At 63.8% G+C, this 57,012-nt stretch carries 49 protein-coding genes, 2 pseudogenes, 1 riboswitch and 1 other annotated feature (1 of these 53 only partly in view); of the genes and pseudogenes, 25 read left to right on the forward strand and 26 right to left on the reverse strand.

The window, feature by feature from the left end; translation table 11 throughout:
- Positions 1-658 precede the first annotated feature (658 nt).
- A complete protein-coding gene (locus HK401_RS11965; protein ID WP_181274907.1) occupies positions 659-2,149 on the forward strand; it encodes a hypothetical protein in 1,491 nt (496 codons plus the stop codon).
- Between the two features lie 142 nt (positions 2,150-2,291).
- Here HK401_RS11965 and HK401_RS11970 read toward each other — a convergent pair whose 3' ends face one another.
- A complete protein-coding gene (locus tag HK401_RS11970; protein ID WP_181274908.1) occupies positions 2,292-3,161 on the reverse strand; it encodes a helix-turn-helix transcriptional regulator in 870 nt (289 codons plus the stop codon).
- 28 nt (positions 3,162-3,189) lie between these two features.
- On the opposite strand from HK401_RS11970, the gene HK401_RS11975 reads away from it, so the two are divergent.
- Positions 3,190-3,963, forward strand: a complete 774-nt coding sequence (locus HK401_RS11975; RefSeq protein ID WP_181274909.1) for a hypothetical protein — start codon at positions 3,190-3,192, stop codon at positions 3,961-3,963.
- A gap of 147 nt (positions 3,964-4,110) precedes the next feature.
- Here HK401_RS11975 and HK401_RS11980 read toward each other — a convergent pair whose 3' ends face one another.
- Positions 4,111-4,887, reverse strand: a complete 777-nt coding sequence (locus tag HK401_RS11980; protein ID WP_181274910.1) for a hypothetical protein — start codon at positions 4,885-4,887, stop codon at positions 4,111-4,113.
- Positions 4,888-5,050: 163 nt separating this feature from the next.
- Here HK401_RS11980 and HK401_RS11985 point away from each other — a divergent pair, with 163 nt between their 5' ends.
- Complete coding sequence (locus tag HK401_RS11985; RefSeq protein WP_181275179.1) at positions 5,051-6,406, forward strand: IS1380 family transposase; 1,356 nt, start codon at positions 5,051-5,053, stop codon at positions 6,404-6,406.
- A gap of 151 nt (positions 6,407-6,557) precedes the next feature.
- Positions 6,558-7,022, forward strand: a complete 465-nt coding sequence (locus HK401_RS11990) for an NUDIX hydrolase (RefSeq protein WP_181274911.1) — start codon at positions 6,558-6,560, stop codon at positions 7,020-7,022.
- A gap of 49 nt (positions 7,023-7,071) precedes the next feature.
- Here HK401_RS11990 and HK401_RS11995 read toward each other — a convergent pair whose 3' ends face one another.
- Positions 7,072-7,869 (reverse strand): helix-turn-helix transcriptional regulator, encoded by a 798-nt coding sequence (locus tag HK401_RS11995; protein WP_181274912.1) that lies wholly within the window; start codon positions 7,867-7,869, stop codon positions 7,072-7,074.
- A 74-nt stretch (positions 7,870-7,943) separates the two neighbouring features.
- Between HK401_RS11995 and ilvD the strand changes: the two genes are divergently transcribed.
- Together ilvD and HK401_RS12005 are read left to right on the forward strand one after the other, a co-directional pair.
- Positions 7,944-9,839: a dihydroxy-acid dehydratase gene (ilvD, locus tag HK401_RS12000; protein ID WP_181274913.1), complete on the forward strand. Its 1,896-nt coding sequence runs from the start codon at positions 7,944-7,946 to the stop codon at positions 9,837-9,839.
- 117 nt (positions 9,840-9,956) lie between these two features.
- A pseudogene (locus HK401_RS12005) lies at positions 9,957-10,856 on the forward strand (IS481 family transposase); the annotation flags it as partial.
- A 42-nt stretch (positions 10,857-10,898) separates the two neighbouring features.
- Here HK401_RS12005 and HK401_RS12010 read toward each other — a convergent pair.
- The 3 genes and pseudogenes from HK401_RS12010 to HK401_RS12020 all read right to left on the reverse strand — a co-directional run bounded on the left by HK401_RS12010 (position 10,899) and on the right by HK401_RS12020 (position 14,171).
- A complete protein-coding gene (locus HK401_RS12010) occupies positions 10,899-11,822 on the reverse strand; it encodes an IS3 family transposase (protein WP_309135977.1) in 924 nt (307 codons plus the stop codon).
- Positions 11,742-11,860 (reverse strand) — a sequence feature (AL1L pseudoknot). Its footprint overlaps the gene before it by 81 nt.
- Positions 11,861-11,910: 50 nt before the next feature.
- Positions 11,911-12,126: pseudogene (locus tag HK401_RS21185) on the reverse strand (transposase); the annotation flags it as partial.
- A gap of 635 nt (positions 12,127-12,761) precedes the next feature.
- Positions 12,762-14,171: an MFS transporter gene (locus HK401_RS12020; protein WP_181274915.1), complete on the reverse strand. Its 1,410-nt coding sequence runs from the start codon at positions 14,169-14,171 to the stop codon at positions 12,762-12,764.
- 84 nt (positions 14,172-14,255) lie between these two features.
- Here HK401_RS12020 and HK401_RS12025 point away from each other — a divergent pair, with 84 nt between their 5' ends.
- The 3 genes from HK401_RS12025 (at position 14,256) to HK401_RS12035 (ending at position 17,011) form a co-directional block, all read left to right on the forward strand.
- Complete coding sequence (locus HK401_RS12025) at positions 14,256-14,927, forward strand: TetR/AcrR family transcriptional regulator (RefSeq protein ID WP_181274916.1); 672 nt, start codon at positions 14,256-14,258, stop codon at positions 14,925-14,927.
- Between the two features lie 247 nt (positions 14,928-15,174).
- The gene (locus HK401_RS12030; RefSeq protein ID WP_181274917.1) at positions 15,175-16,044 is read left to right on the forward strand and encodes an SDR family oxidoreductase; all 870 of its coding nucleotides are present in this window, start codon (positions 15,175-15,177) and stop codon (positions 16,042-16,044) included.
- A 115-nt stretch (positions 16,045-16,159) separates the two neighbouring features.
- Entirely contained in the window at positions 16,160-17,011 is an 852-nt protein-coding gene (locus HK401_RS12035; RefSeq protein WP_181274918.1) for a helix-turn-helix domain-containing protein, read from the forward strand.
- A 130-nt stretch (positions 17,012-17,141) separates the two neighbouring features.
- Here the strand turns inward: HK401_RS12035 and HK401_RS12040 are convergent, their stop codons facing one another.
- The gene (locus HK401_RS12040; RefSeq protein WP_309135978.1) at positions 17,142-17,747 is read right to left on the reverse strand and encodes a TetR/AcrR family transcriptional regulator; all 606 of its coding nucleotides are present in this window, start codon (positions 17,745-17,747) and stop codon (positions 17,142-17,144) included.
- Between the two features lie 137 nt (positions 17,748-17,884).
- On the opposite strand from HK401_RS12040, the gene HK401_RS12045 reads away from it, so the two are divergent.
- Both HK401_RS12045 and HK401_RS12050 read left to right on the forward strand, forming a co-directional pair.
- Positions 17,885-18,754 (forward strand): NmrA family NAD(P)-binding protein, encoded by an 870-nt coding sequence (locus HK401_RS12045; protein WP_181274920.1) that lies wholly within the window; start codon positions 17,885-17,887, stop codon positions 18,752-18,754.
- 154 nt (positions 18,755-18,908) lie between these two features.
- The gene (locus HK401_RS12050) at positions 18,909-19,535 is read left to right on the forward strand and encodes a LysE family translocator (RefSeq protein ID WP_181274921.1); all 627 of its coding nucleotides are present in this window, start codon (positions 18,909-18,911) and stop codon (positions 19,533-19,535) included.
- A 167-nt stretch (positions 19,536-19,702) separates the two neighbouring features.
- On the opposite strand, the gene HK401_RS12055 is transcribed toward HK401_RS12050, so the two are convergent.
- The 3 genes from HK401_RS12055 to HK401_RS12065 form a co-directional block, all read right to left on the reverse strand.
- Positions 19,703-20,428 carry a hypothetical protein gene (locus HK401_RS12055; RefSeq protein ID WP_181274922.1) on the reverse strand — a complete coding sequence of 242 codons (726 nt, stop codon included), beginning with the start codon at positions 20,426-20,428 and terminating at the stop codon, positions 19,703-19,705.
- A gap of 76 nt (positions 20,429-20,504) precedes the next feature.
- Complete coding sequence (locus tag HK401_RS12060) at positions 20,505-21,350, reverse strand: abortive infection family protein (RefSeq protein WP_181274923.1); 846 nt, start codon at positions 21,348-21,350, stop codon at positions 20,505-20,507.
- 573 nt (positions 21,351-21,923) lie between these two features.
- On the reverse strand, positions 21,924-22,331 hold the full coding sequence (locus tag HK401_RS12065) for a TroA family protein (protein ID WP_181274924.1): 408 nt from the start codon (positions 22,329-22,331) through the stop codon (positions 21,924-21,926).
- A 298-nt stretch (positions 22,332-22,629) separates the two neighbouring features.
- On the opposite strand from HK401_RS12065, the gene fepB reads away from it, so the two are divergent.
- Complete coding sequence (fepB, locus tag HK401_RS12070) at positions 22,630-23,661, forward strand: Fe2+-enterobactin ABC transporter substrate-binding protein (RefSeq protein WP_181274925.1); 1,032 nt, start codon at positions 22,630-22,632, stop codon at positions 23,659-23,661.
- 83 nt (positions 23,662-23,744) lie between these two features.
- Here fepB and HK401_RS12075 read toward each other — a convergent pair whose 3' ends face one another.
- Complete coding sequence (locus tag HK401_RS12075) at positions 23,745-25,013, reverse strand: alpha-hydroxy acid oxidase (protein ID WP_181274926.1); 1,269 nt, start codon at positions 25,011-25,013, stop codon at positions 23,745-23,747.
- Between the two features lie 92 nt (positions 25,014-25,105).
- Complete coding sequence (locus tag HK401_RS12080) at positions 25,106-26,791, reverse strand: L-lactate permease (RefSeq protein WP_181274927.1); 1,686 nt, start codon at positions 26,789-26,791, stop codon at positions 25,106-25,108.
- 338 nt (positions 26,792-27,129) lie between these two features.
- Here HK401_RS12080 and HK401_RS12085 point away from each other — a divergent pair, with 338 nt between their 5' ends.
- Positions 27,130-27,861 carry a FadR/GntR family transcriptional regulator gene (locus tag HK401_RS12085; RefSeq protein WP_181274928.1) on the forward strand — a complete coding sequence of 244 codons (732 nt, stop codon included), beginning with the start codon at positions 27,130-27,132 and terminating at the stop codon, positions 27,859-27,861.
- Between the two features lie 82 nt (positions 27,862-27,943).
- Here HK401_RS12085 and HK401_RS12090 read toward each other — a convergent pair whose 3' ends face one another.
- Positions 27,944-31,603, reverse strand: coding sequence for an efflux RND transporter permease subunit (locus HK401_RS12090; protein WP_181275180.1), 3,660 nt, complete (start codon positions 31,601-31,603; stop codon positions 27,944-27,946).
- 371 nt (positions 31,604-31,974) lie between these two features.
- Positions 31,975-33,126: a CobW family GTP-binding protein gene (locus HK401_RS12095; RefSeq protein ID WP_181274929.1), complete on the reverse strand. Its 1,152-nt coding sequence runs from the start codon at positions 33,124-33,126 to the stop codon at positions 31,975-31,977.
- 131 nt (positions 33,127-33,257) lie between these two features.
- Here HK401_RS12095 and HK401_RS12100 point away from each other — a divergent pair, with 131 nt between their 5' ends.
- Positions 33,258-33,665, forward strand: coding sequence for a Fur family transcriptional regulator (locus HK401_RS12100; RefSeq protein WP_181274930.1), 408 nt, complete (start codon positions 33,258-33,260; stop codon positions 33,663-33,665).
- 12 nt (positions 33,666-33,677) lie between these two features.
- Here HK401_RS12100 and HK401_RS12105 read toward each other — a convergent pair whose 3' ends face one another.
- Positions 33,678-34,850, reverse strand: a complete 1,173-nt coding sequence (locus HK401_RS12105; RefSeq protein WP_181274931.1) for a CobW family GTP-binding protein — start codon at positions 34,848-34,850, stop codon at positions 33,678-33,680.
- 69 nt (positions 34,851-34,919) lie between these two features.
- Between HK401_RS12105 and ykgO the strand changes: the two genes are divergently transcribed.
- Entirely contained in the window at positions 34,920-35,042 is a 123-nt protein-coding gene (gene ykgO, locus HK401_RS12110; protein ID WP_166974327.1) for a type B 50S ribosomal protein L36, read from the forward strand.
- A gap of 225 nt (positions 35,043-35,267) precedes the next feature.
- Here the strand turns inward: ykgO and mobA are convergent, their stop codons facing one another.
- On the reverse strand, positions 35,268-35,975 hold the full coding sequence (mobA, locus tag HK401_RS12115; protein ID WP_181274932.1) for a molybdenum cofactor guanylyltransferase: 708 nt from the start codon (positions 35,973-35,975) through the stop codon (positions 35,268-35,270).
- A gap of 218 nt (positions 35,976-36,193) precedes the next feature.
- On the opposite strand from mobA, the gene HK401_RS12120 reads away from it, so the two are divergent.
- Entirely contained in the window at positions 36,194-37,918 is a 1,725-nt protein-coding gene (locus tag HK401_RS12120; RefSeq protein ID WP_181274933.1) for an amidase, read from the forward strand.
- A gap of 7 nt (positions 37,919-37,925) precedes the next feature.
- On the opposite strand, the gene HK401_RS12125 is transcribed toward HK401_RS12120, so the two are convergent.
- A complete protein-coding gene (locus tag HK401_RS12125) occupies positions 37,926-38,657 on the reverse strand; it encodes a DUF998 domain-containing protein (RefSeq protein WP_181274934.1) in 732 nt (243 codons plus the stop codon).
- 102 nt (positions 38,658-38,759) lie between these two features.
- Between HK401_RS12125 and HK401_RS12130 the strand changes: the two genes are divergently transcribed.
- The 3 genes from HK401_RS12130 to HK401_RS12140 all read left to right on the forward strand — a co-directional run bounded on the left by HK401_RS12130 (position 38,760) and on the right by HK401_RS12140 (position 40,907).
- Entirely contained in the window at positions 38,760-39,533 is a 774-nt protein-coding gene (locus HK401_RS12130) for an isocitrate lyase/PEP mutase family protein (protein ID WP_181274935.1), read from the forward strand.
- Between the two features lie 90 nt (positions 39,534-39,623).
- The gene (locus HK401_RS12135; protein ID WP_181274936.1) at positions 39,624-40,385 is read left to right on the forward strand and encodes a VOC family protein; all 762 of its coding nucleotides are present in this window, start codon (positions 39,624-39,626) and stop codon (positions 40,383-40,385) included.
- Between the two features lie 174 nt (positions 40,386-40,559).
- Positions 40,560-40,907, forward strand: coding sequence for a hypothetical protein (locus HK401_RS12140; RefSeq protein WP_181274937.1), 348 nt, complete (start codon positions 40,560-40,562; stop codon positions 40,905-40,907).
- Between the two features lie 3 nt (positions 40,908-40,910).
- Here HK401_RS12140 and HK401_RS12145 read toward each other — a convergent pair whose 3' ends face one another.
- Both HK401_RS12145 and HK401_RS12150 read right to left on the reverse strand, forming a co-directional pair.
- Positions 40,911-43,040 (reverse strand): RecQ family ATP-dependent DNA helicase, encoded by a 2,130-nt coding sequence (locus HK401_RS12145; RefSeq protein WP_181274938.1) that lies wholly within the window; start codon positions 43,038-43,040, stop codon positions 40,911-40,913.
- 58 nt (positions 43,041-43,098) lie between these two features.
- Complete coding sequence (locus HK401_RS12150; protein WP_181274939.1) at positions 43,099-43,572, reverse strand: hypothetical protein; 474 nt, start codon at positions 43,570-43,572, stop codon at positions 43,099-43,101.
- Positions 43,573-43,718: 146 nt separating this feature from the next.
- On the opposite strand from HK401_RS12150, the gene HK401_RS12155 reads away from it, so the two are divergent.
- The gene (locus tag HK401_RS12155; protein ID WP_181274940.1) at positions 43,719-44,300 is read left to right on the forward strand and encodes a TetR/AcrR family transcriptional regulator; all 582 of its coding nucleotides are present in this window, start codon (positions 43,719-43,721) and stop codon (positions 44,298-44,300) included.
- Between the two features lie 62 nt (positions 44,301-44,362).
- Positions 44,363-45,073: a DUF3800 domain-containing protein gene (locus tag HK401_RS12160; RefSeq protein ID WP_181274941.1), complete on the forward strand. Its 711-nt coding sequence runs from the start codon at positions 44,363-44,365 to the stop codon at positions 45,071-45,073.
- Between the two features lie 200 nt (positions 45,074-45,273).
- Here HK401_RS12160 and HK401_RS12165 read toward each other — a convergent pair whose 3' ends face one another.
- Positions 45,274-45,615 (reverse strand): HIT domain-containing protein, encoded by a 342-nt coding sequence (locus tag HK401_RS12165; RefSeq protein ID WP_258234177.1) that lies wholly within the window; start codon positions 45,613-45,615, stop codon positions 45,274-45,276.
- Between the two features lie 55 nt (positions 45,616-45,670).
- Here HK401_RS12165 and HK401_RS12170 point away from each other — a divergent pair, with 55 nt between their 5' ends.
- Positions 45,671-46,132, forward strand: coding sequence for a DUF6176 family protein (locus tag HK401_RS12170; protein ID WP_258234178.1), 462 nt, complete (start codon positions 45,671-45,673; stop codon positions 46,130-46,132).
- A 24-nt stretch (positions 46,133-46,156) separates the two neighbouring features.
- Here the strand turns inward: HK401_RS12170 and HK401_RS12175 are convergent, their stop codons facing one another.
- Complete coding sequence (locus HK401_RS12175) at positions 46,157-47,128, reverse strand: ArgP/LysG family DNA-binding transcriptional regulator (RefSeq protein ID WP_181274943.1); 972 nt, start codon at positions 47,126-47,128, stop codon at positions 46,157-46,159.
- A 70-nt stretch (positions 47,129-47,198) separates the two neighbouring features.
- On the opposite strand from HK401_RS12175, the gene HK401_RS12180 reads away from it, so the two are divergent.
- Positions 47,199-47,798, forward strand: coding sequence for a LysE/ArgO family amino acid transporter (locus HK401_RS12180; protein ID WP_181274944.1), 600 nt, complete (start codon positions 47,199-47,201; stop codon positions 47,796-47,798).
- 203 nt (positions 47,799-48,001) lie between these two features.
- Here the strand turns inward: HK401_RS12180 and HK401_RS12185 are convergent, their stop codons facing one another.
- On the reverse strand, positions 48,002-50,179 hold the full coding sequence (locus HK401_RS12185) for a YhgE/Pip domain-containing protein (RefSeq protein ID WP_181274945.1): 2,178 nt from the start codon (positions 50,177-50,179) through the stop codon (positions 48,002-48,004).
- 54 nt (positions 50,180-50,233) lie between these two features.
- On the reverse strand, positions 50,234-51,094 hold the full coding sequence (locus HK401_RS12190; RefSeq protein ID WP_181274946.1) for an ATP-binding cassette domain-containing protein: 861 nt from the start codon (positions 51,092-51,094) through the stop codon (positions 50,234-50,236).
- A gap of 295 nt (positions 51,095-51,389) precedes the next feature.
- Here HK401_RS12190 and HK401_RS12195 point away from each other — a divergent pair, with 295 nt between their 5' ends.
- Entirely contained in the window at positions 51,390-52,469 is a 1,080-nt protein-coding gene (locus HK401_RS12195; RefSeq protein WP_181274947.1) for a tellurite resistance/C4-dicarboxylate transporter family protein, read from the forward strand.
- Positions 52,470-52,782: 313 nt separating this feature from the next.
- On the opposite strand, the gene HK401_RS12200 is transcribed toward HK401_RS12195, so the two are convergent.
- The 3 genes from HK401_RS12200 to HK401_RS12210 all read right to left on the reverse strand — a co-directional run bounded on the left by HK401_RS12200 (position 52,783) and on the right by HK401_RS12210 (position 55,546).
- Positions 52,783-53,355: a DUF805 domain-containing protein gene (locus tag HK401_RS12200; RefSeq protein ID WP_181274948.1), complete on the reverse strand. Its 573-nt coding sequence runs from the start codon at positions 53,353-53,355 to the stop codon at positions 52,783-52,785.
- A gap of 242 nt (positions 53,356-53,597) precedes the next feature.
- Positions 53,598-54,908, reverse strand: coding sequence for an MFS transporter (locus HK401_RS12205; protein WP_181274949.1), 1,311 nt, complete (start codon positions 54,906-54,908; stop codon positions 53,598-53,600).
- Positions 54,909-54,970: 62 nt separating this feature from the next.
- Positions 54,971-55,546 carry a MarR family winged helix-turn-helix transcriptional regulator gene (locus tag HK401_RS12210; RefSeq protein ID WP_181274950.1) on the reverse strand — a complete coding sequence of 192 codons (576 nt, stop codon included), beginning with the start codon at positions 55,544-55,546 and terminating at the stop codon, positions 54,971-54,973.
- Positions 55,547-55,703: 157 nt separating this feature from the next.
- Positions 55,704-55,832, forward strand: a riboswitch (FMN riboswitch).
- A gap of 115 nt (positions 55,833-55,947) precedes the next feature.
- Here HK401_RS12210 and ribD point away from each other — a divergent pair.
- A protein-coding gene (ribD, locus tag HK401_RS12215; protein ID WP_258234179.1) for a bifunctional diaminohydroxyphosphoribosylaminopyrimidine deaminase/5-amino-6-(5-phosphoribosylamino)uracil reductase RibD crosses the window boundary here: on the forward strand, positions 55,948-57,012 show its 5' portion. Its footprint extends 33 nt past the window's final position; the window shows 1,065 of its 1,098 coding nt (coding positions 1-1,065); it begins with the start codon at positions 55,948-55,950; the stop codon falls past the right edge of the window.

Genomic DNA, 57,012 nt, shown 5'->3' on the forward strand with positions numbered 1-57,012 from the left:
TCCGCCGGTGGAGTTCGAAGAGGCTCTTCTGGTCGAGCACAGTGCCGGCCGGGTTCAGGAGGAAGCGTCTACGCAGGCTGCGTGACGTGGTTCACGTGTCCACGACTTGCGGGGAGCCCCAGAGTACAAAGATGACGACATCAGAGAATTGCTCGCCAGCACACGGTCGGGTCTCGAGAAGCCGCCATGAAGCGAATGGGAACCAATGTGCGGCGCGCACGCCTGGACGGCCGATTGTCAACGAGCCGAACTATCGACCGAGCAAGGCGGCCGTGTAGCACAACTCACCCTTGCCCCAGGCAACAACAGTGATCCAGTTCTCAGCCTTCGATGCGCCAATTTCTGGAAGTTCAATCAGCACAGTGGCGACAATGCCGACTTCTATCTGCTCTCACACCTTCACCCGTGGCAGTAGTTTGGCATCTTAATGCTCGTAGTCAGCACAATGCATTCGAACCGTACGTCGGAGCTAACGTGCTCCTAGTTTCGCCGGCTACGAGTACAGGTCCGCCATAGTGCCGCGTCAATCTTGCTTCGGCACGCCATTGCACAATCTATACTGGAAACCAGCTGGAGTAACTTGCATAGATGGGTCACAGACGATTCAGTGTGGGGAGTTGCGGGCGCAGCGCGGGCGGATGAATCAGGGAGCTTCCGAGTGGCAACGATCCTCGACGTCGTGGACAACTTCTTCTATCAAGACGGTGAAGACATTCGCAAGATCCCAGCGTCACGCCTCCTTGAGTTCGGTGAAGAAGTACGCCACTTCAACGAAAACAATGAGCCGTCGGTCACGGTGCGAGATGGATGTCAGTATCTAGGCGGATGGCCCTCAGCGGACTCACTGCGCATTGGTGGAGGAGTGATCCGTTCTAGTCTCCTCTTTACTGAGCAAGTCCTGGTCAAAGATCAAATCTCCGATTGGTTCAGCAATGCCACACACCAGAACGAACATCACCTATCTTCGTCTCCCGGATGGTATGTACCCGGCGAGGGGCCCAAAATTGCCGAGACGAGAGCATTTCTGGCGAGGTTGCTCCCAGCATTGCGGGACACTCGTGCACTCATCGAGAACGAGGTCATCGTCCTCGCACCGATGGAGAACATCTACCAGCAACGCGAAGATACCATCAACGAGATTCATTCTGAGCTCGTCGAAGCTCTGCTCCCAGACCCTCTCGAACTCGCGGAACGCTTCGATCCTCAAGATCTGGCAATTGATGACGCTCAACGTGGGATGTTTGTCTTTGCCGGCGGCGACCGAGAAGAACAGACTCGACAGGCCTTTTCCAAGTCCTTGAAATATTTCGCACGAGAGTATGTTACGGCCACCAGCCTCGGCAGCACCTACTGCGCACCATTTGAGTACGAGCGGTTAGTGTGCAACCGGGCATTTGGCAATGTCACATCCGGAGCAGATCGAGTTCGCGAGGGGCTGCTCCGTTCCAAATTACCCGTGTTCTCGGGTTTGTCATGGAAGACCTTAAGCACAATCCACGACGACGATGATTTCGGAGAGTTCCGACGTCAGTTATTTAAAATCTACTCACAAGCTCCGTTGGACGCGGACGAGAAAGAACTAGAACAATACCTGGAAGAACAAGAACATGTACTTCTCCTTCCTCTACTTGAGCGGGCACGACAGAGCGCTGACAACGGATTGATTTCGAACCTCGGAGTATCGCTCAAATCCAACTTCTTCCAGCTGGCAATGGGCATAGGTACTGGTGTAATCACCGGGAACCCGATTCTCCCGATCCTCTCTGGTGCCGCTCTCGTCGCAGATCACTTCATTTTCCAGCGTCCCCGCAGATCGAATGTGGCGTGGACGGCGCTTGTCAATCAAAGCACGAGCGTTGGTGCCGAAATGCCCAGCGCGCTCGAACAACCGGAGCAAGTGGATCAAGAGACAAAGAGCAGCTCGGGCCATCCGTGGGGGATTCCGGAACAGCCCTCAAACTCAGTCTTAGTTAGTCGGGGTACTGTCCACGCCGAATGGATGCCACCACTTCCCGTGGCCGAGAGTTCCGCAATGGGCAGTTCTTATCAAGAGGGCGTCTACAGACCGTGTGAGTGCGGGAGCCTTCTGAGCTACAAATTTTGTTGCCGAGACGTCGATCGCCGCTATCGAACGCTGCCCAACCTCTGAACTGACCCTCAAGAAACCGCCTCTTAAGGACGAACTTTTCAGATTCGGAGGTTCCATCTGCCTCTTTTTGAGCTGACAATAGCATCGATGAGCGCTCGGCGAGAGAGAACAGGGCATGGATCGATCCGGTCGAATTTGACATTCATGATGCGTCCTCCCAGAGGGCCCGGAGCATATCTTCTGCTTTGTCCGGATCCCGACCGGGACCGGAGAACGCATCGAGCAGGGCCCGTGATCGCGGAACGAACCGGATACCGCCCTCGTTCTCAACATCGTCCAACTCACCGCTCATGGGCTCCAAGAGAAGCACTCCCTGCCCTGGTCGAGCTCTTTCCAACCCAATCCGCTGAGCCATACCTCGTGGATCTCTCACATAGATCAGCGGTGCACCTGCCTGCGCATCAGACCGTTCCTCCCATGTGGCAACGATTCCGGACACGGCATAGTCCACGCCCGCCTTCCCCAGCTGGTCGACGAGACCTCGCCATCCTCGCGGGATCTCGACCGGGACCCGGGCACCGTGGCGCCTGGCGACCTTCCCAGCATTGCCGGCGTTTACAGCGATCGCCACCAGATCATCGACTCCTGCCGAGTCTCTCAGCCATTCGGTTCTCTTCCACCGGTCTGACCAGGCACCGGTTGGAATCTTCACTTCCGTCGGTAAGGGGCCGGCTGGTTTTGTCGTCGCCGTTGGTTGCAGGGTCTCAACCTCCGGAGAGTAGGCCCGTTGGAGAATTGGAGCGAGGTAGGCATTCGCTGCCTGGATCGCAGAGGTGTCTCCGCTGGAGACTACGGAGGTCCCGTTGAGCTGGTATCCCGTGGCGGCGAAGATCTTCTGCATCGTGCGCCAGGTGGGGTCCATCTGGCCGCGTTCGATGCGGCTGATCGTCGATGGCGACACATCCGCCAGCTGCGCCAGTTCTTTCCTGGTGATCCCGCTAACGGCACGGATCTTCTTGACGATCTCTGTTGCATCCATATCAGCCACCTCCTTACGTTTGCGTATACGCAATCTTAGTGTTTCGCCGCATACTTATAGCATGCACATTCCTTCAATTCCGGGCTACGAAGTTCATGACGGCCCAACCACATTGGGACGTCTCTGGCCGACTCCTGGCGGCGACTATCCTCCAGAGCTTTGGCCAGAGGCGGAACTTCTGCGTATTTGCCCTGAGCCGACGGGTTGGCTGACTATCGAAGAACACTTCCACCGAGCCAACGACATGTATGGTGGCACTCACTGCATCATCATTGATGCCGAGTCCCGAGACCAGGTCTTGCAATCGGGTACCGGTTGGTCGGGGCAGAGTGACATCGGCGGCGTCGAGGTCTGGCGTGACGGCACGTTCTCCGACGGTCTAACCACGAATCGAGACGATGGCGGCGAGCTGAGCTTCTTCTCTGCTGTGCGGGAACACCACGGGTTCGTGAACCCCACTTTCGAGATCACACCCACTTTCCTCTGGTACTGGGACGCTTTTCCCAGCAACAGTGGCTGGTCTTATTTCGACTCGGCGGGTCGCAGCGTCGAATTGGTTCGGGTTGATGTCTCTATGGAGAAATGGACGGTCGAAGTCTCTGCGTTGGAGTTGCGCACGTTCCTGGCTGCGTGCGGGCGTGAACTTCTCGTCCAAAAGGATTACACGCTCCTCACAACCGACAAGATCGAGCCGTTCGAACGAGTCGACGACAACCACCGCACGGTCTGGTCCAACTTCGACTGGTTCGCAACCCAGGATGAACCCTCCAGTGGTGTAACCGCATTCTCGAATGTGATGGGCAAGTACGTCAGCTATGTTTGCGGAACGCAATAGCGGTGAGACCCTACAATTGTAGTGTATGTTCCCAAGATTCATGGCGGAATCTCAGTTCCGTGCCGGGACCATGTCGGAGTTCTCAATTTCATGTCGGTGTGCGGAGGGTGGTCGCAGGCAACGAGGTCGTTATTGGACAGGGTCGGCTCACCAGCTGACTAAGTTGCGCCACCGACCCAACCCCTTGGGCAGAAGGCAACGCGGGCGCGGCACATGCCCCCGCAGAAGAGTGAAGCCGCAAGGGAGAAGGGCGACGGTGAGGGCAAGCCCTCCGAACCCGGGCTCATGCTCTTTCAGCACTCCCATGCCGAGCCACCCTGCTGGAAGGATGAACAAGCACCTCAACAGCCCCCACCGTTCGGATCGGAACAGGGCGAATGCCAGCAGCAGTGACCCAAGGATCGTCCCAGCGGAGGCGATGACGGGTACTCGCCAAAATGCGTAAGCCAGTTCCCCGTAGCCGTCGAGAATCAGTGATGAGGCTGCCTCTGCCCCTAACCGCTCGACGACATTGAAAGCCGTCGCATCCACCCCCAGGTAGAACATTCGCGCCATGAGTCCCACTGTCAGCAGGACGCATCCCAGCGTCGCGGACCATGGTGCCTGAGCCGCGGCCTGGCGTGACAGAGCGAAGGCAGCAGGCACCAGCAGCAGGATTCCCAGGAGCAGCAGAGTCGACCCTGCAGTGGACAGTCCCGGCTGGCGGGCATGGATTTCGAGCAGCATCGGTGCTGCGAATGTTGCCGCGTCGAGATCGCCGAGTTCGCTTAGCGTCAGGCCGGCTCTGGCTCGGGCTAACCATTGGAGGAACAGGCCGGCAGTCCACAGCAATGGGGCCGAAATGAGTGAGAGGCCGGAGATGAGTCGCTCGGCTCCTCCGCTAATATACTGGGGAGGCGCCGAGCCGAAATCAGGAGAGACCATGGCACGAGTTTATCCTTGATCCACCGATGGGAGTAGCCTGATCAAGCCGCGCATGAAATGGAAATGCCCCCTCTGAACTGGGAAAATGGTGATGTTCAAAGTCAACCAATCCCGCCCAGAAAGGGGCACCTCTCAGGTGCTATTCAATCACACACCCGCGTCTGTGTCCCACTCCTTCGACGATAGGAATCTCACCGCTACCACCGGGCTGGTCCCGAAAATGGGCCTGGCCAAGAACGCCGACCTGCCAGACCTCACCGAAGACCGTCTGACCGTGACGACGACCGGGGCTGACAAGGGCGCGAACCCGGCCCCGAAACTGGCCACACTGGTTGCGGGAATGGCCGCCGGGGCCGACTTGATCGATGATATGAATATTCTCCGCCACGCCGGCATGAAACACCTCTTCGACCGCGTCTATGCCCCCTCGACCCTGGGGTCGTTCCTGCCTTCGTTCGCCTTCGGCCACATCCGGCAACTCGACGCGATCTCCTCCCGCTTCCTGACCAACCTCATCGCGCACACACCGCTGCTGCCCACCAACCAGGACAGTACACAGGCTTCAATGATCGTCGTCGATGTCGACGACACCGTCATCCACGTTCAATCTGCGTCGAAGCAGGGAGCCGGGTTCGGCTACCAAGGCAGTCGCGGACTCAACGCACTGTTAGCGACCGCGTCGACTTCCGACTCCAGCCAGATCATTGTCGGCCAGCGCATACGCAAAGGCTCAACGTCGTCAGCCAGGGGCGCTGACAAATTCGTCTCTGACGCCCTGGCCACCACAACCCGAATCAACTCTGGCACTTCGGTGTTGGTGCGCGCTGATTCGGCATACTACTCATCAGGCGTGGTCAAAGCCGACCACAACGGCGGGGCTCATGTATCGATCACGGTGCGGATGGACAAGAAGGTCAAAGCAGCGATCGAGGCGATCAGTGACGCCACATGGAAGGGCATCGAATACCCTGAAGCGATCTACGACGAGGAAACCAGGACATGGATGTCAATGGCCGAAGTCGCTGAGATCCCATTCACCGCGTTCACCTCGAAGAAAAAGGCACTGCAAACGACGGGACGTATGGTGGTCCGCCGTATCCCTGAACTCAACGAAACCAAACGCATGAGTGGGCAAGACCCATTGTTCGACTTGTTCCGGTATCACGCATTCTTCACCACCGTCGATCGCACTCGTTTCGACACTGTTGCTGCTGATCACATGCACCGCAAGCACGCGATCATCGAGCAGATCAATGCAGAGTTGAAGAACGGGGCCTTGGCGCATATGCCTTCCGGGGTGTTCAACGCCAACGCGGCGTGGGTGACGATCGCAGCGATCACTCACAACCTGCTGCGAGCCGCTGCCGGACTCATCGGTGGACGGATGAGCAAAGTCCGCGCCCCGACGCAGCGAACACGCATCATCAGCATTCCGGCGCGGATAGCTCATCGAGCCAGGAAACTGATTATGCATCTGCCCACGAAGTGGCCGTGGGCAGAAGAATTCTCACGACTCTAGCAAGCAGCGTTGAGCCCGCCAAGGACAGTATTGTCCTGACAGATTCGCTCTTCCTTCGAGCACGATGCCGCGGGGTCTGGAGGAGACCTTGGGAAACACTTGTGAAAGAGACCGGGGCATCAAACGAATCGGTGGATCAAGGTTTAGTAGGATGGTCGGCATGCCCAATCTCACCCGTGTCGCCGTCCGCATCGTGCTGCTGGACCCCGAGTCACGTGTCCTGCTCTTCGAAGGACGCGACCTCGCCGATGCTCAGGACTGCATCCGCTTCTGGTTCACCGCCGGCGATGGCAGCGAAGCGAGCGAAACCCTGCGGGAGACCGCGGAACGTGAGCTGGAAGAGGAGACGGGCATGTCCGGCATCGACCTGGTCGGGCCGTACCATCGGCGCGAGTTCGACTTCCTCAATCACGGCGAACCGCAGCACCAGGTCGAGCACTTCTTCGCCGCACGGACGGACTCGACGGATCTGAGTGACTCAAACTGGACCGAGCTCGAGCGAACAGCCATGACCACGTGGCGCTGGTGGAGCGCCGACGATCTCGAGGGCGCGCCGATCCAATACTTTCCGGAGAACCTGCCGGAACTGGTGAGGGAAGCGGCCGTACTGGTCTGAACCGCCTCGCGAGGATGTCTTCGGGCGGCGGGACGCACCGCGTTCGTTCTCACCGGTCGGGCACCACGGGCACGTACATGACCACGTGCAGGCGGGAATCCTCCGAGGGGATGAGCCGATGATGGTCGAATTCGATGAAGCCGTCTTTGTGATGGTCGAAGGCGCGGCGTCGGCTCGCGAAGCGTTCGATCGTCAGCTCCGCCCACTGCTTTCGGAAGTCCTCGCTGGCCGCGCTCAGCCGGTCGATGAGCGCACGATGCCTCGGAGTGCTCAGTCGAACCCCGGACTCGACGCGGAATTCGGCGAGGAAATGCCGACTGTCGGCCTCCCAATCCGGGAGCATGCCGCGCAGGGCCGGGTCCGTGTAGATGAGCCAGATGAGGTTCCGGTCGGCCTTCTCGATCGTCGTGATCGCCGGGTAGAGCCATTCGTAGCCGGCGTTCCACCCGGCGATCGTCCAATCCGGGGCGACGGCGAAGGCAGGGAAATCGAGGGCGTCGAGGAGGCGCTGCAGGGAATCGGAGAGCTCTGCCGGCTTCTCGTCCCAGGGCACGTCCTCGCCCTCGAGCAGGGATCTGACGTAGTCGGTTTCGGCCTCGCTGAGATCGAGCACCCGGGCGACGGCTGTGATGACCTGCCGGGAGACGTTCGTGTCCCGACCCTGTTCGAGCCACGTGTACCAGGTGGCGCTCACACCCGAGAGCGTGGCGACCTCCTCCCGACTCAGCCCGGCATCGCCGTTGCGCGCGCTCGACGGCAGACCCACCGCCGAACGCTGTCGGACCCTGCGCCTGCTGGTGAGGAACTCGCCGAGCTGCTCACGGCGACGGGTGCGGGGTCGGATCATAGGTTGATAGTACTGCCAGTACTGGTATCAACGGTAGCTTCCGCCGAGACCGCAACCGCGATGTCATGGTTCCCATGCCTGCTTACCGTTCTCGCACAGTCACCCATGGTCGTAATATGGCCGGAGCCCGCGCGCTCTTCCGCGCCGCCGGAGTCCCCGGTGCGGACCTCGGCCGCAAGCCGATCATCGCGGTGGCGAACTCCTTCACCGAGTTCGTCCCCGGGCACACCCATCTCGCCCCGGTCGGGCGGATCGTCTCCGAGGCTGTGACCGCCGGGGGCGGCATCCCGCGCGAGTTCAACACCATCGCCGTCGACGATGGGATCGCGATGGGCCACGGCGGCATGCTCTACTCCCTGCCCTCGCGCGACCTCATCGCCGATTCCGTCGAGTACATGACCAATGCGCACTGCGCCGACGCCCTCGTCTGCATCTCCAATTGCGACAAGATCACCCCGGGCATGCTCATGGCCGCGCTGCGTCTCGACATCCCTACCGTGTTCGTCTCCGGAGGCCCGATGGAGGCCGGCCGAACCACGCTGACCGATGGCACAGTGAAGTCGCTCGACCTCGTCGATGCGATGTCCGAGGCCGTGAACGAGACGACCTCCGATTCCGATGTGCTGCGGATTGAGGAGTCGGCGTGCCCGACCTGCGGGTCGTGTTCGGGAATGTTCACGGCGAACTCGATGAACTGCCTCACCGAGGCGATCGGGCTGTCCCTGCCCGGCAACGGCTCGGTGCTCGCCACGCACACCGCGCGGCGGGACCTCTACGAACGTGCCGGCACTCTCGTTGTCGATCTCGCCCGCCGGCACTACGACGATGATGACGATTCGGTGCGTCCGCGCGCGATCGCCACCTCGGCGGCCTTCGGCAATGCCATGGCCCTCGACCTCGCGATGGGCGGGTCGACGAACACGATCCTCCACCTGCTTGCCGCGGCGCACGAGGCCGGCGTCGACTTCGACCTCGACGATATCGATGCGATGTCCCGGCGGGTGCCGTGCCTGGCGAAGGTCGCTCCCAACATGGCCGGGGACCGCACCTTCTATATGGAGGACGTGCACCGGGCCGGCGGGATTCCGGCACTGCTGGGGGAGCTGCGGCGTGCGGGTTTGCTCAGCGAGAAGGTGCATTCCGTCCACGCAGCTTCGCTCGGTGAATGGTTGGACGAATGGGATGTCCGTGGTGTGAAAGTCACCGAGGCGGCCCGGGATCTCTGGCATGCCGGTCCCGGTGGGCGCCGGTCGTCGACGGCGTTCTCGCAGTCGGCGCGGTGGGAGAACCTCGATCTCGATGCCGAGTCGGGCTGCATCCACGACATCGATCACGCCTACTCCGCCGACGGTGGCCTCGGGGTGCTGCGCGGCAACATCGCCGTCGACGGGGCGGTCGTCAAGACCGCGGGAGTCGACGAGTCCATCCACGTCTTCTCGGGTCCCGCCGTGGTCTGCGAGTCACAGGAGGAGGCGGTGGAGAAGATCCTCACCAAGCAGGTGCAATCGGGAGACGTTGTCGTCATCCGCTACGAGGGTCCGCGCGGTGGACCGGGAATGCAGGAGATGCTCTACCCGACCTCGTATCTCAAGGGTCGTGGTCTGGGGAAGGAATGCGCCCTCATCACCGACGGACGGTTCTCCGGCGGCACCTCGGGGCTCTCGATCGGTCATATCTCGCCCGAGGCGGCCGCGGGTGGCACGATCGCGCTCGTCGAAGACGGCGACACTATCGCCATCGACATCCCGAACAGGTCGATCAGTCTCGAGGTCTCGGACGAGGAGCTCACGCGGCGACGGGATCGTCTCGAGGCGGACGGCACCTATCGTCCCCTGCAGCGCGAGCGCAGCGTCTCGACCGCGCTGCGTGCCTACGCCGCGTTCGCGCAGTCCGCGGACAAAGGCGCGGTGCGGAAGGTTCCCGATCCGGCCGACGCGAATGAACCTGCTCGCAAAGCGTCAGTGAACTAGGTGTGATGTCCAGGGACGTTGTTTCGGCGACACGGTCATGAAGAGCTGAAAAGTGAGGGCCTCTGGTTGCGAAGTGGAGCTGTTGAGCTCAACCGCTTCACGAACCAGGAGGCCCTCGTGTCCCACGCTAACGCCGCTGTGACCCCACGCGCCCGACTTCGCCTGGCGCGCCTGATCGTCGAGGACGGATGGCCTATCGCTGCCGCTGCGAAGATGTTCATGGTCTCTCCCGTCACGGCTCGGAAGTGGGCCGGGCGACTCCGCACCGAAGGGCCGATCGGGGTGACGGATCGATCGAGCCGACCGCGGTCGATGCCGACGAAGACGCCACTGCCGCAGGCTAAACGAATCGTGAAGGCCAGGTGGCGTTCACGGCTCGGCCCGGTCCAGATCGCCGGCGAACTCGGGCTTCCAGCTTCGACCATCCACGCGGTGCTCGTGCGCTGCCGTAGCAACCGACTCAGCCATATCGACCGGGTGAGCGGTGAACCAATCCGCCGTTACGAGCATGATCATCCCAGCTCGCTGATCCACGTCGACGTGACGAAGTTCGGCAACATCCCCGACGGCGGCGGTTGGCGCTTCGTCGGGCGTGTCCAGGGCGAGCGAAACCGTGAGGCCACCGCGACCCGCCTGCAGAGCCGCAACCACCGCTACGAGCCGCGCTTGGGTACCGCGTTCGTGCACACAGTCATCGACGACCACTCCCGTGTCGCTTACGCCTAGATCTGCTCTGATGAGAAAGCTGACACCGCGATCGGTGTCTTGCGCAAAGCAGTGTCCTGGTTCGCCGACCGCGGCATCACTGTCGAGCGGGTCCTCTCCGACAACCGCTCGGCTGACAAATCCCATGCCTGGCGCGACACCTGCGCCGAGCTTGGCATCACGGCGAAGAAGACCCGTCCCTACCGGCCACAGACCAACGGGAAGATCGAGCGCTTCCACCACACCCTTGCCGATGGCTGGGCCTACGCACGGTTCTACCCCGCAGAAACCGACCGCCGAGAAGCACTACCCTGTCAAGCCCCGGGTTTCGTAGAGGCTCCTTTTCTTGGTTTCCTAAGCAGCCGCGGACTCTGTCGCGGACTGGTTGATCCATTCAGAATGAACCTCTATAGGCGGTCGGTAGTCAATCGCTGAATGCAGCCTGGACTGGTTGTACCAAGCCACCCACTTCGATGTCTCCGCCATCACCTCAATCAATCCCGACCACACCTTCCGGTCGATGAGCTCTGCCTTGTAGACCGAGTTCAGCGCCTCGGCCATCGCGTTGTCATACGAGTCCCCACGCGACCCCACAGACGCCACGACCTCGGATTCCGCCAGGGTCTCGCCATAGCGAATCGACCGGAATTGCACCCCGCGATCGCTGTGGTGGACCAGCCCGGAGACGTCTTCGCCAGCCCTGTACTTCGCAGCGAGAGCCATCGTCAGAGCGTCCCTGGCCAGAGACTCCCGCATATGGTTCGTCACCTGCCACCCGACGACCTCCCGATGGAAGACATCGAGGATGAACGTCGTGTACACCCACCCAGCACGCGTGGGCACATAGGTGATGTCCGCGACCCATAAACAATTCGGACCTCCAGCCTTGAACTCACGTTCGACGAGATCATCCGGACACTCCTCAGCCCTGGCCGAAGCCGTCTTCGGACGCTTCCGCTTCCGCCGGATTCCGTCGATGCCTAACTGGCGCATCAACCGCTCCACCGTACAGCGGGCCACCGGCCCGAACTCATCGGCGTGCTCGCGGTTGATCGCCTTCCACATCAACCGCTGCCCGTAACAGGAATAGTTCGCCTCATAGAGGCCCCGGATCACCACCATCAGTGCCTGATCCCGACGGGCCCGGGCTGATGGTTGACGCTTCTTGTAGGCGTAATACGAGCTCACAGCAATCCGCGCAGCAGTCCCGGACAGGGCGCGCACGATTGGCTCGACTCCGAACTCGTGACGATTGTCGTCGATGAAGGCGACAATCACTTCGATGGGCGGTCGAGCTCCGCCGCGGGAGACAAGCCGATGCTCTCTTCAGAATCTCGTTGGCCCGCTTCGCTTCAGCCAACTCAGCCCGCAGCCGGCGGTTCTCCGCTTCCAAGTCGACCGACTCGGCCGGGGTGGTTTTGCCGGAATCCTTGTGTTTACGTACCCAGACTCGCAGGGTTTCTTTGCTCAGCCCGAGTTCGTTCGCGACGCGGGTGATGGCTCCGTTCGCGGTGTCGGGGTCGGCCTGGGCGTGGATGACGAGTTCGACTGCGCGAGCCTTGAGTTCGTCGGTGTATTTCACTGGCAAGAGAGAATCTCCTTCTTCCAATCTCCCTGCCTCTATTATCCCCGGGGCGATACAACCCCTGTTTCGTCAACTTCTGTGACCCTGTAGCCGAGTGCGGCGCACCAGAAGCGGCTCAGCTCTTCCGGGTTCCAAGCTCTGACTACGAGGTCCCCGATCCGGCTGGTCACACAACCCACCCACCTTCTGCACACTGACTTCGTTGCGTAGAACCTTACCGTTGGCTCAGGACTAGAATCCTTGAGCTTCTCGGCTTGTTTGGGCTACTCGCTGAGGATTACGACAAGTTGGTGAGACAGAAGCAATCTCACCTAGTTGTCAAGTCGCAGGTCAGAGCCGTAAGGCAGGGACAAGTGCTCCGAGAGCCTACAATGTAGGTTCTCGTTTAAGTTGTCACTTTCTCACTTTCTTGGCCATGGCGTGTCAAATTTCTCACGCACCTGTCAATCGAGGACCGTGAGAATGGTCGTTCGCAACGTAGCGTTCCGGTACTGCACCTCCTCGCGTCTGGAGTATGTATGAGCGCTTGACTGTCACGGCCATCCCTCCGGTCTCTTCGTAACATGTCGGTTCCGGGCTATGCCCGTAGGTCCGTCACGAGCTGAGCATCGTTGAGGGCGGGACTGACACCCTCATTCCGCAAGCGCGACTGCTGAGCGCGGGAGGAGCGGCACCGCAAGGAGGCACAGTACAGCGATAGCAAGAATGACAATGAGGGTGGTCATCATTGCGGTGGCTGTGCCACTTGCGAGGGTGCCGATGAATATCGTGGTGACGAGCGCTGAGCCGATGCCGTTGGCGATCTGCTGAATGGCGCTGAGGGAGCCGCTGGCGGAGCCGGCTTCTTCGGGCTTGAGGTTGCCGAGAGCAGTATTGAATACCGAGTTGAAGCAGATCCCTGCAGCGATTCCGATGAGACTGGTAGCGATGAGGTTCTGCCACCAGATCACCTGAGCTCCGGAAATAAGGACGAAGATGAGCAGGAGACCTGTACCGAGAATTGTCGTGAGCATTCCGATGAGTACTAGGCGCCTGCCGAGCTTGAGGATCAGTGCGTTCGCGATTCCGGAACCGACCATGATGCCGATGGTCAGCGGGATCAGGTTCAGGGAGGTCTTGGTTGGTGAGTAGCCGAGACCGAGCTGGAAGAAGAGGCTGATGACGTACATCAGTCCGCTGAAGCTCGCGAAGACGCAGAGTCCGACAATGAGTCCAGAGGTGAATCCGCGGTTGGCTAGCAGACTGCGGGGCAGAAGCGGTTCGTCCGCTCGAGCTTGCCGCCATCCAAACAGACCAAGAAGGATCAGCCCGATGATCACGCTGCCGATCGTGAGCATGTTCCATCCATCGGAAGAGCCTGTGACGAGGCCGAAAAGTAGGCCGAACAGGGCGAGGGCGAGCAGGATGCTGCCGATCAGGTCGATGCGGGTTGAGCGCTGTGCGGGAACGGTGGGCAGGTAGCGGAAGGCGAGGATGAGGGCACCGCCGCCGAGGACGATGTTGATGAGGAAGATCGGTCGCCAACCCAGGCCGAACAGGTTCGCATCGATGATCAGCCCACCGAGGATGGGGCCACCGACGGCAAAGACGCCGAGCATCGGGGCGAAGACCGCGAAGGCCTTCTGCAGCATGGGCTTCGGGAACGTGGCCGCCATGATCGCCATACCCTGCGGGATGAGCAGCGCCCCGAACGCCCCCTGGATGACTCGAGCGGCGATGAGTATCTCGGCATTGGGTGCGAACCCGGCGAGGGCGGAGCCGATGATGAAGCCGATCATTCCGGTGAGGAATGTGCGGCGCTGGCCGAGTTTGTCACCGGCCCTCCCGCCGAGGACGAGCAGGGACCCGAGCGCGAGGGCATAGGAGGCCCCGAGCCAGGGGATGACGTTTTCACTCACGCCGAGCTCGCTCACGATCGAGGGGGCGGCGACGTTGGCAATGGTGGCGTCCATGAGGTCCATCGCATCGGCGAGAACGACGACGATCAGCGTGAGCCAAACGACGCGCGCCGTTACGGGTGGTGTTGTGGTACTCGTGGTCATTGAATCTCCAATCTCGAAGTAACGAACATGATCGTAGCGAACAGGTTCGTTACGATCAAGATCGTAATTTGGTAGAGTCGTTGCATGACGACTCGAGAACCCATCAGCAGACGCGAACGGCCCGCAAAGCCAGCTCTTTCACGAGATGCGATCGTTGCGGCGGCACTCAGCGTGCTGGAGCGCGAGGGCGCGGAGAAGCTGACGATCCGACGAGTCGCCGCCGAACTCGATACCGGGCCGGCTTCGCTCTACGTTTATGTGAAGAATGTCACCGTGCTGCACGCTCTCCTGATCGATGGGCTGCTCGCCGATCTCGATCTCGAATGGGACGGCGCTGAGCCTTGGCGTGAGCGTGTACACCGGGTGATCGGTGACTACATCGGGCTGCTCACCAGACATGGCAATCTCGCCCGTTCTGCTTTGTTCGTATGGCCCGAAGGGCCCAATTACCTGAGTCTGATCGATCTCCTCCTGCGGCTCCTGCAGTCCGCGGGGGCCGACGACAGATCTGCTGCGTGGGGAATCGATCTCCTCCTCCAGTATGCGAGCATCACCGCCGCTGAGTGGGCGGCCAGAGCATCCGGGACCGGCCAGGAGACCGATGACCTCGCTGGCACTCTGGCTGCGGCAGACCCTGTCCGCCACCCGGCGCTGGAGGCATTCGATACGACAGCGTTCATGCAGGGATCACCTGGCGAACGCCAGAGGTGGGCTCTCGACGCTCTTCTCAACGGGGTCACGCGTCAACGCCGCTGAAAGACGTCCGGACCGCTTGTCGGATCCTTGGCTAGAGGCCAACGGTGCCGCGCACCCCTGCTGTTGCACCCTGCCGCACGGCCGGCGAGAGATCGAAGCAGCTCTCATGACGTCGAGTCTGCCTGCACCTGCGGGCAGGCCGTCCTGAGTGGGTCTCTGAGTCCTAGGTAGGAATGGGCAGGTTATCGGTCGTTTTCCGTGGTGGTCGGCATCGAGGATGGAACTACCGACGCAGAAAGGAATCATCATGACCTACCCCACCGACCGTCCAGCCGTCTGGTTCGTCACGGGCACATCACGGGGCCTCGGGTTGGCTCTTGTCACCCATCTCCTCGGCCGTGGTGATCACGTCGCGGCAACAACCCGTTCCTCCTCACGACTCCTGTCAGCACTTGCTGAGACCGACACAGAGAATCTTCTTCCTCTCGACGTCTCGCTCACAGACGAGACAGACGTGTTACGCGCAGTCACCGCAGCAAATGAACGATTCGGCCGCATAGACGTCGTCGTCAACAACGCCGGCTACGGCTACCTGGGAGCCATCGAGGAGACAACCGCCGCGGACGTGAAGGCAATGTTCGACGTGCAGATCAACGGCACCTGGAACGTTTTGCGTGCAGTAGTGCCGCAGATGCGTGAAGCACGATCTGGACACATCATCAACATCTCGTCGATCCTCGGAGTTCTCTCTTTTCCCGGCTGGGGGCTGTACTGCGCTGCAAAATATGCACTCGAGGGGCTCTCCGAATCACTTGCAGCCGAAACCGCCGACCACGGGATCGAGGTCTCCGTAGTCGAACCTGGCTACTTCAACACCGACTTCCTTACCGACGACTCACTCGCTCTGGCCAGCCACATCTCTGATGCCTATCCGGCCATCCGCGAGATGATCGCCGAGCACAGAGCAATGTCTGGAAGTCAGCCCGGTGACCCGATAAAGGCGGCAGAGGCAATAGTGACCATTGCCCAAACAGAGAGCGGCTCATTGCGTTATCAACTGGGGTCGGATTCGTCGGACATGGCCGAGGGCAAAGCCAACACTCTGAAGGACGAAATTCTCCTCGGCCGCGAATTCGCTCAGCGCACCGACTACGTCGAGGCACCCTTCGTCTCGTGACTTCACCTTGAGCGTGGCTGGTGTCGTCTGCCCTTTTCGCGACGTCAGCCACTCCCGGGGCCGCTGGGCAATCGATGACAGAAGGTTTCTCGCGACGTTTTGGGAGAATGGTGCCATGAGTGACTCGCACGAACTCGGAAAGTTCCTGAGACGAGCACGCGAAAGTCTCGACCCCGAACGAACGGGGCTGCTACCCGACGACCGTATCCGGCGCGTCCCCGGGCTCCGCAGAGAAGAGGTCGCACTGCTGGCTGGTGTCTCCGCCGACTACTACACCCGCCTCGAACAGGGGCGGAACCTGACCCCGTCGGCCCAGGTCGTTGACGCCCTCATCAAGGCTCTCAATCTGGACTTCGCCAGCCAAGCGTATTTCCGTGCGCTAGTCGGACCAACGCTTCGTCCTCAGGCTCGCGCCAGCGTGCAGCGAGTTCGTTCAGGGCTCTATCAACTTCTTGATTCTTTCACCTTCCAGCCGGCGCTGATCCTGGGAAATCGCACCGATGTGCTGGCTTCGAACGCTCTCGCTCGAGCACTGTTTGCGGACTTTGAGAAGCTTCCGGCCAAGCACCGCAACTATGTCAGATGGATTCTGCTCGACGAGGATGCTCGCGTACTTTTTCTCGATTGGGAAGAACAGGCTCGAAATGCCGTCGAGGCGCTCCGCCTGGAGGCTGCGATGCTGCCGGACAATCGTGGACTCCAGCAGTTGGTCGGAGAGCTGTCTCTCGTCAGCGCCGAGTTCCGAAGCTGGTGGGCGGAACGCCGTGTCCACCAACGCACCTATGGCACGAAGCGCCTGCGACATCCGATCGTCGGTGATCTGGAGGTCCAGTTCGAAACATTCGGCCTGCCCGGCGATTCGTCACAAGTGCTCTATGTCTACACAGCGGAACCCGGAACAACTTCGCAAGAGTCACTTGGACTGTTGGCCAGTTGGGCTCAGTCACCTCCAGCCGACACTCGGTGAGCACCTGTACGAGCGCGCGGACGGCACTGGCCAGCCCGAGTTCTGTTCCGAGCGGTCGTCTCTGCTTCCTCACAGACCGGCTCGCAGCAACGACCGTCAACAGCGACAGGACCATGCGCCCTGCACAGGCTCAGCGCAGGATTCCATTGAGCACGAACTCGGTGCGGCGGTCGTAGTCAGGACGCGATGGGCGGCCACGATGCTTGAGCACGATGGCGTTGTCGAGGACCAGTTCGTGAAAGTCCTCTGCCGTGAACGATGCACTGAGGATGCCTTCTGCGCATCCCTCAGCAACCAACTCGTCGTGAAAACGTCCACCAATATGGCAGAGGGCCATGAGCTCGCCTGATTCCGGGAACTCCTGGAGCAGCACATCATTGACTGCGGGCACTCGATATTGGATATCTCTGAGGGCGGCGACGTACTCCTGGATCCGCACCTTGATGTTCGCGATGGACCGAGCATCGTCGATGATGCCGCGCAGCTCCGAGGTGACGACTGCGTCAATGACGGCATCGATGAGCCCAGTCCTGCCGCCGAACCTGTTGAAGATCGTCGCCCTGCTCACTCCGGCCCTCGAGGCGACCTCTTCCAGCGGCGCAGAAAAGCCCTGCTCGCGGAAGGTTTCCACGGCAGCATCCCGAATCCGATCGACATTGCGCCGAGCATCAGAACGAAGCTCAGTCGAGTCGTGTTCGATCACAACAGTATCCCTTCGCACCAAACAACTTGACACCCATCGTCAACTTCGACATTATCGTGCTCAAAAACAAGTTGACTATATGTGTCAACTTACCATCGGTGTTCGCCCGAGCGGTCCCTCTTTCGAAGCTGGCTGTTCACTTCGGGCATCGGCCTATGAAAGGACGTCTCATGATCATCGTCACCGGAGCGACGGGCAAACTCAACGGAGCCGTTGTCGATCACCTCCTCAAGCGCGTACCCGCGAGTCAGATCGGCGTCAGCGTCCGTGACCCGAACCGCGCCCAGCACCTTGCCGATCAGGGAATCAGAGTACGGCAAGGCAGCTACGACGACCCTGCGGCTCTGCTTGAGTCGTTTGAGGGCGCCGACCAGGTGCTTCTCATCTCGTCCAGCGACCTCACTGCCGACGTTGCGGCCCAGCACCGTCGCGCCGTCGACGCCGCAGTCGAGGCCGGCGCGCAGCATATTCTCTACACCAGCCAGCACGCGGCAGCTCTCGATTCGCCCTACTCGCCGCAGACGATCCATGCGATGACAGAGGACTATCTTGCCGCCTCGGGCGTGGCCTGGACTGCTCTGCGCTATGGCTTCTACGGCACGATCGCGGACCTGGTCGGGCCCTGGCAATCAACCGGCACGATCGTCAGACCGGTGGATGGGCCGTTCTTCTGGGTCGATCGTCGAGACGCCGGGGAAGCAGCGGCAGAGGTCCTGACTCGAGGCGCAGCCTTCAATGGCCCCGTTGATCTGACGCCCACTTCGCCGGTCACACTCTCCGATTTCGCGACGGCAGCCTCCGCACTGGCCGGTCGTCACATTGACCGCATCGTCGTTGACGATGAAGAGTGGATCGACCAGGAGATCGCCTCCGGAGTTCCTGAGCCTGCGGCACGTTTCACGCTCTCAATGTTCCAAGCAACACGCATCGGACACTTTGCTCACGCACACCCAAAGCTCACTGAGCTCCTCGGACGCGACCCACGCAGTATCGCTGTCCAAATGGGTGAGGAGATCGTCGCTGACAACAGGGCCCGCTGATCTGCTCACCGCACCTGCGACGGACGAAGGAGTATGAGCCTCGTCGAACGAGGTAAGCTTCACTGGCTAGTTACGATTGAAATGCCAACTGTCAGTTTTCGTCATCGAACTGCTGGCGAGGTTGACTACCACTACATTAATTCGAAAGAAGACAATGGAACCACAGCAGTTACTGGCCTGGGTCCTCGTGGCAGTCATCGGCGCGGCCACACCCGGGGTTGACCTCATGATCGTACTCCGGTCAACGCTCTTCCACGGAAGAGGTTCAGGATTCGCCGCCGTTATTGGTGTCGAGGTCGGGCACGCCATTTGGGCAGTTGCCAGCCTCGTCGGTCTGACTGCGTTGCTTGCTGCCTCAGCGATCGCATACGACGTGGTGAGGATCGCCGGAGCATGTTATCTCGTGTGGTTGGGTTGTATGGCGATCTGGAAGTCTCTCCCGCGCAACCGGATGAAGGAAGCTGAGACCTCGGCACCGATTCCACAGAACCCTATCGACGCTGCTCGCAACGGGCTGATCAGCAACATGCTCAACCCCAAAGTCGGAGTCTTCTACATCAGCATTCTCCCCCAATTCCTCCCCACAGAATCGCCTACGGCCTGGGGAGTGCTCCTGGTGTCTATCGCCCTTGCCATCGGCATCGTGTGGCACTCGGTCATCGTTCTCGCCGCCACTCGCGCTCGAGGCGTGCTCACACGCGAACGCGTCAAGATTTGGCTCGATCGTACGAGTGCAGCTGTGATGATCGCTCTTGGAGCGCGCTTGGCAACCGAACACTGACAGAGCGCGCGCCCGGCGATCAGGGTACGCGGATCGAGAGTTTGAAATCGCTCAAATAGGGAGCTGACCTTGCACGAACGTGCGGAGAGCGTGGGTTTGGCGTCGGAGTTAGCTTCAGAACTCGCAGGCCAAGTCGTACGTTGCGGGACATCGCCACTCTGTGGTGCTTAAGCTTCCGTGTCTGAGCCAGGACGTGTCGCGAGCAATGACGGTACCCGGCTCAGACCGGCGAGCCAGATGGATATGTCTGGGTCGATCCACGCGCTGACTAACAGCATGCGGTCGTGGAGGTTGACCAGAGGGAAACGATGGATCGGCTCGTGGTGGGCGATCCGGTTGCGCAGTGTGAGCAGAGCTTCGACATGTCCGTAGACGACCTCACGTTTCTGGGGCTTCATCCCCGGGAACGCCCTGCGCAAGTGAGACGTCCACAAGGTGTTTTGGTATCGCTTGGACAGTAGGAACCGCCAGAAGCCCAGGGACAATTCGGCGACGACTCGCCCCTCGGTAGTCGGCTTCCCACGCTGGACGAGGATCCTGCGGGCTTCCTCGATCTGCTCGATCCTCCGATCGTCAAACACTGCCGTCGGGTCGTCGAGCCAGGTGCCCGTCCTCTTGCCGTGCCATTGACGGAGTTCCTCGCACAGGGCATTGCGCAGTGTTACCTCGAAGACGCCGAGCACCTCGTGGAATGCGCCGCTGGCCCGGAGGTTCCAGATGTACAGTTCCTCTGCGAGTGCGTAGTCGTCATCGACTTCGGCGAGGTAGGGTCCCAGGCGTGCCTGAGTGACGTAGCGTTCAACTGAGGCGCGGTGAGTCGGGTCGGTCACTGAGTCCTCCACCTGCATGTCGTCGCCGGCGGCGGTGTTGCGCCGACTCTTCTCATCTGACATCATTGTCTATGAACACCCCGGATGACCCCTCGCTTCTCGTACCGATGTCGCCGGGGTTTTACTTTGCCCAGTTCAGTCAGTTCTCCGAGCGCCGCCAGGGCGCATCAGGGTCGGCGAGTGTCTCGAGCATGAGTTGGCACCAAACCTGGGCCGCTCCGACGACGAGTCGGGCGTGGCGGGGACGTACCCATCTCGGCACCTCCTCGGTTCCGTGGTCGATGCCGACGCTGTTCCTAATCTCGGTCACGCTCTGGGTGAGGGTGATTAGCGACTGCAGGGCCTGGCGCAGTGCGCGGTCTTCGGCGCTGACCGATTTGGGAGCGAGGCCGAGCGATTCCTGGGCGGCGTTGACCAGTGCGGGGACCTTCGCCGCCCGAGTGTAGCTCTGTCCGCGGGCGGTGAGCACGCATTTGGCAGTTGATTCGATTAGCGCCTTGGCGGTGCTCACGGCGAGCCGCGGATCCGTGTCGACGCTGTCGCCGAGCCTGCGCAAGTGATCGTGGATGGTCTGCGGGTCTGGGAGGGCGTTGAGCGCGTGATCGGTCAGCTGGGCCCCGGTGTTTCCAATGCGTACGGTGCCGGTGGCATCGTCAATGTCGAAGCCGTCCTCGCGCAGGATTCGGACCCACTTGTCCCGCAGCCCGTCGTTGCTGCCCCAGCCGGTCGAGTTGTCTTGGATGATCTTCTGCAGCGTGTCGCTGAAGACTTCGGTCAACCGCTGGGTGTCGGCGGAGTCGTCGAAGTTCAGGTTCGCGAGGTAGCGGCGCATCCGCTCGCGCCGCACGCTCTCGTCGTTCTCCCGCGGCTGCGGCGGGCCGAGGGTGATTCCGCGGTCGTCGAATAAGGCGTCGATTTCTCGCACGGGTGTCCCGGTCAGTTGATCGGCGAGCAGCCGCATCACCCTCGGAGTGAAGAGTCTCATGCCGAGCCACTCGGTCTCGTCGGGAAGCGCGGAGTAAGCCCGGTCCTGGTGGACGGTGCCGCCATCGACGTAGAACCAGCTCTGTGCGACACTCTTCGCCGTGATGTTGTGCTGTCAGCGCCGGAGCATCCGCCCTCCGTGGGTGGTTGTGGGTTCTCAATCACCCACTGTGCACCACTAAAAAGGTGACTGTGGGAAGCATGCGACGTTAAGGCGGTAGACATTCTCCCACCGTAGCTAATCCTGGCTTCGTCTCCCACCAGTGCGCCCTTTTCGGGTGTCCTGTCTGTGCCCGTGAGCGTCGCGCACAGCATCTGCCCTTCTGCTCCGGCCCTCGTGGTCGCTTGTCGCCGCGAACTCGTGAAAATGCGGGCAGGGCTTGCGGGAAGACTGCCCCTATTGGGATGGTTGCGCCGCCTTGTCTGCGCCTATTTCCGCGAGGGAGTCGGAGGGTTTTGACAAGTTAGTGAGACAGATGGCGTCTCACGGTTCTGTCACACCGAAGGTCAGCGAGGTGCGCCGCTGACAAGTTCGGCGAGATCCTACACTCCGATCACCCGGAAATCCGGGATTTCAGAGTGCGCAGCGAGCCGCCAGCGGACTCATCCGACTGTCAGCCGAACGGGTGCCGACGGCACCACCCACGGAGGCGCTGTTCCAAGTCATCAGGCAGCTTTCCAGCTGCGGTGGGCCCGGTCCGAGGATCCACACGTCGACGTTGACACGGACGGCTTGTCCGTCCTCGACCGCCCCCAGCTCCTTCGACTGGCTCGATTCGAGCGCCTCGTCCCCGCCGGTCGACTTAGCGTCGCCGTAGCTGGAGCAGAAACTGAAGTCACCTCCGACCCGAACAGGGTTCTCCAGCCAGAGATCGAGGGCCAGCTCGCTGACGTCCGGACTCTCCGGACGCTCGAACCCGACGCCATAAAGGATGATTCCGAAGAGCGACTGGTTCGTGTACAGGCGCAGGCGATCGGGCACACAACGAACGAGCGCGATCTCGGGATCCTCCTCGACGGACTCAAGCGGTGATACTGGCCCAACGAGCAAATGCCCATCTCATATCGTCGGCCTCGCCCTGCTGCTCACCTTCCCCGCACTGCGGATCGGCGGCCCGTGCGAGAGGCCTTCCTTGCCGACAGCATCTTTTCCCGAATCTTGAGCAGATTCCCGGAAGATTCTCGAAATTAGGTTAGGCTCATCTGGGCGCCGTCGCGTCGAGGCCCGTCCTCACCGGCGAGTGCCATTGCACTGGATCCCCATACACCGAAAGCGAATCATGGAACCTTTCACCAAGAAGCGAAGTCGCGGTCTTGCAGCCGCCTCGATCGTTCTCGTCGCCTCTCTCGGCCTCTCCGCCTGCGGCGGATCTGAGTCCGACACCGAGAACACCGCCGACGCATCCGGCGAGTGGCCGCTGACCATTACGGACGACGCCGGCCATGAGGTCACCATCGACAAGCAGCCGGAGACGATCGTCTCCACCGCTGTCACCCTCACCGGCAGCCTGCTCGCGATCGATGCGCCGGTCGCGGCCTCCGGCGCGACCATGCCCAACTCGACCGTGGCCGATGACCAGGGGTTCTTCACTCAGTGGAGCGACGTCGCCAAGGAGAGGGACGTCAAATCCCTCTACCAGGGCGACCCCGACGTCGAAGCCGTGCTCGCAGAAGAACCCGACCTCATCTTCGTATCGAAGACCGGTCAGGACTCGGCGAACGCGATCTACGACCAGCTCAGCGACATAGCCCCGACCGTCGTCATCGACTACGGCGACAAGGACTGGCAGGAGGTCGCCACCAAGCTCGGCGAGATCACCGGCCACGAGGACGAGGCGAAGAAGGTCAACGACGGATTCGACTCCCGCGCCGAGCAGGTCAAGTCCAGCATCGACGCTCCTGCACAGCCTGTCACGGGGATGGTCTTCAACGAGACGGCTAAGGGAGGCGGCTCCGGGGCCAGCGCGAACGTCTGGACGCCGGATTCCGCACAGGGCAAGCTGCTCGAAGAGGTCGGATTCGAACTCGCCGAGGTGCCCGAGGGCACGACCAGCCAGAGCGAGATGGGCAAGCGCTCGGATATCTACGAAGTCACCGGCGAGAACCTGTCGAAGGCCGTCACCGGCGAATCCGTGTTCCTGTTCAACGCAAACGAGAAGACCGAAGCGGCCTACAAGAAGAATTCTCTTGTCGAGAGCACTCCAGCCGTGAAGAACGATGCGGTGTACTCGATGGGACTCGATTCTTTCCGCCTCGACTATTACTCCGCTACGAATGTCCTCGACCGCATCGAGGACGAGTTCGGCAAGTAGGAGCCGAGCAGACGCACGGCCGGTGACGAAGAGACTTCAGATCTTCGTCACCGGCCGTGCGTTCTGCGTGAGCAAAGACGCGATCAGCTCCTGGCGGGTCGGGAGCCGATGACCTCAGCCCGCTCGTCTCGGTTGAACTGCCGCAGCTGGGTCACATGAGCCGGGCTGAGTTCTGAGACATCCGCCACCTGCAGCAGTCGCATGGTGCGCTCGACCTGCTCGCCGAGGATCTCGATCGCCCGATCCACACCTTCCCGACCGCCGGCCATGAGACCGAAGAGGTAGGCGCGGCCGATGAGCGTGAAGTCGGCGCCGAGAGCCAGCGAAGCGACGATATCGGCGCCGTTGCGGATGCCGGTGTCGATGATGATCTCTACGTCCTTGCCGATCTCACGAGCCACCTCGGGGAGGAGTTCGAAAGGCACCGGTGCACGGTCGAGCTGGCGTCCGCCATGATTGGACAGGACGATCGAATCGACGCCGAGGTCGGCGAGCTTCTTCGCATCTTCGAGCGTCTGCACGCCTTTGACCGAGAACTTGCCGGGCCACATGGCGCGGATCTCAGCGAGGTCGTCGAAGTCGATCGAGGGATCCATCGCCGAATCGAGGAGTTCGCCGACGGTGCCGCCTGTCTCGGACAGGGAGGCGAATTCGAGCTTCGGGGTGGTCAGGAAGTCCCACCACCACCAGGGTCGCGGGATCGCGTTGATGATCGTCTGCGGCGTCAGCTGCGGCGGAATGGAGAAGCCGTTGCGGGTGTCGCGCAGGCGGGCACCGGCCACGGGGGCGTCGACGGTGAAGAACAGGGTGTCGAACCCGGCGTTCTTCGCCCGCTCGACCAGCCCATAGGAGGTGTCGCGCTGCTTCATGACGTAGAGCTGGAACCAGTTCCGTCCATGCGGGTTGGCCTTCTTCACGTCTTCGATCGAGGTCGTGCCCAGTGTCGAGAGTGTGAACGGGATGCCTGCGGCACCGGCGGCACCGGCACCGGCCGTCTCGCCCTCGGTCTGCATGAGTCGAGTGAAGCCGGTCGGCGCGATGCCGAAGGGCATCGCCGAGCTGCCGCCCATGATCTGGGTGGAGGTGTCGACGTTCGTGACGTCCTTGAGGATCGAGGGGTGGAACTCGATATCGCGGAAGGACTGCACCGACCGCTCCATCGAGATCTCGCCCTCGGCGGCACCGTCGGTGTAGTCGAAGGCCGCGGCCGGGGTCCGCCGTTTGGCGATCCTGCGCAGGTCGTCGATCGTCAGCGCGTTCTCCAGGCGGCGCTTCTTCGGGTCGAGCTCGAACTTCTTGAACTTCATAAGGTCGAAGATCTCGGCGGGCTGCGGGATCTGTCTCTTGACCATGTGTATTGCTCCTTACTTCTGCGTTGGAATGGGTACTGGCAGGTGGGGGTGGGTGCGGCGCGCGTCCGGCACCCGGGGAAGTCAGGTGCGAATCATGCCGGCACCATCCAGGACAGCACGGTGGACTGCAGGCCGACGAGGAGGCACATGAGCACGAGCATACTCAGCGACCACCAGATCACCTTGCGGAAGATCGCGGACTCCTGACCGAGCAGGCCGACGGCGGTCGCCGCGATCGTGAGGTTCTGCGGGCTGACCATCTTGCCGACGACGCCTCCCGAGCTGTTCGCGCCGACGAGCAGCAGCGGATCGATTCCGGCGTTCTCGGCCGCGGTCTGCTGGAGAGTTGCGAAGAGCGCGTTGGCGCTCGTGTCCGAACCAGTCACGGCTGTGCCCAACCATCCGAGGATGGGCGAGAGGAAGGCGAAGAGCGCACCGGTTCCGGCGATCCAAGTGCCGATCGTGATCGTCTGTCCGGAGAAGTTCATGACATAGGCGAGCGCGAGGACGAAGCCGACGGTGAGGATCGCAAAGCGCATCTTCACGAGGTTGTCGATGTAGGTCTTCCATCCGTCCTTGGCCGTAATGCCGAAGGTCACGGCGATGATGAGCCCCGAGATGAGCAGCAGCGTGCCCGGCGAGGACAGCCACTGGAAGTTGTAGACCGTGCTCGTCGAGGGTTCGCCGGTCGCCGTGAGCAGATTGCCGTCGAGGCCCGGCCAGGGGATCTTCACATCCGTGCTGGCGAGCCAGTCGTTGATCGCCGGGACGAGCTTGCAAACCGAGAAGATGACGACGATGAGCAGGTAGGGGAAGAGCGCGAGGAACACCCGGGAACCGGTCAGCGGCTGCGTCTTCGTTCCCTCGGTGGTCTTGAGAGCACCGGCGGCGGAGCCGGCATCGGGGGTGTCGGTGTTCTCGTGTTCGCGTTCGATCGCCATCTTGTCCAGTGCGTCCTGGCCGCCCACCGGCTTCCAGAAGCGGAGCATGATGACGGCAGCGGCGAGTCCGGCGAGCGAGGAGACGATGTCGGTGAGCTCGACCGAGAGCAGGTTCGACGACACCCACTGGGCGGCGGCGAAGACGATGCCGACGACGAGCGCCAGCGGCCACATCTGCTTCAGTCCGCGTCTGCCGTCGACGAGGAAGACGAGGAAGAGCGGGACGATGGCGGCGAGCAGCGGGGTCTGGTGACCGACCATCGCGCCGATGTCCTGGTAGTCGATGCCGGTCAGGGTGCCGGCGGTGATGATCGGCGTCGCGATCGCACCGAAGGCCACAGGCGCGGTATTGGCGACGAGGACGACGACGGCCGCGCGCATCGCGGTGAAGCCGACAGCGACGAGCATGACACCGGTGATCGCGACGGGAGCCCCGAATCCGGCCAGCGCCTCGAGCAGGCCGCCGAAGCAGAAGGCGACGAGGATCGCCTGCACCCGCGGGTCGCTCGAGATGACGTTGATGACGAGGCGGAGGTCCTCGAACCGCCCGGAACGGACGGTGAGTTCGTAGATCCAGATCGCGTTGACGACGATCCACATGATCGGGAACAGGCCGAAGGCGAAGCCTTGGGTGGCAGAGAGCCCGGCAAGACCGGCTGGCATCCCGTAGGCGAAGACCGCCACAGCGAGCGCCACGACGACCGAGGCGATACCGGCCAGATAGGCCTTCCATTTGAGAACACCGAGAGTGATGAAGATCGTCAGCAGCGGCAGCAGTGCCAACAGTGACGACCACAGCAGACTGTCGGCGATCGGGGCGAGGTCGGGTGTGTACATGAGGTCTCCATCGAGGTTCGTGTTCGCTCACGGCGGCGCGATTCCTCAGCGAATGCGCGTCAATCGCGGACGAACGAACGGTTCCGGGATGGTCTTTATGAGGTCAGACCATTAATGTGATCGTAGGGCCGAGTGTGATCCGCGTCAAGCATCCGTCCGAAATCCGATGGGCTGCACCGAGGCTGCCCGGGGGCTGGGTCCCGGAACCTGGACCGGGGGACTCGGTCCGAAGGCCCGGTCCGAGGAGCGGTCCGACGAGTGGACCCAAGGCGTGCGAGAATCACGTGAGCATGATGACCGACATGGAGAGGAACTGACATGGAGAGGAGGGGCGAGTGATGGCCGATGCCGATTGGAAGCCTGTGAACAGGTCGTCGACCTATGAGCTCGTCATCGATGCGATCGAGGAGCGCATCATCGCCGGCGACCTGGGCGTGGGAGACCTGCTGCCGGCCGAACGCGACCTCGCCTCGAAGCTCGGAGTCAGCCGCGCGAGCGTCCGCGAGGCCCTCCGCGTCCTCGAGAGCCTCGGCGTCGTCCGCGCGAGCGGCGGGTCAGGACGCGGAGCCGGGACCTTCATCGCCGCTATGCCCACCGCCGCGCTCACCCGCTTCCTCCGCCTTCACGTGGCACTGACGAACTTCAGCCTCAGCGACGTCATCGAAACCCGCGTCCAACTCGAGCAGTCGAGCGCCGTGCTCGCCGCGACCCGCGCCGATGAGGATGCCCTGGCCGTCATCAACGCGCAGCTGGCGATCATGGACACCCCCGGGGTCAGCCTCGAGGCCTTCAACGACGCCGACACGGCCTTCCACGTCGCCATCGCCCAGGCTGCGGGAAACCAGCTCTTCTCCGATCTCACGGGAGCGATCCGAACCTCTCTGCGCGGGCCCATCTTCGCGTCGTTCCACCAGGTCGACGATCCGCAGGAGCTCATGTCCCGGCTGCAGGCCCAACACCATCAGATCATGGACGCCATCATCGCCGGCAGGACGGAGGAAGCGGCGAAAGTGACGGAGGAGCACATCCGGTTCGCAACCTCGGAGCTCCCCGGACTCACCGAAACCTGAGCAGCCCCGTCCCTTGCTACCTGACGGCGGCCCAGCAACCTTGCGCCAGGTTGCTGGGCCGCCGTCAGGTAGCAAATAGGGTTTACTGCTCGTCGGGGCGCTGGGCCACCTCGGCGGTCTCTGCTTCGATCCTCTCCGCATCGGCCGTCCGCTTCGCCTCTCGCCTCTCCGCCTTGTGCGCCGCCCGGGTCTCCTTGCGTCGTTCGACGAGGAGGTAGAGGGCGGGGACGAGGATGAGCGTGAGCACCGTCGATGAGGTGAGCCCGCCGATGACGACGATCGCCAGCGGCTGCGAGATGAAGACTCCCCCACCGGTGAGGCCCAACGACATCGGCACGAGTGCGAAGATCGTCGCTGCCGCGGTCATGAAGATCGGTCGCAGGCGCAGCCGGGTGCCGTGGACGATCGCGTCCATGAGGTCCAGGCCGTCCTCGCGGAGCTTGTTGATGAGGTCGATGAGCACGATCGCATTCGTCACGACGATGCCGATGAGCATGAGCAGACCGATGAGCGAGGGAATGCCCAGAGGAGTGTCCGTGATCAGCAGGAGCAGCACGGCACCCGTCGCGGCGAAGGGGATCGACACCAGCAGGATGAGCGGCTGAACGAAGCTGCGGAACGTCGCGATCATGACGAGGAGCACGAGCACGATCGCCACGGCCATGGCCACCCCGAGCTGACCGAAGGAATCGGCCTGCTCCTGGCTCGCGCCGCCGACATCGAAGCTCACACCCTCAGGCAGATCCATCGTCTCGGTCAGATCGGTGGCCGCAGCGGTGACCGATTCGAGTTGCCCGTCGGCCGGGGTCGCGAACACCGTGACCTGACGGTCCCCATCGGCCCGGTCGATCGTCGCCGGGGTCTCGGTCCTCTTCACCTTCGCGATCTCGTCGACGGTGATCGGGTCGCCCGTGATGTCGGGGATGGCGGCCTGCTCGTCGGCGAGGCTCTGTTCCTCCTCCTGGCTCTGCTCCTGTTCACGCTGACCGTCGACGAGGTCGTCGATCGCGTCATTGGCATCCTTCAGTCCCTTCTCGGCCTGTTCGACTCCTTCGCGGGCCTGTTCCACCTGATCGGCGGCCATCTCATCGGGACTCGGTGCCGGCGGCGGATTCTCCGCCTCGCGCAGCGCCTTGCGAGCCTCTTCGAGCTGGTCGGCGGCATCGTCGCGGGCCTCGCGCGCTTGATCGAGCTGCTCGGCCGAATCGTCGGCGGCCTTGCGTTTGGCCTCCTCGGCGCGGGCGTCGGACTTCTCCTCGACCCGGTCGGTGGCCTCCTCCTGGGCGTTCTGGGTCTGCACTTCTGTGACGGGCAGTTCGAGGGCCCGGATCTCATCCGGGGTCGCATCCGGGTGGGTCGGGGCGAGGAAGATGTCGCGTTCCTTACCTTCGAGCGTCAGCGTTCCCGCCTCGGTGCCGTGCAGGGCCGCGGCGATCGCCTGGCCGACCTCGGCCTGGCTGTAGCCGTAGTCGGCGGCCTTCTCCCGGTCGACGTCGACCTCGATGACCGGCTGGTCGGCGGCGAGGTCGTTGCGGGCGTTCCGCACGCCGTCGGTGTCGGCCATCTTCTCCGTCACCTCGTCGGCGGCTTTGCGCAGGGCACCCAAGTCGGTGCCCGAGAGCGTGACCTCGACGTCGTCGCTGACGGATCCGCCGGCGTCCTGAACGTCGATCTCACCGGCGTCCTTCCCGAGGTCACCCAGCTGGGTGCGGATCCGGTTCGTCGCGACCTCGGCCTCGGAGTCCTCGGCGAGGGTGACGTTGAACTGGTTCTCGGCTCCGGACTCCGGGCCGTTGACCGTCGTCGAGTAGGTCTCAACGTCCGGGTCGTCGCCGAGGACGGCCTCGACGCGCTTGGCCGCCTTGTCGGCGGCTTCCAGCGAAGCACCGGCCGGCAGAGTCTGGGTGATGTTCAGCGAGTTGGCTCCGGCCGAACCGAGCAGGTCGGTCTTGAGGAAGGTCGCACCCATCATCGTGACGAGGAAGATGATCACGGAGAACGCGATGGTCCGCCAGGGGTGGTGCAGGGCAGAGATGATGGCGGGCAGGCTGCGCTGCTGGAGCCGGTCGACCCGTCCGGAGGCCTCTCCGTCCCCTGGTGCCGGTGAGACGACAGGTTCGACGGTCGCATCCGGCAGCAGGTCCTTGTCCTTGGCTGCGCGTTTGGCGTTCTTCTTCTCGATCGTCTTCTGGCGGCGTTCGGCACGAGCCACGGACTTCTTGTGCTGCTTGGCGGTCCACAGTTCGAAGCTGCGGTCGGTGGCGGCCTGCCGTTTGGGTGAGAGGGGTTTGGGGCTGCGACGCAGCACCCAGTAGCTGAAGACCGGGACGATCGTCAGCGCCACGACCAGCGAGGCGAGCAGTGCGAGGGAGACGATGACGGAGAAGGGTCGGAAGAGCTGTCCGGCGATGCCGTCGACGAAGGCGATGGGCAGGAACACCGCGACTGTGGTCAGGGTCGAGGCGGTGATGGCTCCGGCCACCTGCTTGACGCTGGCGACGATGTCGTTGACAGTCAGGTCGGTCGTGCCCTGGCGCCTGCGGATGTTCTCGATGACGACGATGGAGTCATCGACGACGCGGCCGACGGCGATCGTCAGGGCTCCGAGGGTGAGGATGTTGAGCGTGTAGTCGCCGACCTGGAGGCCGATCATCGCGATGAGCAGTGACATCGGGATCGAGATCGCGGCGACGATGGTCGAGCGGAAGGAGCCGAGGAAGGCGAGGATGACGAAGATCGCGAAGATCAGGCCGAGCCCGCCTTCGACAGAGAGGTCGTGGATCGACTTCTCGATCTCCGGCGCCTGGTCGAAGATCGTCGAGAATTCCGTGTCGTCGCCGAGCTTCGGGCCCACCCGATCGAGGGTGTCGGCGACCTTGTGGGAGACGTCGACGACGTTGGCGTCCTGGTCCTTGGTCACCGAGACGGACACGGAGTCCTTGCCGTCGGCGCGTGACAGGGAGGTCTTCTCGATCGAGTCGAGGTCGACGTCGGCGACATCGCCGAGCAGCACTGTGCCGTCCTGGGTGCGCAGCGGCGTCTTCTCGATCTGTTTGACGGCGTCGACCTCGGTGCCGACCTCCACGGCCATCGAAGTGTCTCCCTGGCTGCTACGACCGGCGGGGACGACGGTGCCGGCGGCTTCGAGTTCGTCGGGGACCGAGGATTCGACGACGTTCTTCTCCGCAACATCTTCGGGCCGGAAGTCGATGGTCACCCGCTGCTCGTCCTGGCCTGTGACCTCGACGTTCGAGACTCCGTCGAGGGCGCGCAGCTCGGGGACGAGGTCGGACTCGAGCCGGTCGCCGAGCGTCTTCGGGTCTCCGCCGGAGACGGCGAACATCGACACCGGAAGGTCGTCCATCTGATAAGACAGGACCTCGACCTCGGCGTCGTCGGGCAGATTCGACTTCGCTCCGTCCACGGCCGAACGGATCGAGTCGGTCATCTTCTCGGAGTCCTCGCCGAAGGGCCAGGACACCTCGGCGGTCATCATCCCCGACGAGGTGGAGGTGGTCACCGATTCGAGCTCGCCGACCCCCTCGAGCGCTGTCTCCAGCGGTTTCGTCACGGTCTCCTCGACGACCTCCGGGGAGGCGCCGGGCACGGTCGCCTGCACCGAGGTGCTGGGCAGGTCGACCGAGGGCATCGTCTCCTGGTTGAGCGAGGTGGTCGCGACGACGCCGAAGACGGCGATCACGAGGGTGAGCAGTCCGACGATGAGGCGGTTCTTCAGACTCATCCGGGTGATCAGGGACACGGGTTCCTCCGGGTTCGGGGGTGGTGGCTTGCGGTCGGTTCGTTGCGGTCGGCGGTGGGGCAGCGTATTCAGTCTTCCGGGTCGAGGTGCATCTTCGCGTCGGCCGAAAGGTGTCAACCGTGTCCCCCAAAGGGATGATTCCGCTCGAACGCCGGCCTGGTTCGGCTCTTGGCTTCCGGCCTCTGATTCGACCCTAGGCATCCGGTTCGGGATCGGGCGCGGGTGTTTCCCTCCGGACCACCCTCATGAAACGCGGAGAACTCCCGGAGGATTGCCTGAGTTCAGGGCCTGTTGTCGGAGCCCAGGGTCAGTCGGAGACCGGCGGAGGCCGCGTTCGCCTGCGTCGGTGCTGATCAGCTGTGCAGGCGCACGTGGTGAAGGAGGCGTTCGGCGCGGTCCGTCCCGGCATTATGGTCAGTGCCGGTCTCCGGGTCCGCGTCGGGACTGAGCGCGGAGGTGAGAGCGGAGCGGGCCGCCTCGGCGTCGAAATCCTCACCGATGACGACGAGGACGCTGTCGGCGTCGGGCAGATCCGGGGCCTGTCCGGTCTGCTCGGAGACATAGACGTTCGGGCCCACGGCCTGGACTCCGAACCGGACTCGACGTGGTCCCACATCGACGAGCACGGTGCCTTTGACCCGATACACCCCGGCAGGGAGGTCCTCGACGAAGTCCATCACCGCATCCGGGTCGGCGCAGCCGGTGCCGGTGACGGTCACCGACTGGGCGTGCCGGTGCGGTAGGGCCGTCTCATCCTCACCGGTCTGCTCGGTCGCGGCCTCAGCATAGGCCTGACGCAGCAGTTCTCGGATGGGCAGTTCGGGTTGGATCGATTCCTCGCCGACTGAGGCGCTACCTCGGCGACGGTTCGCGTATTCGGCCTCCCCCACTCCGGGATCGAAGATCAGGGCCGGGTCGAGGCGGGCGTGGTGTGTGCCGATGACGATCACGCGCGGATTGCGCTGGTGGACGCGGTCGCGGACGGCTTCGATCGCGGCGTCACGGTCGGGTTCGGGCAGCTGATCGAGCTTGTTGACCAACACCAATGTCGTCGCCGCGTAGCGCAGCGGCGGCAGGTGTGAGGTATCGACAGTCTGGAAGTGCATGGTCGCGTCGACGACGTCGATGACCCCGCCGAGGTGGAACCGATGGCGGCCCATGCGGGTGACCATCCGCGCCAGGGTCAGCGGTTCGGCGAAGCCACTGGCCTCGACGATGATCGCGTCGAGGCGGAGGCTCGGATCCGTCATCGCCACCAGCGCGTCCTCGAGTGAGGAGTCATCGGTCAGGCAGCAGATGCAGCCGCCGGAGATCGAGAACGGTTCGTCGACCTGCCCGACGACGAGCCCGGCGTCGATGTTGAGTTCGCCGAAATCGTTGACGATGACGCCGATGCGGGCGTCGGGGTGGCGCAGCAGATGGTTGAGCAGGCTCGTCTTCCCGGCACCGAGGTAGCCGGTGAGCAGGATGACCGGAATCGCCGGTCTGCGCCGAGCTCCGCTCATGTCGTCTCCTGTGCTGGTGCTGTCTGCTCGATTTCTCGCCCACTAATGGTAACGTGTTTCATTACTTCTTCCGCATATGCACGGTCACGCATATGCGGGTTCATTCGGGATCATCGAGGAGGGTCTCAATCATGGCAGCTCCGGAGAAGAAGACTCGCAGCACCGCGCAGAAGGCCCTCATCCGCGACGCCCTGGCCTCCGAAACTCGGTTCGTCTCGGCCAAGCAGCTCCACCGCAGGCTCGAGGACGACGGTGCAAGCGTGGGTCTGGCCACCGTCTACCGGCAGCTCAACGCACTCGGCCGCAGCGGCGACGCCGATACGATCACGATCGGCGAGACGCAGCTCTTCCGCGCCTGCGCGCAGAGCGAGCACCACCACCACCTCGTGTGCGAACACTGCGGCACAGCCGTCGAGGTCGATCCGCCCAGCGAAGACTGGATGCGCACCGTGGCCGGTTCGCACGGCTTCGAGATCACCCACCACGTGTTCGAGATCTTCGGCATCTGCGCCGACTGCCGAGCCGCCGGAACTGACTGAGTTCCGCGGTCGTCAGCCTCGGTGCGCGGTGTCCCAGGCGGGAAAGTCGTCGGGATACTCCAGCCAGGCCATCGGTCCGGCAAGCAGCTCAGCGTCGGTGAGCACAGCGCGTTCCAGCGCTTCCCGCAGCCCCGCCTCGTCGAGGTCGACGCCGATGAAGGCCAACTCCTGCCCCAGCGCCAACAGTTCGGCCCCCTCGCCGAGGTAGGGCCCGGCCGTCAGCGGTGCGAGCATGAGTCGCGTCGCCGTCTGATCCCAGTGCGCCGTCACGTAGGGTCGCGATGCCAGGCGCGCGAATCCCGCCGACCGGACGATGCGTCCCCAACAGCCATCACCGAGCGCGGCGGTGAGCACTGCCTGCAGTCGCTGCGGATGGAAGGGCCGGGCCTGTTCATAGCGGAAGCCTGAGGCGCGCGCGGAGCCCGCGGTGCCTGGGAGGTCTGCGACGGAATCGTCGGCGCCAGGGCGGGCGCCCCCGGGCTGGTTGTCGTCGGTCCAGGCACCTCCCGGATATGCAGGAGTTGGGAACTCCGAATTCAGCAGCGCCGTCCACCCGGCCGAGGGCGGTCGATGAGTGAAGTCCCAGCACACGGGCTCGTGCACCGCTCCGGGGTCGAGGACGAATCGATGAGCCTCGGGGGCGAGATGAGCGATGAGGTCGACCGCCTCGGCGAATTCGTGCGCTGGGGCATCGCCGGATTCGTGCGCTGGATCCTCAGGACCGATCGGACCCAGCAGGGCCAGGGTCGAGGCGAACTCGACCTGACCGACGAGCCGAACGCAGCGGTCCTCCTCTTCGAGGTCGCCGGACAGGCACGTGAGGTCGACGACGCAGACGAGGTCACTGAGCACCGCCGGCGAATCGGCCGCACTCATCGCCCCGATCACCTCCGGGCAGGCAGTGTCGCCCGCGTATTCGAGGACGAATCCGCGGATGTCCGCGGTCATTCCGAGGAGGCCGACGAGGCGGTCGATGGCGTCGATGCCCTGCTCGGTCTGCTCGGCGGGCACAAATACATAACCCCGGGCCTTAGCCAAGTCCATCGCATAGCGGCGACGCTCGTGAGCACAGAGCCCGACCACGGCGATCGCGTCGATTCCGGCCACCACCGGCCCCTGCACTCGGTCAACCGGCCTCTGCGCCCGTCCGGTCGGCTCACCTGATCGTTCGGCTGGCTCCTGCATTCGCATCCTTCCCACTGAGGTCATAGTATTATCGTTAATAATACTCATTCTCACCAAGGAGTCACAGCCATGAAGGTTCGCAATTCCCTCCGCTCACTGAAGTCGCAGCCGGGTTCACAGGTGGTGCGTCGGCGCGGACGCGTCTTCGTCATCAACAAGAAGAATCCGAAGTTCAAGGCCCGGCAGGGCTGAGAGGCCTCGCCGTCCGACAGCGCCTGCGGCTTGGTGACGCGACACCAGCTTGGTGCATGGACCAGGCTGGTGTCGCGTCACCGAGCGGTCGAGCGGCTCAGCCTCGGTCGAACAGCTCCGGGACACCTCGACGAGCCTGCGCGTCTGGCGGATATGGGCGGCCATGACCGCCTCAGCGGATTCGACGGCCGCCCCCATCGGCGGCCGCTTCAGGGACCGCATCGGTCACTCCAGCCGGGCTCGGATCTCGTCGAGCTCGGCTGCGGTGTCGAAATCGCTCACCACGTTCGGATCGACGTCGACGACGGCGGGGTCGAACCCGGCGAAGAGGCGCTTGACCGCTCCGTCAGTGGGGTCGCCGATGTCGGCCAGGCGAGCGCGCAGCAGTTCGGTCGGCCACGCGGCACAGAGGAACTGCGTCTTCCCCCGGTCGTCCGTACCCGTGGCCGGTCCGCCGTTCGCCCTGCAGGTGCGGATGAGCTCGCCGAGGTGGCCCGTCGTGATCATCGGCATGTCCCCAGCGAGGATGAGAGTGACGCCTGCAGGCGGCGCGACCCCGTCTGCCGGCGGGATCAACGTTGCGTCGGCGGGCGGCATCGCCGACGCAGCCTGCTGGATCGCCGCGACGGCGGCCGCGATCCCGGCCAGGGGTCCGGCGAAGGCGGGGTCCTCCCGGACCTCGCACACGTCGTCCCGCTCCGTCTCCGAGAGGCCGTCCAAAGGTCCGGCCACCCACACCCCAACGCCAACACCGGCGCCGGCGCCGCGCACGTTCGACCCGTCGGCGCCGATGTCGGCACCGTCGTCGAGACCGCGGATACTTGCGAGAATCCGCGAGATCGTCGACCTTCCGCCCACGGCAACGCCGGGTTTATGAACGCCGTCGAACCTCCGGGAGCGCCCGCCGGTGAGAATGATCGCGTTGACCGTCATGCTTCGATCGTACCGACCGACAGAATCCCGATCGATCTCCGTCACCGATCCCACCGACCGCCGCCCTCACCAACCGCCCACACCGCACTCACCGACCCGCGACAACGAAATCCGCAACGCGAGCCAAGCGAATCGGCGCTAGTCTGGGCGGGAACACACCCACCTCGCGCACGCACCGTCGGGTGCGCCGCGCACCGTCGAGTGCCCGAAGGATGAATATGTCGAAGTTCGATGTCGTCGAAGCGTCCATCGCCGAACTGCGAGCCGCCCTCGAGGACGGCAGCACCACCTCGGTGGAGCTCGTCGAGGCCTATCAGGACCGGATCGCGGCCTTCGATGCACCCGACACCGAGACCAGACTCAACTCTGTCATCGTGGCCAATCCGCAGGCCCTCGCCGAGGCGGCCGCCTCCGACGAACGGCGAGCGAACGGTGACGTGCGCGGCCCCCTCGACGGAATCCCGTACACGGCAAAGGATTCGTACATGGTCGCCGGTCTCACCGTCGCCTCCGGATCCCCGGCGTTTTCCGACCTCGTCGCACAGAAGGATGCCTTCACGATCGAACGGCTGCGTGCCGGCGGAGCCATCTGCCTGGGGCTGACGAACATGCCGCCGATGGCCAACGGCGGCATGCAGCGCGGACTCTACGGTCGCGCCGAGAGCCCCTACAACGCCGACTGGCTGACCAGTGCCTTCGCCTCCGGATCGTCGAACGGGTCGGGCACGGCCACGACGGCGAGCTTCGCAGCCTTCGGCCTCGGCGAGGAGACGTGGTCCTCGGGCCGGGCACCGGCCTCGCACAATGCGCTCATCGCCTACACCCCCTCCCGCGGGGTCATCAGCGTGCGCGGCAACTGGCCGCTCGTGCCGACGATGGACGTCGTCGTCCCCCACACCCGCACGATGGCCGACCTCGTCGAAGTCCTCGACGTCATCGTCGGTGATGACGCTGAGACCCGCGGGGATTTCTGGCGCGTCCAGCCATGGGTGGAGATCCCTGCCGCGAGTACCGTGCGCCCGGATTCCTACGCCTCACTGCTGCCGAGAAGCGCCGAGGCGGCCCGCGCGGTGCTCGCCGGGAAGCGCCTCGGGGTGCCGCGGATGTACATCAACGCCGATGAGGAGGCGGGGACGAACCCGGACGGCGGCATCGGCGGGCCCACGGGCGGACGGATCGACACCCGCGCCTCGGTGATGGAGGCGTGGGAGGCCGCGCGGGCCGATCTCGAGGCAGTCGGCGCCGAGGTGGTCGACACGGATTTCCCGGTCGTGAGCAATTACGAGGGCGACCGCCTCGGCGCTCCGACGATCAGCACTCGTGGTCTCGTCTCGCCCGCCTACCTCGACCGGGAGATCAACGATCTCTCCTCGTGGGCGTGGGACGACTTCCTCTCAGCCAACGGAGATCCGAACCTGAACACCCTCGCTGAGGTGGACGGAGCGTCGATCTTCCCGCATCCGGCAGGTGCGCTGCCCGATCGGTACACAGGCTTCGACGATGACATCGCTACCTACCCCGAGCAGGTGCGGACCAATGGGTACACATCGGTCACGGACATTCCCGAACTCGAGTCCGGTGTGCGCGGACTCGAGGAGACGAGGCGGGTCGACCTCGAGGAGTGGATGGATGCCAACGGTCTCGACGCGGTGATCTTCCCGGCGATGGCCGATGTGGGTCCGGCGGATATGGACGTCAATGAGGCCTCGGCGGATCTCGGGTGGCGCAACGGAACCTGGGTGGCCAACGGCAACCTCGTGCCCCGCCACCTCGGCATCCCCTCAGTGACGGTGCCGATGGGCACGATGGGCGACACCGGGATTCCGGTGGGTCTGACGATCGCCGGTCGCGGCTGGGACGATTCCGCTCTCATCGAGATCGCTGCCGCATTCGAGGCCACGGGCGACCGGCGCGAGATGCCGTCGCGAACGCCGAGGCTGTAGGACTCCGTCAGCCCTTGGCTTCCAGATCCCGCCGGCGCCTCGCGGCGTCACGCAGCTGCATCCACCCGGCGAGGATGAACCACAGAAGGAACGGGTAGGCGGCGATGCGTTCGATGATGCCGATCGGCAGTCCCCACTCCTCGGGAAGGGCCATGAGCACGGTCCCGATGAGGCCGAACACTGCCAGACCGGTCGTCAGAACGCCGAATTCGGCCCGCCCGATCCATCGCTTCTCCGGCCGCCGGATCAGCGCGATACCGGCTGCGAGAAGGCCGAGGTTCTGCACCGCGGCGCCGCCGAAGCCGAACACCGCGTGGGTGGTGGGGTCGATGTCGGCGGGGACCATTCCGGTTCCGGCCAGCAGGATGCCGCCGCCGGCGAGCAGGAACGACCCGCACCGACCCCAGACGGTCGGGGCGATCCAGTCGTGCCAGACGAAGGCGATGATCGCGAGCATCGCTCCGGCGATGATGGCGACCCCGTTGACAAGCGGGTGGGCCGGTGAACACACTTCGATCGGTGATTCGGCGTCGCCCCACTCCCCGCATCCGGTCATGCCCAGGTGGCTGATCGACTGCTGCGCGAAGGAGTAGGACCCTTCGGAGACCAGTGCGGCGGGGATCTCGATGAGGATGGCGAGCACGCCGGCGAGCACGGCGAGGAGTGCCCACACCCGCTCGGGTTTGGGCGAAACGCGAATGGTGCCGGACCCGGCCACCTCGGTCCCTCCGTGTGACAACCTCGGATGCTGTTTACGCTATCACTGCGGCAGCCTGAAACCTTCTGGTGAACCTGCAGCACCCCTGGCGTGTCGGGCCGTCGAGGTGGAACAGTGTTGCCCATGGTCGATTTTACGGTTCTCGCCGAACGCGCCTTCACACTGCTGCAGGGACATCACCAGGACGATCCGCTCGTGCTGCCGACCGTCTGGGACGCCTGGTCAGCCCGCGCCATGGTCGACGTCGGGTTCAACGCCCTGAGCATCGGCTCCCATCCGTTGGCCGATTCGCTCGGCCACGGCGACGGGGAGAACATGACGCTCGAGCAGGCGCTCGAGGGGATCTCACGCATCACCTCCGCGGTGGATGTGCCGGTCACCGCGGACCTCGAGTCCGGCTACGACACCCCTGCTCCCGAGCTCATCGCCGGACTCCTCGAGGCCGGTGCCGTGGGCGTGAACATCGAAGACACCGTCCACAGTCGGGGCAGCATGCGCAGTCCGGAGGAGCACGCCGAGTACATCTGGAGCCTCCGCCAGGCCGCCGAGGCCCAACGCGTGCACGTCGTCATCAATGCCCGCACCGACGTATTCAAATACCCGGGCGACTTCGAGGATCCCACCGCCGAGGTGGTCCGCCGCCTGCGTCTGTGCACCGAGGCGGGCGCGGACTCCGTCTACCCCGTACGACTGCCCGATGTGGGCACGCTCAAGTCGATCCTCGCTCAGATCACACTGCCGCTCAACGTCACTGCACACCCGATCAAGGGAGCCGTTCCCGAGGAGCTCGACCTCGCTCAGCTCGGCGAGCTCGGAGTCAGCCGCGTGACCTTCGGCCCGTTGCTGCAGGCGGCACTGACCGACTGCTTCTCCGATTTCACCCGAACCTGGAGGTAGCCCCGCCCCGACGAGCACGACCGATTCCACCGACGCTCCTGTCCGGCACCACCGATGAGCACGACACACCCCATCAATTGAGGAGATGCAATGCCAGTCAATCCCCGTGAGGGCCAGCCCATCTGGATCGACTACACGTGCCACGAGTTCGAGTCCACGACGAAGTTCTACTCGGAGATCTTCGGGTGGGAGTTCACCGATCAAGGCCCGGATTTCGGCCACTACAACATGATCACAAAGGACGGAACGACCATCGGCGGTGCCATGCGCGCGGTCAATATGGACGGCACCCCGAATCCGCTGATCCCGGCGATGTGGACGACCTACCTCCACACGGCCGACATCACCGCCGTCTACGGCAAGGCACTCGAGGCCGGTGCCGCGCCGGTCGTCGACCCCATGGCTGTCGGGCCGTTGGGACACATGGGAGTGATCACCGACCCCACCGGAGCCGGCGTCGGACTGTGGCAGCCGGGAGAGTTCACCGGTTTCGACACGCCACTGACTCCGGGAACTCCGGTGTGGTTCGAGCTGATGACGCTCAACTACCAGCTCGCCCTCGAGTTCTACCGGGACGTCTTCTCATTCGACATCACCGAGATGGAGGGATACCCGTACGCAACCCACGGAGCCGACGAAGACGCTGTCGCAGGGATCTGCGACGCCAGCCAATGGACCCAGGTGTCGTACTGGCGGCATTACATCAACGTCGAGGACACCGACGCCACGGCCACACGAATCAGTGAACTCGGCGGCACGATCCTCGCCGGTCCCGAAAGCTCGCCCTATGGCAGGATCGCCACTGTCGCCGATCCCGAAGGAGCGACGTTCCAGCTCCAGCAGAACCCGTAAGCCCTGGTCTGTCGCATCGATGACCGCACCGCAGGCGGGTGATGCCGACCGACTCGCACCGCTGCGGCGGCGTCTCCTCAGCCTCGGGGTTGGGGAGATCGTCGCCGCAGCGGTCTTCGCTGTCGTCCCGTCCTGGCTGCCGTTCATTGCTGCTGACGGCGCCGAGGCGGCGCTGTGGTTCTCGCTGTCCCCGCTGCTCTTCGTGCTCGTCCAGGGCGGGCGTATTGGCTGCTCGCCCGGCACCACCTTCCCGAGCCGATTCCGCGAGCGGTCGCTCGCATCTACCAGTGTTTTCGGATCCTCGATCCGGTGCTGCTCCTCGCCTGCACCGTCGGTGCCATCGTCATGTGGCCGGGCATGAGCCTGAGCGCGTTCGTCATCGTGGTCGTCTGGCTGTTCGCGGTGGCCGAATACATCAACTACTTCCACATCCGGCTGTCATACCCGTGGCAGACGTGGACTTCGCAGATCGGCCGATGGTCGACACCGAGGCTGGCCCGGGATCTGCGGCGGGCTGTCTGAGCCTCAGGCCCGCAGGGCCAGTGCGAATGGCAGCACCGAGGTGGCCCCGGCATTGCGCAGCAGCCTGGCGCAGATCGTCATCGTCCACCGGGAGACGACCTCGTCATCGACGAGCAGCACCGACTTCCCAGCCACCGCTTCCTCGACCTCGGGTGGGACGACGAAGGCCTCAAACAGGTCTTTGACACGGAAGGCGCTGTTGACGTCGGGGGTGCCGTGGTCGCCGACCTGCAGCAGTTCGCCACCGTCGACGAGGCGACCGGCCGCAGCGAGATTGGCAGCCAGAGACCGCACGGTCACTGGACGACGGGCGCTCGGGATCGATACAACCACCTCGGGGCGGGTGGCCCAGTCCCACTGACCGAGCACTTCGAGGCACCATTTGCCGATCTGGCCGGGCACCTCGGCATCGGGAGCATCGGGGGCGAGGAACGATCGGAGGCTCTGCCCCTGCCCGAGGTCGGAGAGGCGGGCGATCGCACGCCCCTCCTCGGCGAGTTCTTCGGCGGGGATCCGACCCTTGAGCGGGACACCGATGTTAGCCAGGCCGCTGGGCCAGGTGCTGCGCGGTTCGATGGGCAGGCCGATCTTGTGGAGGTTCCCGGCGGCAGCCTGACGCTGTTCGTCGGAGATCTCGGCGGAGAACCACACGCCGGCGCAGTTGTCGCAGCGTCCGCAGGGCTGCGGGTCGGGGTCGTCGAGCTGGCGGATGAGGAACTCCATCCGGCACCGCCCGGTCGCTTCGTAGTCGAGCATTGCCCGGGCTTCCTCGGCGCGCACGGCCGCGACCTTCTCATACCGTTCCCGGTCGTAGGTCCAGCCCTGACCGGTCGAGACGTATCCGCCCTTGACCTTGGTCACGGCGTCTTCGACCTCGAGGGTCTTGAGCAGCAGGGTCAGGCGGGAGCGTTTGGTGCCGACGAGCGTCTCCAAGCGGGCCACGGACAGGGGACCGTCCGCCTCGGCGAGGGCGGAGAGCACGGCGTTCGCGTCGTTCTGGTTCGGCATCGACGCGGTCGCGAAGTACTCCCAGATCTGTTCGTCTTCCACACCGGGCAGCAGGAGGACATCGGCGGAGTCGGTGGCGCGGCCGGCGCGGCCGACCTGCTGGTAGTAGGCGACGGCGGATGACGGGGCACCGATGTGGATGACGAATCCGAGGTCGGGTTTGTCGAAGCCCATCCCCAGCGCCGAAGTGGCCACGAGCGCCTTGAGTCGGTTGTCCTTGAGCTGGCCTTCGAGGTCCGCGCGCTCTTCGGCATCCGTGCGGCCGGTGTAGGCGCGGACTTCGTGGCCCTGTTCGCGCAGCATTCGGGTGATGTCTTCGGCGGCGGAGACGGTGAGCGTGTAGACGATGCCGGACCCGGTGAAGTCGTTGAGGTGTGAGGACAGCCAGGCGATGCGGGCGCTCGCGTCGAGCCCGGGCAGGACGCCGAGGCGCAGGGAGTCGCGGGCGAGTTCGCCGCGGACGACGGTGGTGTCGTTGCCGAGCTGTTCGGCGACGTCGGTGACGACGCGGGAGTTCGCGGTTGCGGTCGTCGCGAGGACTGGGGTGTCGCGGGGCAGTTCGGCCAGGATGTGGCCGATGCGGCGGTAGTCGGGGCGGAAGTCGTGGCCCCAGTCGGAGATGCAGTGGGCTTCGTCGACGACGATGAGGCCGAGGAACCTCAGCAGCTGCGGCAGGACTTCGTCGCGGAACTGCGGATTGTTCAGCCGCTCCGGGGAGACGAGGAGGACGTCGAGACTGCCGGCTTTGAGGTCGTCGAGAACGGAGTCCCATTCGGTGACGTTCGAGGAGTTGAGGCTCGCGGCCCGGACCCCGGCGCGTTCGGCCGCGGCGATCTGGTCGCGCATGAGTGCCAACAGCGGGGAGATGATGAGGCTGGGGCCGGTCCCGGCGGCGCGGAGCATACGGGTGGCGACGAAGTAGACGGCCGACTTGCCCCACCCGGTGCGTTGGACGACGAGGACGCGCTTCTTCGCCTCCACGAGGTCGCGGATGGATTCGAGCTGGCCGTCGCGGAACTGCGCGTTCGAGTTGGCGGTCAGCTCGGCGAGGATCCGCTGGGCTTCGATGGCGAAGTCGTCGGGTGCGGCCGGGGCGGGTGGGGATGTCGGGGTGCTTTCCGTCATGGGGCCAGTCTAGGTCGAGGCACTGACGCGGCCTCTGTCCGACCACCTCGGCGGCGGATCAGCGCAGCGCGAGCTCGATGCCCAGGGTCGCGAGCACTCCGAAGAGCACGCCCCAGAGAATGATCGAGATGATCTGCCAGACGGCGACGACGTTGCGGTTGGCACCGAAGCCGACCATCGCCGAGGACGTGATCTGCGAGGGCAGGAGGGTCTGGCCGAGCAGCGAGACGCCGGGGACACCGAACTTGTCGAACATGCGCTTGAGCCGCTGCCGCTTCGGCTTCTCGTCGACCTCCTTGTTCTTCGTCGCCTTGTCGCGGATAGCTCCTGCACCGTAGACGAAGATCAGCATCGAGACGACGTTGCCGATCACCGCGACGAGGACCGCGATGACAGGGTGGAGGCCGATGGCGACACCGATGACCGCACCGAAGTAGGACTCGACGAACGGGATCGCGGAGGCGAGCATGACGCCCACCCACTGCAGCCAGTCGGGGAATGATGCGGCGAAGTTCTGAATGCTCTCGATCATGGGGCTCAGCTTTCGTTTCGGGGCCTCTGGTCGTTCGGGCACTTTATTGTTCGAACGCCGCACCTGATTGCTAGTACAGCGTGCCAGTACGTTGTACTATACAGTGAACGAGACCAGCGCTGTCAAGGATGGAGCAAGGAGGACGAATGTCGAAGCGTGATGACATCATCGCCGCCGCGATCAGGTTGGCCGAGAACTCGGAGCCCGGCCAGGCGAACCTCAGCGTGCGCGCGGTCGCCCAGGAAGCAGGCGTCGGAGCATCGACGCTGCGCCACTACTTCCCGACACAGTCCGATCTCCACGAGGCGGTTGCGCGCAAGTCGATCGACACCGTCATCAATGACTTCTCGATCGCCGATTCGACGATCGATCCCGTCGATCGCCTCTACGAGTGCTGCGCTCAGTTCCTGCCGACTCACGAGCACAGGGACATCCAACTCGAGGTCTGGTTCTCCATGCACCTACGCGCACTCGGACCCGAGCCTCGCGCTGTCTCGCGCCGACTCCTCGAGCACGGTCACACGGTCACCTATGACAGCATGCACCAATGGCTGAACCGCCTCGCCGACGAAGGGCACATAGCCGCAGACGAGGTGGATCCGATCGCAAAGGCACTCTTCACGACCGTCGACGGAATCGCCCTGCATTCGATCATCACGCCGGAGACCATGACCGTCGACGTCGCACACGCGCAGCTCAGGTGGATGATCGAGAAACTCCTCAGCTGAGCGTCACAGCCAAATACAAGGGTCACCAAGGCCGTGTCAGTGCCGTTCATAGACTTAGAAGCATGGGCCCCAAGACGCTCGACCGCCTGCTCTACATAGATGACTCCGGGCACCCTGCATCCGGACTCGTCGTCTACGGCTGGATCGAGTTCAACCCAAACCGTTGGCATGACGTTCTCGGACAGTGGCTGAGCCATCGCAAGCGGCTATGGCGGGACTTCGGCATCGCCGTCCCACAAGAACTCCACATGACAGAGTATGCGCTTGGTCGCGGACGCATCTCTCGGCGTCTGCCGGACCGCTTCGTTCGCTCCGATGGCACTGAACTATGGAAGGACTTCGGCGGCGAGGTGGCCCGGGCCAGCCTCTCCACACTTCGGTCGACTGGAGGACTTCGGGTGGGCGCCGTCTATCGGCAGGCGACTCGCGCTACCTGGGCTCCTGCAAGCTCCGACGTCTATAGTCGACTGATTGCGAAACTTGAGGATGAGATGGCCGGCGGATCGTCGCTGGCAATGCTCTTCATGGACGGAGACGACTCAGAGACGTCGTATCGTGAGGCCCATCGCGCATTGCCCCGGGCCACGCGTCGAGTCATCGAGGATCCGATCTACACCGATTCGAAGTCATCGCAGCTCATGCAGATGGCCGACCATGTTGCGTGGTGCGCCAACGCTGCGATCGCTAGGGTCCCCAAGCACGCATTTGCTCACGGTTGGTACGAAGAGTATCTGTCAGCTCGAGACACTCAACGACGCCCTCAAGCCATTTAAGTGAACCAGACACAGCTAGACCCCCCTGATCCACGCGTGTGGGGGAGGTCTGCACTCATTATGGTAGCTCACTCGAAGTGAGCAGTCTATGCTCGAAGCAGTCCGATCAAACGGCTGAGAGCCATGGCCGAAAACTCCTCCCCTATGCCTCTACCGAACCTCAATCGTTGCAACCCGAGGCACTGCAGTGAATGTGCGCATCACGCCAACATATCCTGCAGTTGAGCACCGCCCAGGAGGTGGAGATGCGGATGGAGAATCCGCTGGTTGGTGTCGGGCCCGAAGTTCCACGCCAGTCGAAACCCCCGCCCCTGCAGTCCACGCTCAGCCGCCAGTTGGGACGCGGTCTTCATGAGTCGACCAACTGATTCCGGTTCAGAACTGAGGTAGCTGGGCAGATCCTCGTAGTGCGATCGAGGAAACAAGAGGACGTGAATCGGGGCCATCGGCCGAAGCGGGGCGATTCCAAGGAACTCGTGATTCTCAAAAAGAATCGTAGCCTGCTCCTCTTTCAAGTCCACCTTGCATAAGACGCATTCCATACTTCAAGTATCCCGGTTGACCGAAGGTACGCCACCGAACCATTAGATTTGAGTCATGTCCAATGATGCACAGTCTTTCCAGATGCCATTCACCCGCACCCCACGTGACTTCAGCGGGTTTCCGATGCCTCCTTCCGTTCCGAAGGGCATGCGCCTCGAACTGAGCCGTTCGAGAATTCGCCCCGGCCAAGAAGACACCTTCGATGAGTGGATGGGCATGCTCAACAGCAGGCCCGAAGAGCTGCAGGAGGGCCTTCCCGCAGAGCGGCAGGTATTCGAAGCAACATTTCGTCACATCGAGGCAGACGGTTCCACATGGATCTATCACCTCTCACTCATGGGCGAAGACGGTCGAGGCAACGATGAATCAATACCCATCGACGCCGCGCACGTCGCCTACAGCAAGAAGGCGAAGGAACCTGGCTGGGAAGAGCTCGAGCCGCGATTCATGCTGACACCCGCCCCATTACTCGAATCGATGAAACGTTATGCCGAGTTCGGACACGACAAAGACTGAATCCTACGATTCGCTTCAGGCCCCTCACCGCATCACTTCGGCCGCCGCCTTGAGCGCCTCGGTCAGCCGGGAGAGCTTGTCCGACGCCAGCGTCCAGTGATGCCAATAGAGCGGGACGTCGGCGTTCGGTGAGGCGGTGATCGGAACGAGGTGATCGCCGAGTTCGCCGAGGTCGTCGAGCTGCATGATCGGGATCATGCCCCAACCGACACCGGCGGCAACGGCTGCCGCGAATTCCGTCGAGCTCGGCACCACCGACGTCGGAGGCACCCCCTCCACTCCCGCGGCCGCAAGGAAGTTCAGCTGCAGGTCGTCGTCACGGCCGAAGTTCACCATGGGCAGGGTCGCAAGATCCACCTCGGCGAGGGAAGCCGAATCCGATCGTGAACCCGCAGGAGCACGCGAACCCGAACCCTCACGCGCCGTCATTCCTCCATGCCGCTCGAGCAGTGATCGTGCGGCGACCGCGACGTAGCGCATCGACCCGAGACGTTGGACCTGAGTGCCGTAGGCACTCGCCTCCGCCGAGGTGATCGTTCCGAGCACCTCCCCCGACGTCAGCAGCGGCAGGGCCTTGTCCTGGTCGACGACATCGATGCGGATGACGACATCGTCCCAGGCGGCCACCTCGGCGAAGACGGGCCGGAACCACGTCGCTAGGGAGTCGGCGTTCACCCCGATCCGCAGCACCGTCGGCTCTCGCCGCCCTCCACGCGCACCGGCACCGTCCGGAACATCCGCGGCGATCCCGTGGAGCCGGTCGAGCGCTTCGGACTCGAGCAGCTCGACCTGGCGGGCGTAGCGGAGGACGGCGGTGCCCGCCTCGGTGACGGTGATCGGATTCGTCCGCCGAATAAGCACCTGCCCGAGCTTCGACTCGAGCGTGCGAATGCGCTGACTCGCCGCCGAGGCGGTGATCCCGAGGACGAACGCGCCACCCTCGACAGTCCCCTCGTCGACGACCGCTGCGAGCGCTTTGACGTGATCGATGTTCATGAAGCAATTCTGCATCAGATGAAGAGATTGTTGTTTTTCTTCATTCGTTTCGGAGCATAGTGTGGCCTCCGTGCTTACTCATCTCGTCTCCGGTCTGCTCGCCGGCTGGTCGCTCATCATCGCCGTCGGCCCGCAGAACGCGCTCGTCCTGCGCCAGGGCATCCGACGCGAACACCTCGGCGTCGTGCTCACGATCTGCATCCTCGCCGACATTGTCCTCATCGGCTCAGGCACCGTGGGCATCGGAGCGATCGTCCTCCTCGCACCGTGGGCGCTCGAGGTGCTGCGCTGGCTGGGTGTGGCCTACCTGCTGTGGTTCGCGTGGACGAGCCTGAAGTCTGCACGGGAGGCGAGCGGGCTCAAGGCCGACACCGAGCAGCGCAGTCTGCGCTCGATCATCCTCACCACGCTCGCGCTCACCTTCCTCAACCCCGGGGTCTACCTCGACACCGTCGTCATGCTCGGCAACCTCGCCAACCAGCAGGGACCCGGCAACGTCTGGCCGTTCACGATCGGAGCGATGCTCGGCTCGGTGAGCTGGTTCCTCGCCATCGGGTACGGCGCCCGCGGGCTCTCTGGTTATCTGGCCCGGCCGCGTGTGTGGCAGGTCCTCGACGTCGCGATCGCCGTCGTCCTCGTCATCCTCGCCGTCCGGCTGGCGCTGGGGTAGGGGCCGACGAGGTGCTGGCACTCGGTCAACACAGGCACGAGGCGGGGTGCTGCTGAGTCGGCATGCCAAGCGGAGTTCCGGACGGTTCGTGCGGTTTTCAGTCTGCGAATCCCGCACGGAACGACCTGAACTCGGCCGGCGGACCGGATTCCTCGCCTCGCACCCGGTTGTTAGGTCAATCCACCGAGGCGGCCCTCCACCTCCTACAAGCTCAGGCTCGGGTGGAGCTGGGTGAGCGTGACCATCCGTTTGCGCGCACACACCACCACGGTCGCGGCCAGGCAGATGAGCGTCATCAGCAGCAGCACGACCGCCGACTGTGCTGCGATGAACATGTCGCCGCCGGCGATGAGCGTGCGCAGCCCGTTGACCGCATGCGTCATCGGCAGGAACGGCGAAATGGCCTGGAATATGCCCGGCGCCGTCTGGACCGGATAGGTCCCTCCTGCCGAGGCGATCTGGATCATCAGCAGCACGAGGGCGATGAGCCTGCCGACACCGCCGAGCGCCGCCACACACAATTGGTGCACGGCATGGAAGCTCGCGGCCACGAGGATCGAGAACAGCAGGGTTCCCACCCACGCTCCGGCAGAGAAGTCGAGGGCGAAGGTGAGCACGAGATAGAGCACCGCGACCTGCGCCGCACCGAAGAGCAGCCCGGGAACGTAGCCGGCCCAGGCGATCCTCGACGACGACGCCGATGAGGTCAGCGCCCGGTACGGGATCGCGTTGAGCACCATGTAGGTGATCATGCCGCCGATCCACAGCGCCAGGGACACGAAGAACGCGGCCAAGCCCTCACCGTAAGCGTCGACGGCATTGTCTTTGACCTTATCCGCGTCGACCGGCACGGCGACGACGTCGGAGCGGTTTTCACGATCGTTCTTGTCATACGTCGGGATCTGCTTGAGACCGTCCTCAAGCCCGTCGGCAAGCTCACCCGAGCCGTCTTCCAGCTTTCCAGCACCCTTGTCGAGCTTCGTCGAACCATCGACGAGCTTCGAGGAACCGTCCTTGAGGTCACCGACTCCGGTCTTCGCCTTCGCGGTCCCGTCCTTGAGCTGGACGATCCCGTCGTTGAGGTCCCCGGCTCCCTTCGCCAGCTTCCCCGCACCGGCGTCGAGCTTGACCAGGCCCGAGTGCAGATCATCCGCACCGGTCGCGACCTCCTGTGCGCCGTCGTCGAGCTTGCCGATCTTCTTGTCGGCATCGTGGATCTTGTCCATGACGTCATCGACGGCGTCCTTGACCGGGTCCTCGAGGTCCTTCGCCTTGTCCTTTGCGTCCTTCGCACGCGAGTGCGCATCATCGAGGTCTCCGCCGAGGGTGTCGACATCGTCGGAGAGCTTCGCGACGTCGGGATCGTCCGGGTACTTCTCCTTCAGCTTCTCGACCCGGTCGTCGACGTCGCCGTTGACCGATGTGCGGGCGGTCTCGAAGTCGTCTTCGGCCCGCTCGAGCTTGGGACGAGTCCCGTCGACGAGGTCGTCGGCCTTCTTCTTGAGATCATCGGCCTTGTCCGTGGCATCGTCGGCGACATCACGGAGCTGCCCCGTCCCGTCGGCGACCTGCCCAGCACCGTCGGCGAGCTTCTTCGAACCGTTCTTCGCCTCGGTGGTGGACTCGGACAGAGCATCGGCACCATTCTTGAGATCCCCACTGCCCTTGACGAGCTTGCCGGCACCGTCGTCGAGGTCGATGATCCCGGTCTGCAGAGTGCCGACTCCCTTGTCGAGCTTCGTCGTACCGTCGACGAGCGATCCGGTTCCGTCGTGCAGGTCGGAGGCGCCGTCGTGGAGGTCCGAGGCGCCGTTCGCGGCCTTCTCGGTCTGCGAATGGATGTCGTTGAACCCGACGTAGACCTGGGAGACATACTCGGCTGTGGTCGTCTTGTTCAATCCGGACTTGATCTCGGTGAGCACGGTATTCGCCACCTGGCCGACGATGAAGTTGTGGGCATCATCGGTGCGCAGCTGCAGTCCCGCCTGCTCGGGGTCGTCGCCGCCGGTGGAGACGAGATTCTTCGAGAAGCCCTCGGGGATTTCGAGGATCGCGAAGTACTTGCCCTCGGCCAGACCGTCGTCGGCTTCCTCCTGACTGGTCTCGGTCCAATCGAAGCCACCCTCGCCCTTCGGTGTGATCTCGTCGACGAGCTCATCACCGGCATGCAGGGATTCCCCGTCGGAGTTCGGCTTCTTCGCCCCGGTGTCCTCGTTGACGACCGCCGCCTGCAGCTTGTCGAGGTTGTCCGTCGGGTTCCAGTTCGAGGCCAGGTAGAGGCCGCCGTAGATGGCGGGGATGACGGCGATGACGATCATCGCCAGGCGCGTGATCGTGTGCCGTTTGAACCGTGAGAGTTCTAGCCAGGGAAGGGAGAACATGCGGGAATCTCCTCGGAATCGAGATCGTGGTGCAGGAAGTTCGGTGTCGGAAGTTCAGTGTCGCGAGCCGTGCCGGCTCGGGCGATGAGCGGTCAGCTCGAGTTCGATGACCGCTGTGGGTTCGGCTTCGGAGCCGAGTGATCGGGAGGCGATGTCGAATTCGCCGGAATCCTCGCAGGAGACGATGACGGTCAGCGGGTTGTCTGGATCCCGCGACTGGCGCAGCTGCTGATAGATGAGGAGCCCGGCCCAGGCACGCGCCCGATCGGCGGCTTCGCGCAGGTAGTCGATGTTGTCGATGACGACAGCGGGCGGTCGGCTCAGACTTGCCAGCCCGAATTCGAGGAAGAACTTCTGCAGCTCGCTCAGTTCCGAGACGAAGACCTCTCCGTCGTCGTCGATGAGGAAGTCGGCTTCCTGCGCATCCGTCGTCGAGAACGTCCCCTCGGGGAGCGCATCGATGAATTCGGTCGCCGAAGCGAAGGTCTGCCGGATGAGGCCGATGACCTCCCGCAGCGACGACTTCGACACCCACGGCTTGTACCAGGGCTGCAGCATGATCCGGCGTTCGGCCACGTGCTGTGCCACCGTGAAGTCGTTCTCGAGGTCCGTCAGCCCTGCGACGTGTCCGACGGCCACCTGCCCGCGGACGGCGCGGGCCTGCTTCCGGATATCCAATTCGCCGAGGCGGCCCTGCCCTTCCGAGACCTGCATCCGTCCCGCCAGGGAAAGCAGCAGGGAAGTCTTGCCGCTGCCGGCGGGTCCGCGGACGATCACGATGGCACCGGTCGGAACCTCGAGGTCGATGTCGTCGAAGACGTTGCCCTGCTTACCCGTCAGGGACCACCCCTGCAGGGAAATCGCCGTCGAATCGGTGTCAGCATCCTCGGCGAGAGTGTCAGTCGTACTCTCCATTGCCCTGGCTTCCAATCGTCCGTGCCCTCAGTCGACCAAGTCTGGTTCGGGCGCTTCTGCGCCGCCCATGTGTCTGCAGACTACGTCACCGTGCACACTGAGTGTCGCGGAGCGGGGCGGCCTCCCCTTTGTTACCCTTCGGTAACACCAGTGAATTCTCTCATAGAACGGTATCGATGGGCCACATCTGTCGGCAATCACACACAGTCGCTTCGAGCAGAAGCAGGACGCGGGCGGGGGTCGTGATATCGAATGCGATGAGTGTCGGGCATCGACGCCGGAGGACGAGGAGCGGATGAACGCTGTCGAAGACCATCCCTTGCGGCTGCGCAGGAACTGGGGGCTGAGCCCGTCGACGCTCGCGCCCGGGTGCTTCGCGTCGGTCATGGCCACCGGGATCGTCTCGATCGGAGCGCAGCAGAAGGGACTGGCTCTCCTGTCGGCCGTCCTCTTCTGGCTGGCTGTCGCGCCCTACCTCTTCTTCGGAGCCCTGACCGTTCTGCGCCTCATCCGTCATCGTCAGGCCCTGCGCAATGACCTCCACGACCCGAGCCGGGCGTTCGGCTTCTTCACGGCCGTGGCCGGAACGAACGTTCTCGCCACAGCTCTCATCGGCCTCGGTTTCACGCCTCTGGCCCTCGCTCTCTTCGGTCTCGGAGCGCTGCTGTGGATCGTTCTCGGGTACGGGATCCCGTTCACCGCCGTGCTCGGCTCGCGCACTCGTCCGGCGGCCAAAGGCGCGAACGGCACCTGGTTCGTCTGGGTCGTCGGCGCACAGTCCGTGGCCGTCGTCGCCTCCAGCCTGGCGATCGAGATCCCGAGAACTTCGCTCGCCGTTCCCGGCCTTGTCGAGTCCCTGGCGCTGACGGCGGTGGTCATGTGGGCGGTGGGCATCGCCCTCTACGTCGCCTGCGCGGCGGTCGTCGGTATTCGGGTGCTGCTCCATCGGTTCGGGCCCACGGACCTCGACGCTCCGTACTGGGTGACGATGGGCGCCCTGGCGATCTCGATTGTCGCGGGGTCCCGGATCCTCGAGATGGGGTCGACTCCGATGCTCGATGCGACCAGGCAGCTGATCGGCGGATCGTCGGCACTCCTCTGGGCCCTCGCCACCTGGCTCATCCCTGTCTTCGTGATCGCCGGCGGGTGGCGTCACTTCGTCCATCGGGTGCCGATGAACTATTCGGCGGGACCGTGGAGCATGGTCTTCCCGCTGGGCATGTACGCGGTGGCGAGCATGTATCTGGGCCGTTCCGATCAGGTTCCGGCGATCGAGTGGATCGGCCGGCACTGGTTCTGGGTCGGCTTCATCGTCTTGGCGATCGTCTTCGCCGCAATGCTCTGGTCGTTCGTGAGGACCCTCCGCCGCAGCTGAGCGCGGGCCGGTGAGTGATCTCGCACGGGCGCGCCGGGACGACCCCAGGCGGCCTCGAGCCGACAGTGATCGCGCACCCGCCGACAGTGATCGCGCACGGGACGGTCGTGATCGCGCACGGGACAGCCACCTCGGCGATGGAGCGGATCACACCGCAAGCGACGAAACGCCCCGTTGGCAACGAAACGCCCCGTCAGCTTCATCTCATACCGTTGCACTGGTACGTAGTGACGCTGGCGGGGCGTGATGCTCGCGCGGCTGCAGAAGATAGCGGCAACGGGGCGTGATGCCCAGAGCCGAACCCGTCGCCGAATCAGGCGTCGAAGCGCTGGCCCTCCGGCTTCGAGGGCATGATTTGCATGACGAGTACGACGATGCTGCCGATGCTCGTGAGCGTGAGCAGATAGAACAGACCGGAGAAGCCGGCATCATGCAACCTGCGCCAGGAGACAGCAATGGAGGGCACGATCGTGGCGAGGAAGAACAAGCCCAGCAGAACTCCGCCGATGCCCATCAGAGCCATGCTGGCACCGGACGGCCCTGAGAACCCGTACGGATCAGCAGACGCTGACACTGACATCACGACAATTCCGATGATGAAGAGAATATAGGGCACGAGCGCAACGAGTGCGCAGAATAGAGTCGCCCACCAGAACTCACTGCGCGAGGCGCGTCCGGAGAACTTCGCGTAGTTCTTGAAGAAGCGCTTGACCGCCTGACCGAAGGAGGCACCGTAGAGCGGGAGGGTGAGGTCATCGGGGCTGGCGGCACCACGCGGTGCTCCACCATAGCCCGGCCCGCCGTATCCGGGGGCACCGGCGCCGGGCATTCCTTGGCCGGGAGCTCCGGCTCCTGAGTTGTATGCTGCGTTCGCGTCGTAGGACATGATGACCTTCGTCTTAGGGAGTGTGGAATGTGTTGTGCAGAAACCATTGTGCACCAAAGTCCGCGCCGACCCCGACTTCTCGCGGTTCCAGATCTGGAACAGGCCGACTGCTCTGCGACAGGCCGCATGCCTGAGCAACAGAATCGGCGCCCGAGGAACATGTCCTCGGGCGCCGATCCGGAACTGCTGCGGCCAGGCATCTCCCTGGATCAAGCGCAACTCGGCTCAGGCATCTTTCCGGGTCAGGCGTCTCCGCCGGTCAATGCGTAGGCCTCGTCGACGGGCGCCTCGTCGATGTGGCCGTCGACCCGGCGCAGGGTCTTCCAGCCGATCGAGATGACGATGACCGAGAGCAGGACGACTCCGGCTCCGAAGAGGTACGGCGCTCCCGCGCTGATCGATTCGGACACCGATCCCGCGACGATCGGGGCCACGGCACCACCGACGAAGCGCACACCCGAATACGTTCCCGAGGCAACAGGACGGGGAAGGTCGCTGACTTCCATGGCCGATTCCGTGAACACCGTGTTGAGCACACCGAGCAGCATGCCCGCGATGACGATGCAGATGATGAGGCCCGTGAGGGATTCGACGAGGAACGACATCACACCGAGCAGAACCGCCAGCGCGATGAGAGTGACGACGAGGCTGCGGCGACGTCCCATCCGCTTGGTCAGCAGCGGAGCTCCGAACACCGAGGTGATCGCCACGCAGATGCCCCAGCCGAAGAACACGTAGCCGAGTCCCATGGCGCCGAAGTTCTCGATGCCCATCTTCGCAGCCGCCTCCTCGACGGGGAACGGACTGTAGGCGAGCAGGATGAAGAAGCCGAAGTTGTACATCAGCGCGGAGATGCCGAGCACGGCCACACCGGGGCGCGCCAGTGCGCGGAAGGTCGCGCTGAGCTTGATCGGTTCGGCGGAGGCCCCGTTCGAGCTCGTGCCTCCCGGCAGCAGCACGACGATGGCGATGAAGCCGATGGCCATGAGGACAGCGGTGCCGAAGAACGGTCCGCGCCATGAGATGCCGCCGAGCAGTCCGCCGAGCAGCGGCCCGGTGGCGATGCCGACACCCAGAGCCGCCTCGTAGAGGATGATCGCCTTCTCAGCACCACCGGACGCAGCACCGACGATCGTCGACAGGGCCGTGGAGATGAAGAGCGCGTTGCCCAGACCCCAGCCGGCGCGGAAGCCGATGATCTGGTCGACGGATCCGGAGAATCCGGCGAGCGCCGAGAACGCGACGATGAGGATGAGGCCGACGAGCAGCGTGGTCTTCGCACCGATGCGCGAGGACAGGTAGCTCGTGAAGAACATCATGCCGCCGGTGATGAACAGGTAGCTGGTGAACAGCAGCATCGACTGGGCGGGGGTGGCGTCGAGCTCGGCGGAGATCGCCGGCAGGATGGGGTCGACGAGGCCGATGCCCATGAACGCGATGACCGCCGCGAAGGCCACGGCCCACACGGCCCGCGGCTGATGCAGAATCGACGCGTTTCCGCCGCTGTCCGTCGTTTCGTCTCCTGATGTTTCGTTATCGGTTGACGCTCTCATGCGCTATCCGCGGCCTTCTTTCTTACGTTTCAGTCTGTGGTTCTTCGGTTGTCGCGTCCGGATCAGGCGGGCTCGACTTCTGTGGATTCTGCGTCGGTGGATTCGCCATCCGCTGCAGACGGTTCAGCCGTACCGGACGATTCAGTCGTAACGGAAGATTCTTCGGCAACCGGCGGCTCGTCGGCGGCACCCTCGGCAATGTCGACCGGGTGACGGTCCTTGAGGAAGTCGGAGACGAGGCCGAGCGCACGATCGACGCTCAGCCTCTCCTCGGGCGAGAGTGATTCGAAGTAGGGCTGCATCTGCTCGGTCATGATCGACCGGTTCTCGGCCAACCGCTCGCGGCCGGCGTCGGTGAGCGAGAACTGCGAAGCCCGCCCATCGGTCGGACTCGCCTCTCGGAGCACGAGCCCGGCCTCCTCGAGCCGAGCGAGGAGTTTCGTCGCCGCCGGCTGCGAACTCAGATATCCTTGCGCGAAATGGCCGACCCGCACGGGCTGATACTGCTCGACGACGGCGAGCGCCCGCAGGGCCGCCAAGGAACTCTCGTTGCCGATCACACGCCGAAACGCCCTGGTCAGACGAGAGGACACGACGACGAGTCGCGACACGAGCTCTGCCGAATTCACATCATCCATAACTCATTTATATACCTAGGTTATGCAGTTTTGCAACCGTCCTTCACTCCGTACCCCACTCCTGACCGCACGGTCGAAACTCCCCCGCTCCACCCGCACGTCTCACCATGTGACGGACGGCACACCCGCCTCGGCGATGGTCGTGCTAGCCTGGCCTCACATGTTCCGGGGACGGTGAAATTCCGTACCGGCGGTCATAGTCCGCGACCCGCTCGCATTCGTGCAGGCGGTTGATTCGGTGAGATTCCGAAACCGACAGTCAGAGTCTGGATGGGAGGAGCATGGTGGCCTCGGCCGCTGTGTTTCGGTGCATTCGACCGCACCGTCTCACGCATCCGAGACACCCTGATGGTTGCACCCGCAATATCCTCCCTCCCGGCGAAGGCTCGGGAGGTTTTTTCATGGGCGCGGAGTTCACGGCCCCATCAGAGTTCACCGAACTCGAATCCACGGCGATGACTGCCGCCCTCGACGCGGCCCGCGAGGGCTTCCGTGGGGCGAATCCGCTGGTGGGAGCCGCGATTCTCACCGCAGACGGGCAGATCGTGACCGGCCATCACGCTGGTGCCGGCACTCCCCACGCCGAGGTGGACGTCATCACCACCGCCCACGACCTCGACATCGACCTGTCCGCCTCCACACTGTTCGTCACGCTCGAGCCCTGCTCCCACCAGGGCCGGACCGGGCCGTGCACCGAGGCGATCATCGCCGCCGGAATCCCGTCCGTCGTCTTCGCCGCCGATGACCCGAATCCGGTGGCCGCCGGCGGCGGGCAGACCCTCGCCGAGGCGGGGCTGAGCGTGCGCTCGGGCCTGCACCGGGACGCCTCCCGCACTCTCAACGGCCGGTGGGTCACCGCCACTGCCGAGGCCCGCCCGTTCGTCACGGTGAAGATCGCGCAGAGCCTCGACGGCGGTGTCGCCGCTGCCGACGGAACCAGCCAGTGGATCACCTCGGACCAGTCACGAGCACATGCCCATGAGGTCCGTTCCCGCGTCGATGCCATCCTCGTCGGCACGGGCACAGCACTGGCCGACGATCCCCGACTCAATGCCCGCGGCGCCGACGGGACTGCCCTACCGCAGCAGCCGCGACCCGTCGTACTCGGCACGTCGGAGCTGCCGGCCGAGTCCTTCCTCGCGCTCAATCCCGACACCCTGCAGCTGCGCACACACGACGTCGGCGAAGCACTCGAGCGTCTGTTCACCGAGGGAGTGAGCCACGTCCTCGTCGAGGGCGGACCACGCATCCTCGGGGCCTTCTTCGCTGCCGGAGTCGTCGATGAGATCTTCTGCTATCAGGCCCCGCTGCTCATCGGCCCGGGCCGTCGCAGCGTCGAGGACCTCGACATCGCCACCCTCAGCGACGCCCTGCGGCTCGTCCCCGACGACACCGAGGTGCCGGCGATCTCGCGGCTCGGCCCCGACTTCCTGCTCCACTTCGCCACGGAGACCCCGCGACACAGA

The organism is Brevibacterium oceani (assembly GCF_013623835.1).
Classification (GTDB): Bacteria; Actinomycetota; Actinomycetes; order Actinomycetales; family Brevibacteriaceae; genus Brevibacterium; species Brevibacterium oceani.

Excerpts from the sequence above, each read along its gene's own strand:
- HK401_RS11975 (WP_181274909.1), top strand. The coding sequence starts at position 3,190 with ATGCACATTCCTTCAATTCCGGGCTACGAAGTTCATGACGGCCCAACC.
- HK401_RS11980 (WP_181274910.1), bottom strand. The coding sequence starts at position 4,887 with ATGGTCTCTCCTGATTTCGGCTCGGCGCCTCCCCAGTATATTAGCGGA.
- HK401_RS11990 (WP_181274911.1), top strand. The coding sequence starts at position 6,558 with ATGGTCGGCATGCCCAATCTCACCCGTGTCGCCGTCCGCATCGTGCTG.
- HK401_RS11995 (WP_181274912.1), bottom strand. The coding sequence starts at position 7,869 with ATGATCCGACCCCGCACCCGTCGCCGTGAGCAGCTCGGCGAGTTCCTC.
- ilvD (WP_181274913.1), top strand. The coding sequence starts at position 7,944 with ATGCCTGCTTACCGTTCTCGCACAGTCACCCATGGTCGTAATATGGCC.
- HK401_RS12020 (WP_181274915.1), bottom strand. The coding sequence starts at position 14,171 with ATGACCACGAGTACCACAACACCACCCGTAACGGCGCGCGTCGTTTGG.
- HK401_RS12025 (WP_181274916.1), top strand. The coding sequence starts at position 14,256 with ATGACGACTCGAGAACCCATCAGCAGACGCGAACGGCCCGCAAAGCCA.
- HK401_RS12030 (WP_181274917.1), top strand. The coding sequence starts at position 15,175 with ATGACCTACCCCACCGACCGTCCAGCCGTCTGGTTCGTCACGGGCACA.
- HK401_RS12035 (WP_181274918.1), top strand. The coding sequence starts at position 16,160 with ATGAGTGACTCGCACGAACTCGGAAAGTTCCTGAGACGAGCACGCGAA.
- HK401_RS12045 (WP_181274920.1), top strand. The coding sequence starts at position 17,885 with ATGATCATCGTCACCGGAGCGACGGGCAAACTCAACGGAGCCGTTGTC.
- HK401_RS12050 (WP_181274921.1), top strand. The coding sequence starts at position 18,909 with ATGGAACCACAGCAGTTACTGGCCTGGGTCCTCGTGGCAGTCATCGGC.
- HK401_RS12055 (WP_181274922.1), bottom strand. The coding sequence starts at position 20,428 with ATGTCAGATGAGAAGAGTCGGCGCAACACCGCCGCCGGCGACGACATG.
- HK401_RS12060 (WP_181274923.1), bottom strand. The coding sequence starts at position 21,350 with ATGAGACTCTTCACTCCGAGGGTGATGCGGCTGCTCGCCGATCAACTG.
- fepB (WP_181274925.1), top strand. The coding sequence starts at position 22,630 with ATGGAACCTTTCACCAAGAAGCGAAGTCGCGGTCTTGCAGCCGCCTCG.
- HK401_RS12075 (WP_181274926.1), bottom strand. The coding sequence starts at position 25,013 with ATGGTCAAGAGACAGATCCCGCAGCCCGCCGAGATCTTCGACCTTATG.
- HK401_RS12080 (WP_181274927.1), bottom strand. The coding sequence starts at position 26,791 with ATGTACACACCCGACCTCGCCCCGATCGCCGACAGTCTGCTGTGGTCG.
- HK401_RS12085 (WP_181274928.1), top strand. The coding sequence starts at position 27,130 with ATGGCCGATGCCGATTGGAAGCCTGTGAACAGGTCGTCGACCTATGAG.
- HK401_RS12090 (WP_181275180.1), bottom strand. The coding sequence starts at position 31,603 with ATGAGTCTGAAGAACCGCCTCATCGTCGGACTGCTCACCCTCGTGATC.
- HK401_RS12095 (WP_181274929.1), bottom strand. The coding sequence starts at position 33,126 with ATGAGCGGAGCTCGGCGCAGACCGGCGATTCCGGTCATCCTGCTCACC.
- HK401_RS12100 (WP_181274930.1), top strand. The coding sequence starts at position 33,258 with ATGGCAGCTCCGGAGAAGAAGACTCGCAGCACCGCGCAGAAGGCCCTC.
- HK401_RS12105 (WP_181274931.1), bottom strand. The coding sequence starts at position 34,850 with ATGCAGGAGCCAGCCGAACGATCAGGTGAGCCGACCGGACGGGCGCAG.
- ykgO (WP_166974327.1), top strand. The coding sequence starts at position 34,920 with ATGAAGGTTCGCAATTCCCTCCGCTCACTGAAGTCGCAGCCGGGTTCA.
- mobA (WP_181274932.1), bottom strand. The coding sequence starts at position 35,975 with ATGACGGTCAACGCGATCATTCTCACCGGCGGGCGCTCCCGGAGGTTC.
- HK401_RS12120 (WP_181274933.1), top strand. The coding sequence starts at position 36,194 with ATGTCGAAGTTCGATGTCGTCGAAGCGTCCATCGCCGAACTGCGAGCC.
- HK401_RS12130 (WP_181274935.1), top strand. The coding sequence starts at position 38,760 with ATGGTCGATTTTACGGTTCTCGCCGAACGCGCCTTCACACTGCTGCAG.
- HK401_RS12135 (WP_181274936.1), top strand. The coding sequence starts at position 39,624 with ATGCCAGTCAATCCCCGTGAGGGCCAGCCCATCTGGATCGACTACACG.
- HK401_RS12145 (WP_181274938.1), bottom strand. The coding sequence starts at position 43,040 with ATGACGGAAAGCACCCCGACATCCCCACCCGCCCCGGCCGCACCCGAC.
- HK401_RS12150 (WP_181274939.1), bottom strand. The coding sequence starts at position 43,572 with ATGATCGAGAGCATTCAGAACTTCGCCGCATCATTCCCCGACTGGCTG.
- HK401_RS12155 (WP_181274940.1), top strand. The coding sequence starts at position 43,719 with ATGTCGAAGCGTGATGACATCATCGCCGCCGCGATCAGGTTGGCCGAG.
- HK401_RS12160 (WP_181274941.1), top strand. The coding sequence starts at position 44,363 with ATGGGCCCCAAGACGCTCGACCGCCTGCTCTACATAGATGACTCCGGG.
- HK401_RS12165 (WP_258234177.1), bottom strand. The coding sequence starts at position 45,615 with ATGGAATGCGTCTTATGCAAGGTGGACTTGAAAGAGGAGCAGGCTACG.
- HK401_RS12170 (WP_258234178.1), top strand. The coding sequence starts at position 45,671 with ATGTCCAATGATGCACAGTCTTTCCAGATGCCATTCACCCGCACCCCA.
- HK401_RS12175 (WP_181274943.1), bottom strand. The coding sequence starts at position 47,128 with ATGAACATCGATCACGTCAAAGCGCTCGCAGCGGTCGTCGACGAGGGG.
- HK401_RS12185 (WP_181274945.1), bottom strand. The coding sequence starts at position 50,179 with ATGTTCTCCCTTCCCTGGCTAGAACTCTCACGGTTCAAACGGCACACG.
- HK401_RS12190 (WP_181274946.1), bottom strand. The coding sequence starts at position 51,094 with ATGGAGAGTACGACTGACACTCTCGCCGAGGATGCTGACACCGATTCG.
- HK401_RS12195 (WP_181274947.1), top strand. The coding sequence starts at position 51,390 with ATGAACGCTGTCGAAGACCATCCCTTGCGGCTGCGCAGGAACTGGGGG.
- HK401_RS12200 (WP_181274948.1), bottom strand. The coding sequence starts at position 53,355 with ATGTCCTACGACGCGAACGCAGCATACAACTCAGGAGCCGGAGCTCCC.
- HK401_RS12205 (WP_181274949.1), bottom strand. The coding sequence starts at position 54,908 with ATGAGAGCGTCAACCGATAACGAAACATCAGGAGACGAAACGACGGAC.
- HK401_RS12210 (WP_181274950.1), bottom strand. The coding sequence starts at position 55,546 with ATGGATGATGTGAATTCGGCAGAGCTCGTGTCGCGACTCGTCGTCGTG.